The 57,671-nt window shown below is 29.9% G+C and carries 40 protein-coding genes (1 of these 40 running past the window's edge); 24 read left to right on the forward strand and 16 right to left on the reverse strand.

Annotated features, from left to right (window positions below):
- Positions 1 to 62: 62 nt before the first annotated feature.
- From CLOBL_RS00415 to CLOBL_RS00425, 3 genes are all read right to left on the reverse strand, one after another.
- The gene (locus tag CLOBL_RS00415; RefSeq protein ID WP_077857180.1) at positions 63 to 410 is read right to left on the reverse strand and encodes a DUF6483 family protein; all 348 of its coding nucleotides are present in this window, start codon (positions 408 to 410) and stop codon (positions 63 to 65) included.
- 84 nt (positions 411 to 494) lie between these two features.
- Entirely contained in the window at positions 495 to 950 is a 456-nt protein-coding gene (locus CLOBL_RS00420) for a DUF6773 family protein (protein ID WP_077857181.1), read from the reverse strand.
- Positions 943 to 1,149, reverse strand: a complete 207-nt coding sequence (locus tag CLOBL_RS00425) for a helix-turn-helix transcriptional regulator (RefSeq protein ID WP_077857182.1) — start codon at positions 1,147 to 1,149, stop codon at positions 943 to 945. The genes CLOBL_RS00420 and CLOBL_RS00425 overlap by 8 nt, the downstream gene beginning before the upstream one ends.
- Before the next feature lie 80 nt (positions 1,150 to 1,229).
- On the opposite strand from CLOBL_RS00425, the gene CLOBL_RS00430 reads away from it, so the two are divergent.
- Complete coding sequence (locus CLOBL_RS00430; protein ID WP_077857183.1) at positions 1,230 to 1,409, forward strand: hypothetical protein; 180 nt, start codon at positions 1,230 to 1,232, stop codon at positions 1,407 to 1,409.
- Positions 1,410 to 1,517: 108 nt separating this feature from the next.
- Here the strand turns inward: CLOBL_RS00430 and CLOBL_RS00435 are convergent, their stop codons facing one another.
- Positions 1,518 to 2,165, reverse strand: a complete 648-nt coding sequence (locus CLOBL_RS00435) for a flavodoxin family protein (RefSeq protein WP_077857184.1) — start codon at positions 2,163 to 2,165, stop codon at positions 1,518 to 1,520.
- A 132-nt stretch (positions 2,166 to 2,297) separates the two neighbouring features.
- On the opposite strand from CLOBL_RS00435, the gene CLOBL_RS00440 reads away from it, so the two are divergent.
- From CLOBL_RS00440 to CLOBL_RS00450, 3 genes are all read left to right on the forward strand, one after another.
- Positions 2,298 to 2,639, forward strand: a complete 342-nt coding sequence (locus tag CLOBL_RS00440; RefSeq protein WP_077857185.1) for a helix-turn-helix domain-containing protein — start codon at positions 2,298 to 2,300, stop codon at positions 2,637 to 2,639.
- 242 nt (positions 2,640 to 2,881) lie between these two features.
- On the forward strand, positions 2,882 to 3,865 hold the full coding sequence (locus CLOBL_RS00445; protein WP_077857186.1) for a Gfo/Idh/MocA family oxidoreductase: 984 nt from the start codon (positions 2,882 to 2,884) through the stop codon (positions 3,863 to 3,865).
- A 302-nt stretch (positions 3,866 to 4,167) separates the two neighbouring features.
- Complete coding sequence (locus CLOBL_RS00450; RefSeq protein ID WP_077857187.1) at positions 4,168 to 4,599, forward strand: hypothetical protein; 432 nt, start codon at positions 4,168 to 4,170, stop codon at positions 4,597 to 4,599.
- A gap of 223 nt (positions 4,600 to 4,822) precedes the next feature.
- Here CLOBL_RS00450 and CLOBL_RS00455 read toward each other — a convergent pair whose 3' ends face one another.
- On the reverse strand, positions 4,823 to 7,078 hold the full coding sequence (locus CLOBL_RS00455) for an SPFH domain-containing protein (protein ID WP_077857188.1): 2,256 nt from the start codon (positions 7,076 to 7,078) through the stop codon (positions 4,823 to 4,825).
- Between the two features lie 973 nt (positions 7,079 to 8,051).
- Here CLOBL_RS00455 and CLOBL_RS00460 point away from each other — a divergent pair.
- The 4 genes from CLOBL_RS00460 to trxB all read left to right on the forward strand — a co-directional run bounded on the left by CLOBL_RS00460 (position 8,052) and on the right by trxB (position 13,206).
- On the forward strand, positions 8,052 to 9,767 hold the full coding sequence (locus CLOBL_RS00460; protein ID WP_077857189.1) for a methyl-accepting chemotaxis protein: 1,716 nt from the start codon (positions 8,052 to 8,054) through the stop codon (positions 9,765 to 9,767).
- A gap of 218 nt (positions 9,768 to 9,985) precedes the next feature.
- Positions 9,986 to 10,747 (forward strand): AraC family transcriptional regulator, encoded by a 762-nt coding sequence (locus CLOBL_RS00465; protein ID WP_077857190.1) that lies wholly within the window; start codon positions 9,986 to 9,988, stop codon positions 10,745 to 10,747.
- A 515-nt stretch (positions 10,748 to 11,262) separates the two neighbouring features.
- Positions 11,263 to 12,048: a pseudouridine synthase gene (locus tag CLOBL_RS00470; protein ID WP_077857191.1), complete on the forward strand. Its 786-nt coding sequence runs from the start codon at positions 11,263 to 11,265 to the stop codon at positions 12,046 to 12,048.
- Between the two features lie 249 nt (positions 12,049 to 12,297).
- Entirely contained in the window at positions 12,298 to 13,206 is a 909-nt protein-coding gene (gene trxB, locus CLOBL_RS00475; RefSeq protein WP_077857192.1) for a thioredoxin-disulfide reductase, read from the forward strand.
- A 247-nt stretch (positions 13,207 to 13,453) separates the two neighbouring features.
- Here the strand turns inward: trxB and CLOBL_RS00480 are convergent, their stop codons facing one another.
- Positions 13,454 to 13,786, reverse strand: coding sequence for a YddF family protein (locus CLOBL_RS00480; RefSeq protein WP_242953760.1), 333 nt, complete (start codon positions 13,784 to 13,786; stop codon positions 13,454 to 13,456).
- A 263-nt stretch (positions 13,787 to 14,049) separates the two neighbouring features.
- Between CLOBL_RS00480 and CLOBL_RS00485 the strand changes: the two genes are divergently transcribed.
- From CLOBL_RS00485 to CLOBL_RS00500, 4 genes are all read left to right on the forward strand, one after another.
- Positions 14,050 to 14,475, forward strand: coding sequence for a GNAT family N-acetyltransferase (locus CLOBL_RS00485; protein WP_077857193.1), 426 nt, complete (start codon positions 14,050 to 14,052; stop codon positions 14,473 to 14,475).
- 686 nt (positions 14,476 to 15,161) lie between these two features.
- Positions 15,162 to 17,480, forward strand: coding sequence for a discoidin domain-containing protein (locus tag CLOBL_RS00490; RefSeq protein ID WP_077857194.1), 2,319 nt, complete (start codon positions 15,162 to 15,164; stop codon positions 17,478 to 17,480).
- A 347-nt stretch (positions 17,481 to 17,827) separates the two neighbouring features.
- The gene (locus tag CLOBL_RS00495; protein WP_077857195.1) at positions 17,828 to 18,961 is read left to right on the forward strand and encodes a deaminase domain-containing protein; all 1,134 of its coding nucleotides are present in this window, start codon (positions 17,828 to 17,830) and stop codon (positions 18,959 to 18,961) included.
- A gap of 724 nt (positions 18,962 to 19,685) precedes the next feature.
- Entirely contained in the window at positions 19,686 to 21,734 is a 2,049-nt protein-coding gene (locus CLOBL_RS00500) for a methyl-accepting chemotaxis protein (protein ID WP_077857196.1), read from the forward strand.
- A 220-nt stretch (positions 21,735 to 21,954) separates the two neighbouring features.
- Here the strand turns inward: CLOBL_RS00500 and CLOBL_RS27800 are convergent, their stop codons facing one another.
- Positions 21,955 to 22,119 (reverse strand): hypothetical protein, encoded by a 165-nt coding sequence (locus CLOBL_RS27800; RefSeq protein WP_009170944.1) that lies wholly within the window; start codon positions 22,117 to 22,119, stop codon positions 21,955 to 21,957.
- Between the two features lie 669 nt (positions 22,120 to 22,788).
- Here CLOBL_RS27800 and CLOBL_RS00505 point away from each other — a divergent pair.
- From CLOBL_RS00505 to CLOBL_RS00525, 5 genes are all read left to right on the forward strand, one after another.
- Complete coding sequence (locus CLOBL_RS00505) at positions 22,789 to 28,875, forward strand: non-ribosomal peptide synthetase (protein ID WP_077857197.1); 6,087 nt, start codon at positions 22,789 to 22,791, stop codon at positions 28,873 to 28,875.
- A gap of 17 nt (positions 28,876 to 28,892) precedes the next feature.
- Entirely contained in the window at positions 28,893 to 30,062 is a 1,170-nt protein-coding gene (locus CLOBL_RS00510; protein WP_077857198.1) for an MFS transporter, read from the forward strand.
- 29 nt (positions 30,063 to 30,091) lie between these two features.
- A complete protein-coding gene (locus CLOBL_RS00515; RefSeq protein WP_077857199.1) occupies positions 30,092 to 39,280 on the forward strand; it encodes a type I polyketide synthase in 9,189 nt (3,062 codons plus the stop codon).
- A gap of 296 nt (positions 39,281 to 39,576) precedes the next feature.
- Positions 39,577 to 39,981, forward strand: a complete 405-nt coding sequence (locus tag CLOBL_RS00520) for an FMN-binding protein (protein ID WP_077857200.1) — start codon at positions 39,577 to 39,579, stop codon at positions 39,979 to 39,981.
- A 40-nt stretch (positions 39,982 to 40,021) separates the two neighbouring features.
- Positions 40,022 to 41,176, forward strand: coding sequence for a transposase (locus CLOBL_RS00525; RefSeq protein WP_077857201.1), 1,155 nt, complete (start codon positions 40,022 to 40,024; stop codon positions 41,174 to 41,176).
- On the opposite strand, the gene CLOBL_RS00530 is transcribed toward CLOBL_RS00525, so the two are convergent.
- Positions 41,166 to 41,873, reverse strand: coding sequence for a thioesterase domain-containing protein (locus CLOBL_RS00530; protein ID WP_009170938.1), 708 nt, complete (start codon positions 41,871 to 41,873; stop codon positions 41,166 to 41,168). The genes CLOBL_RS00525 and CLOBL_RS00530 overlap by 11 nt on opposite strands.
- 27 nt (positions 41,874 to 41,900) lie before the next feature.
- Positions 41,901 to 42,581: a 4'-phosphopantetheinyl transferase superfamily protein gene (locus tag CLOBL_RS00535; protein ID WP_077857202.1), complete on the reverse strand. Its 681-nt coding sequence runs from the start codon at positions 42,579 to 42,581 to the stop codon at positions 41,901 to 41,903.
- A gap of 328 nt (positions 42,582 to 42,909) precedes the next feature.
- Here CLOBL_RS00535 and CLOBL_RS00540 point away from each other — a divergent pair, with 328 nt between their 5' ends.
- Positions 42,910 to 44,544, forward strand: a complete 1,635-nt coding sequence (locus CLOBL_RS00540; protein WP_077857203.1) for a hypothetical protein — start codon at positions 42,910 to 42,912, stop codon at positions 44,542 to 44,544.
- A gap of 175 nt (positions 44,545 to 44,719) precedes the next feature.
- On the opposite strand, the gene CLOBL_RS00545 is transcribed toward CLOBL_RS00540, so the two are convergent.
- Positions 44,720 to 45,379, reverse strand: coding sequence for a superoxide dismutase (locus tag CLOBL_RS00545; protein ID WP_077857204.1), 660 nt, complete (start codon positions 45,377 to 45,379; stop codon positions 44,720 to 44,722).
- Between the two features lie 189 nt (positions 45,380 to 45,568).
- On the opposite strand from CLOBL_RS00545, the gene larA reads away from it, so the two are divergent.
- On the forward strand, positions 45,569 to 46,858 hold the full coding sequence (larA, locus tag CLOBL_RS00550) for a nickel-dependent lactate racemase (protein WP_077857205.1): 1,290 nt from the start codon (positions 45,569 to 45,571) through the stop codon (positions 46,856 to 46,858).
- 82 nt (positions 46,859 to 46,940) lie between these two features.
- Positions 46,941 to 47,567, forward strand: coding sequence for a hypothetical protein (locus CLOBL_RS00555; protein ID WP_077857206.1), 627 nt, complete (start codon positions 46,941 to 46,943; stop codon positions 47,565 to 47,567).
- Positions 47,568 to 47,626: 59 nt separating this feature from the next.
- On the opposite strand, the gene CLOBL_RS00560 is transcribed toward CLOBL_RS00555, so the two are convergent.
- The 4 genes from CLOBL_RS00560 to CLOBL_RS00575 all read right to left on the reverse strand — a co-directional run bounded on the left by CLOBL_RS00560 (position 47,627) and on the right by CLOBL_RS00575 (position 52,006).
- A complete protein-coding gene (locus CLOBL_RS00560) occupies positions 47,627 to 48,109 on the reverse strand; it encodes a hypothetical protein (RefSeq protein WP_077857207.1) in 483 nt (160 codons plus the stop codon).
- Positions 48,110 to 48,316: 207 nt separating this feature from the next.
- The gene (locus CLOBL_RS00565) at positions 48,317 to 49,285 is read right to left on the reverse strand and encodes a glycosyltransferase family 2 protein (RefSeq protein ID WP_077857208.1); all 969 of its coding nucleotides are present in this window, start codon (positions 49,283 to 49,285) and stop codon (positions 48,317 to 48,319) included.
- Between the two features lie 71 nt (positions 49,286 to 49,356).
- The gene (locus CLOBL_RS00570) at positions 49,357 to 51,501 is read right to left on the reverse strand and encodes a glycosyltransferase family 39 protein (RefSeq protein ID WP_077857209.1); all 2,145 of its coding nucleotides are present in this window, start codon (positions 51,499 to 51,501) and stop codon (positions 49,357 to 49,359) included.
- A gap of 43 nt (positions 51,502 to 51,544) precedes the next feature.
- Entirely contained in the window at positions 51,545 to 52,006 is a 462-nt protein-coding gene (locus tag CLOBL_RS00575) for a GtrA family protein (protein ID WP_077857210.1), read from the reverse strand.
- A gap of 292 nt (positions 52,007 to 52,298) precedes the next feature.
- On the opposite strand from CLOBL_RS00575, the gene CLOBL_RS00580 reads away from it, so the two are divergent.
- A complete protein-coding gene (locus tag CLOBL_RS00580; RefSeq protein WP_077857211.1) occupies positions 52,299 to 53,060 on the forward strand; it encodes a DnaJ domain-containing protein in 762 nt (253 codons plus the stop codon).
- Positions 53,061 to 53,139: 79 nt separating this feature from the next.
- Here CLOBL_RS00580 and CLOBL_RS00585 read toward each other — a convergent pair whose 3' ends face one another.
- Complete coding sequence (locus tag CLOBL_RS00585; RefSeq protein ID WP_077857212.1) at positions 53,140 to 53,826, reverse strand: YjjG family noncanonical pyrimidine nucleotidase; 687 nt, start codon at positions 53,824 to 53,826, stop codon at positions 53,140 to 53,142.
- A 276-nt stretch (positions 53,827 to 54,102) separates the two neighbouring features.
- Here CLOBL_RS00585 and CLOBL_RS00590 point away from each other — a divergent pair, with 276 nt between their 5' ends.
- The gene (locus tag CLOBL_RS00590) at positions 54,103 to 54,792 is read left to right on the forward strand and encodes a helix-turn-helix domain-containing protein (RefSeq protein WP_077857213.1); all 690 of its coding nucleotides are present in this window, start codon (positions 54,103 to 54,105) and stop codon (positions 54,790 to 54,792) included.
- 230 nt (positions 54,793 to 55,022) lie between these two features.
- The gene (locus CLOBL_RS00595; protein WP_077857214.1) at positions 55,023 to 55,778 is read left to right on the forward strand and encodes a class I SAM-dependent methyltransferase; all 756 of its coding nucleotides are present in this window, start codon (positions 55,023 to 55,025) and stop codon (positions 55,776 to 55,778) included.
- Between the two features lie 80 nt (positions 55,779 to 55,858).
- Here CLOBL_RS00595 and CLOBL_RS00600 read toward each other — a convergent pair whose 3' ends face one another.
- Complete coding sequence (locus tag CLOBL_RS00600; RefSeq protein ID WP_077857215.1) at positions 55,859 to 57,091, reverse strand: MFS transporter; 1,233 nt, start codon at positions 57,089 to 57,091, stop codon at positions 55,859 to 55,861.
- 256 nt (positions 57,092 to 57,347) lie between these two features.
- Between CLOBL_RS00600 and CLOBL_RS00605 the strand changes: the two genes are divergently transcribed.
- Positions 57,348 to 57,671, forward strand: partial view of an LTA synthase family protein gene (locus CLOBL_RS00605; RefSeq protein ID WP_077857216.1) — the start only. The gene runs 1,500 nt beyond the window's last position; 324 of the gene's 1,824 nt are visible here — the first part of the coding sequence; its start codon is at positions 57,348 to 57,350; its stop codon lies off the right edge, out of view.

Here is a 57,671-nt window from a genome sequence, read left to right on the forward strand (position 1 = left end):
ATAAGTCCTGTGGAATAAAAATGTATGTGATTTCGGTAAGCTACCACATAAGTTTCTATATATCATAATTTATCTTTAAGTTTTTCAAGGTCTTTTAACCCTTGATAGATTTCCTCTCTTGAAAAGTTATTTTCCTTTAAGTGTTCATCACTTTTTTGTAGGAGTGAATTATAAAATTCAATTGCTATTTCATGAACTTCCAATGAATTATTTTTTTCTAGTTCATCAAAAATTAAATCCTCTGCTTTATTGTAATTTCTTTCATGAACAGTTTTAGTAAAGATTATTTTAAATAGATCTACTGAATCCATTTGATCCATATTAATTTTTATACTACTTTCTTCTTTTTTATTAGCGATAATCTTTCCAATAGATTTCCCTAATTCCTTAATAAGTTGTTCAATATCCATATACTTTAACCTCATTCTTTGATAAACATAAGAGCTTTAGATAATAATCTACTAAGATGATTTATTCAAAATTTACAGTATTACTTAAATATCTTTGTATTTATTTTCTCTTTTCTCTTTCATATTTTTTGATATTTGACCTAACAATGTTAAAATTATAAATACTAAAATAAAAATCCCTAGAAAAAATCCACCAATTTTAATAGGTGTTATTACTTTGCTCATTGCCCTAATGGAAAGTAAAATTGCAAATAATAATGTAGCTATTGATGAAGATGTAATACTATAAATTAAATTACTTTTTATAGAAGGTTCATTATTATTAAAACTCCATAATCCATTTTTTAAACAGCTCCAAATTGTAAAAAGGCCTCCACACGCAAGTATGATTGTTTCACCAGACACTTGCTTTAAAGTGGCTTTCATAAATACCAATTGTACTATAATTACTATTACTGATATACCAAACATAACTCTAAATCCTAGATGTTCGCATTTGTAAAATTCTTGTTCTTGACGCTCATCAATTTTTTTATTCATTATCATCATCCTCCCAAAAAATATCATTTAATGTTTTTCCAAGTGATTTACAAATAAGAATGCATAATTGCAATGAGGGATTAAATTTCCCGGCTTCTATCATGCCTATTGTTTGTCTTGTTACGCCTACTTTATCTGCTAATTGCTCTTGAGATAAATCCATAGAGGCTCTTGCAGATTTCATTTTAAGATTTTTCATTTACATTCCTCCTTGTATAATTTAGTTATACTATATATTGTACTTAATGTCAAATATATATTGCATTGTGAATGTTATATATGGCATTTGAATATAGTGATTTAGCAAGGGTAACAATTCAGGATAGTGTAGAAAGCATGGGGTATCAAGTATTTTATGGCAGCGATAATGCTGTGTTTTATGTTGAGAGTGAAAAAACAGAACAATATTTAATCAGCCGTGGTATATCTGCAAGTAAAATTATATTAAATACTAAGTAGGTAGTATTATAGCGCAGTGTAAAAGCTACTATATTTTTATAATTGGAATTAATGTAACGTATTTATAAAGTCATGACCACACGTTTTCACGGCAATCATGACTTTATATTAAGCATTTGTAATAAGAGTTACCCCCATATCAAAAGCTTTTTGACAATCAACAGGAAATTGTTCAGCTTTTTGTTTTGCTTTTTCTTTTTCAGAGAACATAGAAGACTCGTATTTTTCATAATCAGAAAATTGATAAGTATTATAGCTATATAATGATTCTAGTGGTTTTCCTGTAGTTCTTGCAATCATATTTTCACGCAAAGTTAAACTTTGCTTAAGTCCAAATTCATCAATTTGCTTTTCTGTTGCATTCATAGTATAAATAAATCCAACTGGTATTTTCTTAGGATAAACTGTTGGTATTTCTAGGCTATATATGCTATGAGAAAATAAGAAACGTTCTAAAAGTGAAATCATTCCAGCAGTAATATCCATATAATAAATAGGTGAACCTAAAATAATAGAATCTGCTGTTTCTAATTTTTCTAGAATAGGGGTTAAATCATCTTTAATTGCACATTTACCATGTTCACCATTTTTTCTTTTACATGCAAAACAGCTTATACATCCACGATATTTTAAATCATATAAATTTATGAGCTCAGTTTCTGCTCCCTTTGAAGTCGCTCCCTCAAGAGCCTTCTTTAATAAAGCCGCTGTATTCCTATTCTTACGCGGACTACCGTTAATAGCAATAATTTTCATAAAACTTCTTCTCCTTCGCAAGTAAATTAATATTCATTTTATGATATAATTATATTATTAAATCAAAAATATACTAGTACGCAATTTTTTTTGACTAGGTATATTAAAGTTTACTAAAGGAGATTATTTATTATGAACGACAGAAAAATTGATAACTCTATAAATACCCCTGTACAATATTTACTTAAGATACTTGGTGGCAAATGGAAACTGCCTATACTATGTATATTAATGAAAAAGGAAGTAGTACGTTTCAATGAGTTAAAAAGGGAACTTGATGGAATTACTAATATGTCACTAAGTAACTGCTTGCAAGATTTAGAACAGCATAAAATAATAAATCGTGTACAATACTTAGAAATGCCTCCTCGTGTGGAATATTCCTTAACCGAAAATGGCAAAAAGTTACTTCCTTCATTAAAGGGTATTAATGACTGGGTAAAGGAACAGTTAGAAATTAATGACGAAAACTAAATACTAAAATTAATATTTTAAATTTGAAAAATGTTTTTGAAAACTTAATATAATCATAATGATATAGATTAAAAGAAGTAAGCGGTAAAAAGGTTCGGAAAAAAAGAATTTACTTGTTTTAGTATCTGAAATAGCCAGAGACATACGAAACTTCTTGACTTAAAGTTAACTCTAAGATTTACAATGTAAATGAATACATTTGATTTTTTACAGTATAATATAAAATTTTAGGAGTTGATTTTATGAGTAAAGTAAAGATGGGAATTTTAGGTGCAGGTAGTATTGCAAGGTTAATGGCAGAAACAATAACCAAAATGGAGAATGTAGATGCATATGCAGTTGCAGCTAGAGATTTGGAAAGAGCAGAAAAGTTTGCAAATGAATATGGATTTGAAAAAGCATATGGTTCATATGAGGAAATGTTAAAAGATGAGAGCCTAGATTTAGTTTATATTGCAACACCACATTCTCACCATTATGAACATGCTGCAATGTGCTTAAATCATGGAAAACATGTACTTTGCGAAAAGGCTTTTACTGCTGACGCTAAACAGGCGGAGAAATTAATTAAATTAGCAGAAAGTAAAGGTCTGTTAATTACAGAAGCAATATGGACACGCTATATGCCAATGGCAAAAACTTTAAATGAAGTAATCGAAAGTGGTGTTATTGGAAAAGTTACTTCACTAAATGTGAATTTAGGTTATGCAATTACACATAAAGCGAGAATTATGGATCCAGAACTTGCAGGTGGAGCTTTATTAGATTTGGGAGTTTATACTATTAATTTTGCATCTATGGTTTTTGGTGATAAGATAAAGAGTATTTCATCAACTGCTATAAAAACAGAAAGTGGTGTTGATGCTCAAAATAGTATCACAATATGTTTTGAAGATGGGAAAATGGCAATATTAAATAGTTCTATATTTGCAATAACTGATCGCCAAGGTGTGATTAATGGCGATAATGGATATATTGTTGTTGAAAATATTAATAATTACGAAAAGATTAGAGCATTTTCATCAGATAGAGAGGAAATTGCAGTTTATGATGCACCAAAACAAATAACTGGTTATGAATATGAAGTTGAGGCAGCTATACAAGCAATTGAAAATAAAGAAATAGAATGTCCGCAAATGCCACATAAAGAGACTATTAGAATCATGAAAATTATGGATTCATTAAGACATGAATGGGGAGTTATATATCCATTTGAACAGATATAAAGCATTATAAAAAAATAATAAATGACATAAAATATTTTTTCTTAAGCTGAGATTTTCTTATATTTAGGGCATCTCAGCTTTTATCATTCTATATAAATTTATATTCACGTAAAAATAAAAAAACTAGAAAGAGTAATATTAAATGAAGTAAATAATAAATAGGGATTTATTTAAATTTGAATTAACTATCAAGGTTGGGGTTAATGAAAAGTATATGTTACAATTTACTTTGTCTTTATTAAATTTTTATTGACAAGTTGTACAATTTATATAAACTTATTAGTGGACAAGGAGGAAATTATATGAAAAAAATAATTATAAGATTAATGATTGTAATAATATTATTTTCGTTAATTGGATACAATGATATTCCAGGGAAGCTTAAGAAAGTATATAATGATAGAACAAAATATGCAGGAATAAATGTAAATGATATAAAAGAAGAAATTATTGATGCTAACGGCCCCGATATAGAAAGCAATAAGAGAGCGACAGTAACATATAATCCAGATAAAGTAACAGATGAATCTTTAAGTAATTTTTATAAAGATAAGATTGATGGAGATGGATATAGGTATTATACTTTAATAAATGAGAAAGATAAGACACAGGGAATAGTATCAATGGGATGTATAAATGTATTAGCTTATGCTGAAATAAATGATATGGGAGATATAGTAAGAGTACATAAAAATTTTGAAGTTAAAATGGATGATGACGAAACAATAGATTAAAAATTTATTTAATTAATTTATTTGTGTTCTTTAAAAGTTAGGATAATAATTTAATCTTTGTCATAAAATCAAACCCCACTATAAATTTAATATCTATAGCGAGGTTTGATTTTTTTCAATTATTGTGAAGTGTTTTTTGTTAATTTTTTATATATTACCTTAAGTTGACGACATTAGTTTAATTTTAAAGCTGAATATATATAAACTAAGCATACTAATTGATTTAAATTTCTGGTTTCTTAGCAGAAATACTATCTTCTTGTTTAGCTGTCCCTGACTCATTAGTTGAGATATTATTTGTTTCATTAGTTAGAGGAGAAGTGGCAGTTTTACTCATGTTTACTATTGATCCATTAGAACTTGCCATATTGGCTAAAATCATGCTCAAAATTCCTTCCATAGCATTAGGGGTTTTTCCATCAGCACCACCCATAAATACTGTTTGAGGTACAAGTGGAGATTTATTTATCTTTAGGGCCTCTGCAAAAGCAGTTAATACGCTTTGTTGAACTTGTAATTCTGGTCCGCCATAAGCTTCAACTAAAGCTTTGGCAGCAGTACCTTTTGCAAGACCAACTTTTGTTTCTTGCTCTGCAGTAGCTTCTGCAACAGCTTTAATATTTAAAGCTTGAGCTGCACCTACTTTTTCAAGCTTAAATGCCTCAGCGCTAGCTTGTAATTCTACTTGCTTTGCATTAGCAGCAGCATTAAGCTCAGTAGCTTTTGCATTGGCAGCAGCTTCAGCTTCTTTTGTATATTTTAAGGCATCAGCTTCTTGAGTTCTCTTATATTTATCAGCTTCAGCAAGCTTTTGAGTTTTTAATGCTAATTGTTCAGCAAGCTTTAATTCAGATTTACCTTTATTATCGGCAACTTCTATATCGATACTTGATTGAGTAAGAGCTGCCTGAGCTGCACTTTTAGCAATTGCTTCATTAAGTTCTCTTTGTTTTTCTGCTGATTTTTGTTTTGCTTCATTTGTTTTAATTTCTTCTAAGGCAACTTGTCTGTCTCTAAGCTGCGCAAGGATAAGATCAATTCTCTTATCTGTTGAAGAAGCAGCAGGTGTACCTATTAATACTTCTTGTAATTCTAAATCATATAGCTTAAATTTTTCTTTCATTTCTTGTGATGCTTGTTCTTGAATAGAACTTCTATCTTGTACTAATTCAATTAAAGTCTTGGTTTGTCCAATGTTTTTAAAATAACCAGCAACCATAGGATCAAGGGATTGCTCAATAAGTAATTTAATATCACCAAATCTTTGGATTACAGAAGAAGCTTTTCTATAATCAATATTAAATACTACAGTAAGTGGAAGATTAGGCTCAAAAGCATCTTTAGTAATTAAACTAATTTCTTTTAAGTTATCATCTAGTTTGTGATCTCCAACCTGACCACTAATCCATTTTAGTATAACATTAGTAGTAGGCACTGGAATGATTTTACCTGCATAAGTATTGAAGGGATACTTACCTGGCATCATGCATTCTTTCCAAATACCTTTTTTGCCTTGTTCAACAAGTTCTCCATGAGAATAGTCTGAGCCAGATACATCTTCACCTTTGTCACCAAAATAACTTACTACAACACCAACGTAGCCAATATTTATGATACTTTTTGGAACTATGTCCACATTTGCAAATAATCTATTAATAAAGTAAACACCATCAGTTAATACCTGCATCTGTTTACCTTTTCTACCACCAGCAGCTAAGAATTTTTCGGGTTCTTGAAAGTTGTTGTGGTAATATTCATTTGTAATGCCTTCGCCAACTAATGGAGCAATTATAGCTCCATTATCTGGAGTAGGCCCTTCATTAACAGTGACAATTCCAATTGTATCTTTAGTTTTAATAGTATTTCCGAATTCATCTTGCTCAAGATTTTTTGAACTTGATATAACTACAGGAAGAAAGCCGTTAACTCTTAGTAAATCACTTCTCATGGTTTCTATTTGTGCTGATTCATCCTTTGATGTAAATATTGAGTGAACTTTATCCTTTGTGATTATTATAAACTGAGCTAAATTAAAGGCATAAGTACCTTCACGAAGAACCTGCCTTTGTGGACCTTTTTGTCCACCATTATTTAAAAAGGCAACTACATCCTGAAAGGATTTGCACTCTCGGATAACTTTTCCTAAAGTTTGTCCATCTGAAAGGCTTTCACCAGATCTTGCAAACACATAACCTATTTGTCCTTGTGGGATAGTTACAAGTCTTACTTTTTTTACTTTATACTTAAATGGTGTTTTAAAATGAACACCAGCTCTAAGTACTTGTGGCTGATAACCAGCTTCACCTTTTAATGCAATTAAACCATCAGCTGGTACAGAGCCTTTTAAGCTCCACCACTTTTCTACTATGCCTACTTCATCTGTTCCGATACTTGTGAATCCTATGCCATAAAGTATTATAATTAGCCCTACGATTCCAATACCTGCAAAAATTAAAATTGATATTGTTTCTGAATTCATAAAATTTCCTCCTAAATTTTTTTGTATTTTTTAGAGATATCTCTGTTTAAATGGTATAGATAGTAATATATTCCTTTAGAAGACAATTGTAAATGTCCAAATAAGTCAAATTTATTCACTAGATTTATAACAGTTCTTAGCTATAATTAACTAATGCTTGTTATCTTTCACAATGTCACTCAATCACTCTAAAGCTACCTCTTTTATATTCATTTAATAATAATATTTTATTGATTATTGATTTAACACACTTTCTATAAATTAAATTCCAGGAAATTTTTCGAATTAATATTTTAAGAAGAAAAGAATTAATAATGGATAAAATAAGCTTCGAATTATGTTTGATAATGTAATAAATACAAATATAAAGGATTTTTAAGAAGAATATAGAAATATTTATATGGTAAGGAAGGAGGAAGAAGAATGAGAAAATTAAAGAATAGGAGTTACGTATTTGATAACAGTCCTAAGAAAAAATAAAATAAAGTTATATAGAGACAAAAATATCATCTAGACTGATTAAATATAATTTTTATTCTAGCCATTTGTTATTAGATATCCGTATATTTGATTCATAAAAGTACCATCTAATGCATTAAAATATATATTTTAAGCATAAAAAGAATTATTAATATAAAAATTCTCTGTAATAGCTTAGATATTTTGAGGTGTCCTTTTTGTGTAAAAAAATATACATTTAAAGCAGATAACATTGAATTTTGTAAAAAATATGATTAAATTTTGTAATATGCAAAGCTATAATGTTATTAATAATTTAGAAAATTGTTTAGTAACATTATTGAAAGAGCTTAGGAAACAGTGTAAAGTTATTATAATAGTGAAAAATGTCGATTTTGAGCAATTTGTATTTGAAAAATATAATTATCATTTAATTACAGCTATTAAATTGACCTATTTATACTAAAAATAATGAACAAAATATAAAATATATTATAAAAGGGGTAGAGTTAAAATGAAATTATTTATTGATTTAAGTGTTAAGAAAAAACTTGTAGCAGTATTTTTTGTAATTTGCATTTGTATAGTTGCAATAGGAACTGAAGGTATATTGAGTTCCGCTGAAATAAATAATAATGCAGATATCTTATATAGATGTAATTTACTATCTATTAGAGATTTAGGAGAAATTAAAGGGAATATAAATGATATGAGAGCTACATATAATAGGCTTGTTTTTGAAAAGGATAGTACAAAATTTAATGACTATTTAAAGGTTATTGATGATCTAGACAAAAAAAATGATCAAAGCATGAATGAATATGGAGGATTGATTACAGGTCAAGAAGAAAAACAAACTTATAATGATTTAAAAAGTGACTTGGCAAAATACATAGAAGTAAGAGATAAATCAATTGAATTTGCGAAGGCTGGTAACTATGATGAAGCGATTAAAATCGGCAATGGTGATTTAACAACAATTAAAAATTCTTTGCTTGATAACATACAAAAATGTATTGATGCAAATACAAAAGCTGCGGAGCAAGCTAATTTAAATAACAAAACTCAGTTTGCTAGTGTTAGATATACAATAATAATATTTACGGCTGTAGTATTTTTAATTATTCTTGCTATGGCATACATATTAAGTAAAAATATATTATATCCATTGAGAAAGATAAAAGAATTAGCGCAAAGATTATCAACATATGATTTTTCAATTGCAATTGAACTTACAAGAAAAGATGAGTTTGGACAAACAGGTGAAGCTTTAAATGCAGCACAAGAAAATGTAAAAAGCTTAGTAAAGGCTATTATGGAAAATTCACAAGATTTAAGTGCAGCATCAGAGGAACTTTCAGCAACTGTTGAAGAAATATCATCAAAAGCTGTTACAATAGATGAAGCAGTGGATACTATTGCCTCTTCTATGCAAGAGTCTAGTGCTGTTACGCAGGAAATAAATGCATCTATTGAAGAAGTGGATTCAAGTATTAATATACTTTCTTCTAAGGCAATGGAAGGAAGTAATAATGCAGGTCAGTCTAAGGAAAGATCTATAGAAGTTAAAAATAATAGCAAAAAGGCTATTGATCAAACTCGAGAAATATATCTTGAAAAGCAGGAAAAAATGCAGAAAGCTATTGAAGAAGGGAAAGTAGTAGATAGTATAAAGGTTATGGCAGAAACAATTGGAAGCATAGCAGAACAAACAAATTTACTTGCATTAAATGCTGCAATTGAAGCGGCAAGAGCAGGAGAGCAGGGAAAGGGCTTTGCAGTAGTAGCAGAAGAAGTTAGAACACTTGCAGAGCAATCATCTGATGCAGTAGTAAATATTCAAAGTACTATTGCTAAAGTTCAGCAGGCATTTAATAGCAGTATTAGCACAGGTAGTGATATGTTAGAGTTTTTAAGTAAAAATGTCCATGAACAATTTAATGATTATAGTGAGGTTGGAAATAAGTACTACAATGATTCGGATTTTGTAAGTAACATGTCTGAAGAAATTGCTGCCATGTCTGAAGAAATTACAGCTACAGTCGGACAAGTTAGTGAAGCTATTCAAAATATGGCTGTAACATCACAAAAATCAAGTGAAGAAGCTGAGATGATAAAAGATAGCATGAATGAAACTACAAAAGCTATAGAGCAAGTAGCATTAACTGCACAAAATCAGGCAGAGCTTGCTCAAAAACTTAATGAAATGGTACAGAAATTTAAGCTATGATTACTATGAAAAAAATTTAATCAACCAAGTAAATAAAATATACTAAATGTTAAAAACGTAAGTAAGGTTACATAAAGAAATCCCTATAAAGTGTACAGTACAAAATGTTCACATTATAGGGATTTTATTCTTTGTAACATATATATTAGCTATTTATTTTTATTGTATAATGTTATAAAATATTGCGTGTGATTATTTAATTCGGAGAGATGTAAAGCATGAAAAACAATATTAAATTTTATGAAAAGGGCTCAATTGAAATTCTGCATGGAGAAAGTAACCATTGCTTTCCACTTCATAGTCATGAAAGTTTTTGTGTAGGGGCAATTACTAATGGTAGCGCTTTAGTCACTATAAATAACGGAAAATGTTTGATGAAGGAATCTATGATTTTTATTGTACCATCAAATACTGGAATAGCAATAACAACTGAGTCTAAATATGAGTATATAACAATATGTTTTAAAAATGAATTAGGAAAGCAGGTTGAAAGCATTAGATTTAATAAATATTTTATTGAAATGAAAAAACCTAAAGATATGTGGAATTTATGTGAAGCCTTTAAAAGCAGCCATAATGAAAAGCAGTTTTTAGAGTCAATTCTTGATTTAATCAGCAGTGCTATAGAAACAGATTCTTCATATGTAAATGTTCCCAAGAATGAAACTATATTATTGATTGCTGAATACATAAAGAAAAATGCAGATAAAAGATTTGATTTAGATGAACTTGCAAGAAGGTTCCATTTATCAAAGTATCATTTAATTCGTCTCTTTAAAAAAGAAATGGGAGTAACGCCTAACCAATATCATATACAAGCAAAAATGAGAATTTTAAAAAACTATATACATGATTCTGAATCAAAGGTGAATTTAGCTCACAATCTAAGTTTAGTTGACCAAAGCCATTTATGTAAGCAGTTTAAAAAGCTAATGGGTGTATCTATTCAAAGTTATAAAAAAAATCTTACCAAAAAGTGAGCAATATTTTACAATCTTATTTCTTAGGAATATGCTATTATATAGCTGTAAGTAAGTTATATAATAAATAAATTATTTATGGTATATTTATTGGGAAAAGGGGTTTTTATTATATGAAATTCTTTGCTGTAATTATTTTTGTGATTTTTTAGGTGATCATGAATTTTATAGAATTGTTGTAAATCCCTATAGCGCAAACTTAATGCAGCAGCTGTAAAGAATTACTGTGAAATCCGGTTATTGCACAAAAAATAGTTAATTTAAGGGAAATACTATAGATATTTGTAACGGATTTGAAAATAAAGCTGTCTCAGAGTGATTTTTTAATCATTCTGTGGCAGCTTTGTTTTTTATATCATTAATATCGGATTTTATTTTTACACTATAGTTAAGAAATATATATAGATTAAAATATGTGGATTTTTTACGTACATTATTTTTATGTTATACTGATAAGTGGCGTGCCATAAAATGAAGATTTAAATATTTTACAAAGGAAAAGGTATAGGTTAGATATGAGATTGGATAAATTTATAGCGGCAGCAGCTGTTGGAAGCAGAAAAAAAGTTAGAATTTATATTAAAGAAGGTAGTGTAAAGGTAAATGGAGAGATTATTACTGAGCCTGCAATAGAAATTGATGAAAGTTATGATGTTATTGAATATCTTAATAAAACAGTTTTATATACTGGAAAGGTATATTATATGTTTCATAAACCTGCTGGCTGCATTACTGCAAAAACTGATGAAATTCATAAAACAGTATTTGATTTTTTTCATGAGGATAACATGAGTGGAGTATTTCATGTTGGGCGATTAGATAAGGATACAGAAGGATTATTATTGCTTACAAATGATGGCGAATTTGAACATAAAGTTATGTATCCAGAAAAGCATATTCAAAAAACTTATTTCTTTTGGGCGTTAGGTTCCTTAGATGAGGCGGATAGAAAAAAATTAGAACAGGGAATATACATTGGACAAGATGAAGAGATATTAACAAAACCTGCAAGAATAGAAATAGATAAATTTGGAACGTACAAAGACTTAAAGCATGAAATAGATATTAACAGTATGAAGAATGTAGTCTTCAATCATTATAATCAGCCAGTTGTTTCTGGTTATCTTACTATTTCAGAGGGCCGTAAGCACCAAGTGAAACGTATGTTAAAGGCAGTAGGTTGTTATGTAATATATTTAAAGAGAATTTCTATAGGAGGGTTAACCTTAGATGACTCTTTAAAGAAAGGTGAGTATAGAGTTTTAACGGAGGCAGAAATTCAAGAGGTGTTGGAGGCATAAGAATACTATTAAGTGTTGTTATGCTTATATTTTTAGAATAAGATCATTAAAACAATAAGGTTATTTATAAAAAAATAGTTGATTAATTTCATAGCTGAGAGTAATATAATATTATAAAATAAAAGATAGCAAAATATAATTGAGTAAAATTTATTTTAAAATAAATGAATTAAGAATTATTAATTGGAATATTATAACTTGTATATTATAAAAAAATATACAAATTGTTAATAGAAGAGGTGATGTAATATGAAAGATATTATTATTATTGGAGGAGGTCCGGCAGCACTTACAGCGGCATTGTATGCAGGAAGAGCAGGACTAGATGCATTAATGATTGAAAAACAATATGAAGGAGGACAGATAGTTAATACAAATGAAGTAGAAAACTATCCGGGATTTCCAGATATAACAGGTTCAGAGCTTGCTAATATCATGTATGAGCATGCAAAAAAATTCGGCGGAATCATGAAATATGATGAAGTAATTGACTTGAAAATAGATGGTGATATAAAAAAAGTTATAACTGGTTCTCAAACTTATGAAAGTAAGGCAGTAATTTTATCAATGGGTGCAAAGCCAAAGAAATTAAACATTGATAAAGAGGATGAATTTCTAGGGAGAGGAATATCTTACTGCGCTACTTGTGATGGCGGATTTTATAGAAAAAAAGTAGTTGCTGTTATAGGTGGAGGAGATACAGCAGTGGAAGATGCTCTTCATCTTTCAAGAATTGCTGAAAAGGTATATGTAATTGTTAGAAAAGATTTGTTAAGAGCTAATAAAGCATCTCAAAAAAAATTACTTGAAACAAATAATGTAGAAATAATTTGGAATAGCATAGTTACTAAGCTTAAAGGCGAAGAAAAGTTGAGTGGTTTAGAAATTAAAAACACTAAAGATGATGTCGTAAAGAATTTAGAAGTCAATGGTGTTTTTGTGGCAATAGGAAGTGAACCTCAAACTGAATTGGTTAAAGATTTAGTATCTTTAGATAAAAATGGTTATATTATTGCAGATGAAAGCTGCAGAACAGATATAGATGGAATTTTTGCAATAGGAGACATCCGAACAAAGGAAGTAAGGCAGGTGCTTACAGCAGCTGCTGATGGAGCGGTAAGTATATATGGAGCTGAGAAATATTTAATAAGCCACTAAAAATGATTATAGAATAGATTTTATATAAGTACATTCGGGAAGAATGTACTTATATAAGTCAAATTTCAGGGAAAGGGATCATATATGACATATCATATATCAATGATCATGTAAGTATCTCATTTAGTTAAAAATTCAAAACCTCACGATAGAGAATTTACAATTGGCAATAATTGTGGATTATGCGTTAAACTTTATCACGTTGGAAATATAGGAATCTAGAATGAAAAGCATTGTTAAAAACCTGCTATTCTAATCGTTCCATTAATTTAAATGAATAGCCAATAGTTTCTATCTCTTCTCTGCAGAGGATACTTCCTTCTGGCGGCCTTTCATTTAACTTAAAAACTACTGCTTTTTGTCCCACTTGCTGTTTAAAGTTTATTCGATTCATAGGTATAGTCATATTAAAGGCATCAGATATTGCTTCGGCAGTTGATTTATGTCCTATTGCAGATATAAATCCATATGTGCATATAAGAGCTTTTGCATCAGCTACACTTATATCACTTATTTTATAAATACCATTTGTTGTAGCAACTGTTCCGTTGAATATACCAACTTTCATGCATGTATTCATCACTTAGCCCTCCCATAAGGTATCTTATTAATTAGTATAATGGATATTTTATAATATGACAAGAAAGTCATTTATAAGGATTGTCTTAATGAAGACACAGATGATAATTGAAGAAATTATAGAGAATGGGTTAAGCAATAAGACAGAAGTTATGAAACTTCTCAATTGATTGAAAATATATATTAAATTATATATCTAATAAAATAATACAGTGTTAATATAAATATATAGACATAATAATTTAATTAGAGCAGGTGAAATGAATGAAAAATGCAATAGTAGTACAAGCTATGAGAGAGTTGGATATAGATCAAGTACTTAAATTATGGAATGAAATCTTTGGAGAATCGTTTCTTGAAAGTTCTGTTACAAAAGAGGAGTTAGAAATATACTTAAAAAAAAATCCAGATGCTAGTTCTGTAGCATGCACAGATGATGGAAAAATAATTGGAGCTTTATTATGTGGAAATGATGGTATAAGAGGATTTATATATCATATTGCTATATATGAGCAATATAGAGTTAATGAGATTAAAAAAAGATTGTTAGATCGTTCTTTATCAAAGCTTAAGGAAGTGGGCATCAAAACAGGTTTTATTTTTACGGAAAATAATAATCACGATATGGATGTAGCGTTTAATTCTATAGGCTGGGTTGTAATCCCTAATGAAATTAACTTAGGTAACTAATTGACCTTTTATCATGCTAAAAATTTTAAGAATAAAACCATGCATAGGAATTTGTATTCTAGTTTATGCATGGTTTTTAGTTTTGCTCAAGGCTTTTATAGAGCTTGAAAACTGCCTATTAAATCATGAATATTAAATTGTTGAATTTTAAGCTTAATTATGCATGTTTTAAGTAATAGATATGTACTTGAAATTTTTATTTTGTTATTATCAAATTATAAAAATGTGCAGTTAAGTTAACTTACCGTTGAATATTAAGAGCAAAAATTTATAATATAAAACTTATTATATGTTAAAGGAATAGTTAATAAAATTGAGTTTGCATTAAGGACAAGCTTTTTAAATATTAGGTATATTGCAAGCAAAAGCTATTTTGTAAACCTTTAAATTAAAAGATAAAGCATAGAAACTTATCATTATTATTAATTTGATGCCTCAGGTTTAGTACATGAAAATATGATATTGACCTTAATTAATGTAAATTACTAAAAGTTTTCGGTATTTGCGTTATCGAAGGATAATATAAAACTTAACTTTAAAATAGTTAAGTAAACCAATTTATTTGTTGCACAGAACATATAAAAATTTCTTGGAAAGGAGGTTTGGCTAAAATGTAGTCAGTCATCTTTAGGTTAAATATATTTTTAAGAGGGAACTTAAATTATATTTTAGGAGGTAGTTTAATAATGATTAGAAGAAACAAAAAAATTTTATCATTAACACTTTCTTTATCCCTATGTGCTACTATGCTTATGGTACCAACGTTTGTTACAAATGCTGAAACTGCTGGAAATTTAGGCTCAGACAGTAAGGTTGCATCAGATGTCTCTGCAGAAAATACTACAGGAGCAGCAGCCTCTGTGAAAAATATTACAGAAAATGCTGAAGTATCAACTAATATAGCATTGAATAAATCAGCAACATCATCATCGATTACAGGTGCAAATACTGCGTCTTTAGCTTTTGATGGAAATACAGGAACTAGGTGGGAATCTGCTCAAGGAAGTGATCCTCAGTGGATAGCTGTAGATTTAGGAGCAAACTATAGTATATCAGGAGTAAAATTAAATTGGGAAACTGCAGCTGCAAAAGATTATAAAATCCAAGTATCAACAGATAATACAAATTGGGTAGATGCATATACAAAAACAGGAGGAACAGGTGGAGTAGAAAATATAACTTTTAATTCTGCTGTAACAGGGAGATATGTAAGAATGTATGGAACATCAAGAACAACTATATATGGTTATTCCTTATGGGAATTTGAAGTATATGGGACACCGGATGCTTCCGGACCAGTAGATGGTAAGGTTGACTTAGGACCAAATGTTAAAATATTTGATCCATCCATGTCAAGTGCAAGTATACAAAATACTGTAGATAATGTATTTAACCAAATGGAAACTAATCAATTTGGTGATGAAAGATACGCACTTTTATTCAAACCAGGTTCATATAACGTTAATGTTAATGTAGGATTCTATACTTCAGTAATGGGCCTTGGAAAAACACCAGATGATGTTAACATTACTGGCGCAGTTCGTAGTGAAGCTGATTGGATGGGAGGTAATGCAACTTGTAATTTCTGGAGAACTGCTGAAAATTTTGCTGTCACTCCAACCTATTCATCAAACAATTTAGCACCAGCAGGAACTTTAACTTGGGCTGTATCACAAGCTGCACCAATGAGGCGTGTTCATGTTAAGGGTAGTATGTCATTATGGGATCCATTAGGAACTAATTATGATTATGCTTGGTCTAGCGGAGGATTCATAGCCGATTCAAAAATTGATGGCTCAATTACTTCTGGATCACAACAACAATTCTTTACTAGAAACAGTCAAATGGGATCTTGGAATGGTGCCAACTGGAATATGGTTTTCGTAGGTAATAATGGTGCACCTACAAATGACAATGCTTACCCATCAACACCAAATACAGTTGTTAATAAAGCACCTGCTATTAGAGAAAAGCCATTCCTTTATATTGATGATAGCGGAAACTATCAAGTTTTTGTACCAGAGCTTAGAAAGAATGCTCAAGGAATAACTTGGTCAAATGGAATAGGGCAAGGTACATCTTTACCTATTGATCAATTCTATATAGCAAAACCAGATACTGCTACAGCTCAAAGTATAAATCAAGCGCTTAGCCAAGGAAAGAACATTATTTTTACTCCTGGAATATATCATCTAAGTCAGGCAATTAATGTAACAAGAGCTAATACAGTTATCTTAGGCCTTGGACTTGCAACTTTGATCCCAGACAATGGTACTGCAGCAATGAATATTGCAGATGTTGATGGCGTAAAAGTTTCTGGACTTCTTTTCGATGCTGGAGCAAAAGATTCACCAGTATTATTACAAGTTGGACAAGATGACAGCTCAGTTGATCATTCAGCTAACCCTACAAGCCTTAGTGATTTATTCTTTAGAATTGGAGGAGCAGGAGTAGGAAATGCTGATACAAGCTTAAAGATAAATAGTAATAATGTTATTGGTGATGATTTCTGGGTATGGCGTGCAGACCATGGTGATGGTGTTGGATGGACAGTTAATAATGCAAAAAATGGTGTCATTGTAAATGGTAATAATGTAACAATGTATGGATTGTTCGTTGAACACTTTGAAGAGTACCAAACTTTATGGAATGGTAATGGCGGAAAAGTATACTTCTATCAAAGTGAATTGCCATATGATGTTCCAAATCAAGCTGCTTGGATGAGTAACAATGGTACTCAAAATGGTTATGCTTCATATAAGGTAGCTGATTCAGTTACTTCTCATGAGCTTTATGGATCAGGTATTTACTCTTACTTTAGAGATGCTGTTGTGGCTGAGAATAACGGAATAGAAGTTCCAAATGCTTCTGGAGTAAAAGTACACCATGCATGCTCTGTATTCTTAAATGGTAATGGTGAAATAACACATGTAATAGATAATACAGGTGGTACTGTAAAATCAGGTACTATGAAACAATCTATCAATGATTATCCTACAAATTAAAAATGGCTCAATATAAAATTAGAGATATGTTAAGATATATTAGTTAAATATAGTATGAGATTATATTATAAATATAGTTGAGTCTCGTAAAAAAACAAGGTCTCATAACATGTAATATTTTTATTATAATGCTATGAGGCTTTTTACTTAAATAAGAAAATGGTATGTAATTTTATAGATAGTGCTCTAGTACACTTAAGTTTCATCATAAGATTTATGATAGAGTGCAATAGAGTGTTTACTTATATAAAAATATTTAATTAATTTGAGTTGTCAGATATAATAGGAGGGGAGTAAAAATAGATTGTAGAGAAAACGGTGATATATTCCAAAGATAAGAGGTAAATATGACACAGAAAAACATAACTGTAAAGAATCGAAAAAAAGAAAGATTAAAGATTAATAATCTAAATGAGCTTAAATGTGCATTAAAAAGAGAAGGGTATAACATAAATGAATTTGCGGAAGAAAAATTTAAAGAAAAAATTACACAAACTTTTAAAATAGATAGTAGTGTTGCGGAGAGATTACATACGTGCATTAAAGATGCTGATGTTATATATAGAGCAAATAATATTAGAGATTTTATTGATTATATAGAAAAAATGATATTATTTGAAAATGAACATAACAAGTTATGTAAAAAAATAAGTGAAGTAAAAAAACTACATATAGATAGAATTGAATATGAAAGAGAGCCGAGATATCAGGAGAATGTTGAACAGATCATAAAGGACATAGAAGAGATAAGACGCTCTACATTGGGAATAATAACAGAAAAAGAAAAATCAAAATTGGAAAGTTTAGAGAAAGAAATAGGGAAGGAATATATTTATGCAAAGGATATTGAATTGTTAAAAAAAATGATTTCTAGTAAAAAAGAAAACGTAAAAGAGGAATATGATGATAAAACCAAAATTAAAAGAATATCAATAGAAATACCTAAGCAGATTAATTATCATTATATTATACCTAAGAAGGGTACAGTAGAGTATCATGAGCATTTAACCAATAATATACCAAGAATGCAGCGTTTAACAAAGAATATAGCTAAATATATGAAGGCCTATGAAAGAGAAAAAACAACGTTTAAAATAGATCAAAGTAAAACATTGCAGGATTCTATAAATATAGCATTAGCAGTATTTGATAATAAGGAATTTAAAGCTATAAGCGGCAGTAATGATATAACAAATTATTGCATCGCACCACCACAAAGTGCAGCAACTTTTAGAAGTAGTAAGGTTAATAAATTAGGTAAATTAGGGATAGGATATGATAGAGTTAACGATAGTGAAAAAAAGATACTTGAGGAAATACATAAACAAATAGAAGCAAAAGTATTGAAAAATGAAGGAAAACTTATTTTATATAGTAAATGGGAGCCGTGTCCAAGTTGCTATTTTGTAATTAGTCAGTTTTGTAAAAAGCATCCAAATATAAAAGTACAAGTGAAATATAGTAGAAGATATGGTGAATAACGGAGTCATAATTGAAGGCTTGTGAAAAGTAAAGAATCGTAAAGATAGCACTTCACCTTACCATAAAATTCACAACAAAAGTTGTGGATTTTTACATGTGAGAAAAATATATGAATTGAGAAATTAAGAAGAAATTAATTGATATTTAATAGGAATGTTACATGTAAAGCTTTTAAAATATATTATATATAAAAATTGTGTATATTTTATGCATAATATTAAAAAACACTGTATAAAAATGGTATAAAAGTCAAGTGCAACTGGAGATATTAAGCATAAAATGTTAAAATATATATATTGATGCATAAAATTATGTTTGGAAAATACATAAAAAAAGTTAGTATATGGAATGTAATTACAGTGAAATAAGGTAGAAGTAATGATAAGAATTTATCCTATGAAGCTTAGAGAAAGAAGGGATCTTATAAGAGTAGACTAGCAGAGTAATAGCTAAAATTAAAATTACAACATATACTTAAAAATTCTAATAATTTAAATTACATTAAAAAATAGTATAGGTAATAATTGTACATAAATTGCAAAATAAAAGTATCATCACGTAATACGTCCATAGAAACCAAGCCACATGAGTAGAAGGACAAGAAAAGGCTTTACAATAGAAGCAAATTTTGATTGTAAACTAATTTACTTGTTAGCTGCTTTTAAGGTTTAAGAAATATGCATCTATACTGCTACAATTGTAGTATTTTGGAGGGGCAAATAAATGAAATTTAAATCTATAAAGAAAAGACTTATTGTGACATTTTTATTAATAATCTTAGTGCCTATGTGTACAGCAGGTATCATTTCAAATATAATACTTTATAATAATCTTAAAGCTTCTTATGTTAGTTCAATAGATAAGTCCATAGAAGGGGTAAACAATGTTATAGATCAAACTTATAATAGTTATGAAGCAGAGTTATCTCAGATAACTGAGAATTCAATAGCGAAGGCGGCACTTGCAAATCCCAATGGCGATGTGGTGAAAAAAGAACTTAAGGGAATCATTAAAAGCAATCCGCAAATATTAAATGTTTATATTGCAACAAATAATAAAAACATGTATATATATCCTGAAACAACTCTTCCAGAAGGCTATGATCCAACAGGAAAGTCGTGGTATAAAGACTCGATTTCGAGTAGTAAAGTGCTTTGGCAAGATGCTTATAAAGATTTAGCAACTGGTAAGACTGTAGTAACAGCTACGAAGCAGATATTAGATGATGCAGGAAATCCAATAGGGGTTGCTGGAATAGATATTGATATAGAAAATATAGCTCAGCTGTTTAATAACACTAAAATTGAAAACACTGGTGAAATATTACTAATGGATAAAACAGGAATAGTGTTAGCCACAAAAAATCAAGAGCTGTCAGGAAAAAATTTAAATCCTGATAGAGTGAATACTAATGTTGATACTCAAGACCAAAAGGTAGAAAATGCTTTTAATGATAAATCTGAAGTATCATGGGTGAAATCAATATTAGAAAATAAATCAAATTTTATGCAGGATAAATTTAATGGGAAAAATAAACTTATTTACTCATTAAATAATGAGAAATCTGGTTGGAAATTAATTGGAATGATTGATACCAGTGAGGTATATTCTAAAATTATTTCTAATGCTGTAATACTTATTGGATTCTCCCTTTTATTTATTATAGCTGCCTTAGGAGTTGGGATATCTATTTCTAAAAACCTAACAAATCATATTAATCATTTAAAAGAAGCTATGAAAAAAGGTGAAGCTGGTGATTTGAGAGTAGTCACAAATATAAATAGTTCTGATGAGCTTGGAGAGCTGGGAAAAAGATTCTCAAATATGATTGATAGTGTTAAAAGTTTGGTTATATCAGTTAAGGATTCTGCGGATCATGTATTAGATTTCTCTAAAGATCTCACTAAACAGGCAGAAGAAGTTACTACCTCTTCAGAAGAAATATCAAGAGTAATTGATGAGATATCAAAGGGAGTTCAAGAACAAGCTTCTGAAATAGACAGGGCTTCTGATATTGCAACTGAATTTAATAATAACTTATCAAAAATTAAGGAATATAATAGCAAAATCACTACTGAAAGCCATGAGATGGAAGTCAGCAGTGAAAGGACAATGGATGCATTTAAAGAACTTAAGACAAAAAATGAAAGTACTATAAATGGAGTTTCACAAATTTCTGAGAGTATTGGAGTTTTGGTTAAAGAAACTGAAGACATTGGACAAATATTAAGTACAATATCAAATATTTCCTCTCAGACTAATTTATTAGCCTTAAACGCTGCTATAGAAGCAGCAAGAGCAGGAGAGTCTGGAAAGGGATTTGCTGTAGTTGCAGAAGAGGTTAGAGTACTAGCTGAACAATCTGGTTCATCTGCTGAACATATTAGAAATATAATTAATAAAGTTATAGAAACGACAAAAACTGCAGCCGTGAATATGGACAATATAAGGTCTGATGTAGAAAATCAAAATTCAGCGGTTTCTATTACAGAACAAAGCTTTGAAAAATTAAATAAGTCTATTGCAAGTATAATAGAGAAAATTTCTTCAATGAATGAAAATATTGAATCAATGTTAGTTAATAGTAATCTGCTTACTTCGAATATACAGAATATTTCATGTGTATCTGAGCAGTCAGCAGCTTCAACAGAAGAAGTAAATGCTAGTGTAGCTAATCAATTAAATGATATACAAAATGTTAAAACTCAAGCAGATGAGCTTCATAATTTAGCTCAGAAATTGGAGGCTCTTATAGAAAAATTTGAGGTTTAATATATACTATGTTATTTTACTAATTCAATAATGAATCTGAGAGAAATTTATACGAGGAGTTAGTAGAATTTTTATAATTCAATAATTAAGGATATAACCAAGTGGATTTTCACTTAGTTATATCCTTAATTAATTAATGCACAATCAAAAAATAAGAAAATAGCAGCCTAGTATATACTCTTATTTAATATTTTAGGGCTACTATTTTATTTCATATGTTTTAATTACCAAATCTGTTGAAATGGTCACTTGAAACTCCTTGATCCTCTACGGATTTATGTTTCCTATTAGGATTATGATTATGACCTTCCTCAGTTATTGGAGTTTGATAATTGCATTTCTCCATTCTTGCCTTTTTATTATCTGGTTGACTATCCTTTGTCATTAAAACACCTCCTTAGTATGTCATAGTTTACTGAGTTAGTTTATACTGTATAGTACAAGTTTATCCATTTATCTTTATTTTTTTCAAAAGTATATTTACATTATCTTCAATATAATATAAAATGTGTATAAAATAAAGGCAATTAAGAACAAATTTCACAAATATATATTTTTATAATATATTTTAATTTTAAAATTTTCTATAAATTTCAAATAATGAAGCATAATGAGTTCGTCATAAATAATCATATCATAAGAAAACTTTCATTTTTTTATTTATCATAAGAGAAATCAATAAAATAACTCCAATTATAAAAAGAATATATAAATATTAGAATAAGTCTGTTTTAAGCAAAGCTCCAATTTTAATAATAATAATTTAAAAATGAATATTTTGATAAGTAATGAGAAATAAAGAATGTATTCTACCAATATTGAATTGTAATGCATATATTTAACATAATTTTAAGATAAATCTAAAAATGTTTTGATATAGTATGAAAATAAACAAGAAAAATTTTTATTGAAGGGAAAGAGTTATGTATTTTGATTATAAGCTCGTTATTTAACAAGATTTCCAATGGTTAAACTAATGAGTGAAATACATAAGAAAATTAAATGGGTAGGTGTAAAAACACATATAACTTGAGAATGAAAGGGGAAAAGAAAAATGTATGGTAATCAAACAAATCTAACAGATATTAAAGAATTAATATTTGAAAATGTATCAAATGTAACAGGTCACAAAGTAGTAGATCTTGACTTAGAAATGTTTCTTGAAAGTGATTTGGGTATTGATTCAATAAAAATGGTCACACTTATGAATCAACTAATGAAACTTGTGCCAGCTGAGGATTTAGAGAATTTCACTTTTAAGTATCCAATAACATATTTAATGTCTCTGCAGACGATAGGAGAAATTGTTCTTATGTTTGATGAATTTTATAATGTAGAAGCATTAAATGAAAAAGTTTATGAGGAAGAAGTATCAAATAAGAAGGTTGAAAAAATAAATAAAATTGATATTAAAACAATGGTATATGAGCTTATATCAAATGTGACAGGACACAAAGTAGCAGATCTTGATTTAGAGATGTTTCTTGAAAGTGATTTAGGTATTGATTCAATTAAAATGGTGACGCTTATGACTGAGCTAATGAAGCTTATACCCAAAGAAGAACAAGACAATTTCAATAATAAATATCCAATAACTTACTTAATGTCGATGCAGACAATAGGCGAAATTGTCTTTATGTTTCAAGAATTTTATAATACAAAAACTTTAACTAAAGATGGAGCAGAAGAAAAAAATGAAGCAGAAGAATTAGTGATTTTAAATGCTCAATATCCATTCTTAATATCTTATTGGTCAGTAGGAACCTTAACTATCTGTTCAGGAGTAAAGATTGAAGGAAAGTTAAATTTAGAATTGCTCAAGGAAAGCTGGCTTGAATTAATAAAAAGGAATCCAAGCTTAGCTTCAGAATTTGAGAGCAGAGAAGGTTCAAAGAGTTTTAAAGATTATAAGCTTAAAATTCATAATAGACTGTTATTACCTGAAATTAATGTTCAGGATATAAGAAACCTGCCTGAAGAAGCTAAAAATCAAACTATAAAACAAATAGTTGAAGATATAATTAATACACCATTTGACATCTTTAAATTTCCACTTCATAAGTTTATGGTTATTCAAACAAGTTACATGCAATATGAATTAATATTTGCGAATAATCATTTAGTCTCTGATGGCCTTTCTAATCAACAAATTCTTAGAGAAATCCTTGAGATATATTCAGGAAAGATGCAGGGAGTAAATATTAATCTTCCAAAAAAATTATCAAGAGATGAATATAACAATGCCGTTTTAGAAATAAACAATTGGAATAGTCCAGAAGAAAATAAAAATTTAGAAAAGTATGTACAAGCAAATGGTAAAGCAAAACATAAATTTAATCCTTTTAACAATAACAAGGCAAATAACGATTTTGCATTAGTTAAAGCACAAAAATATTGGTTAAATGAAACTTTAACTAAACTACTTTTAGAAAAGTCAAGAATTTGGAGAGTATCTTTATTTACTCTTATAGTTTCTGCATATTTAAAAACTATAAGAGAATTGGATAAAGAAAATGATGAGATAATTATAAATTTACCAACGGGTGGAAAAGTATATCCAAACATTGATGCAACAGGAATCGTAGGATGCTTTGCTCAGAATATGGCATTAAATTTTAAACCAAAAGCTTCTGATGAAGATTTAATAGATTTTGTAACAGAAGTAGATAAAGAAATAAAAGAAAATATATCTGGAGGAATAGATAGAGCACAAATTTACAGAGCTGCTAAAATGGCAAAAGAACAAGAAATGCTTGAAGATGGAAAGATGCCAAAGACAACAGCTTCAATTGTACGTTCTAGTTTAAAATCAAATCTATATCTATCTTTTGTTGGCGATACTAAGCTTAAAGAAACTTACGGAGATTTAAAGGTAATTGATTATGAAGCATATACCTCAACAAATGCAGGTGCTATAGATAATCTGGTTGAGCTTTTCCATAATAAAATTACTATCACATCTAATTATGACAGCTTACATTTTAACGAAGATAATATAAAAACACTTATTGAGGCGTTTATTAGTAATCTTGAATTATTTGCAAGTTATCAAATAGAGATAAAAGATGATGAAATTAAGTCAAAAACTATAGAAGATAATAGGTTAATTGAGGAGCTTACAAAAATAGCTGAAGAAGTTTGTGTAACTGCTATTAACAAAGATGATATTAATAAAGATTTAGTAACAGCCTTTGGAGTTGATTCCCTTCAACTTATACGTATAATAACAAGACTAGCTAAGCTTCATAAAGGAATTGATAAAAATTCTTTATTTAAATGTAGAACTTTAAGTGAAATGGCTTTAGTAATAGAGAATAATAACAGCAAACATGAAAATAAATCAATTATGGAAGTAAATTCACAATATGCAGATGAAATACCTTATATGCAAATTGTTAAGCAATGCAGGGAAACACCTGATTTAACAGCAATATTGTATAAAGATGAAAACATAACTTATAGAGAGTTAGATAGAATGTCAAACAAAATTGCTAATTACCTTAGAAGTCAAGGAATTAAAAGAGACTCTCTTGTTGGAATAATGGTGTATCCAGGGCCTATAATGCTTATTGGTATGCTTGGTATCATGAAAGCAGGTGCAGCTTATGTGCCAGTAGATCCTGTTTATCCAGCTGATCGTATTCAATATATAATGAAGAGCGCTGGTATAGAGATTTTACTTACTGAGCATAGTCTAAAGGAGTTTTTAAGCAGATTAATAGAAAAAGATTCAAATGTACAAACTCTTATGTATTTAGACCACGGAACTCCTATGAATTTTGCAGATGATTATAATCAGGTGCTAAAAGAACATTGGATGGAAGTTTCAGATGCTGCTCTTGAATATATAAATTCACCAGATGATTTGATGACAGTATTATATACTTCTGGCTCAACAGGCAATCCTAAGGGAGTTATGCTTGGGCATAGGGGATATATGAATCGCTTGAAATGGCAGCAGGATACCTTAAAATTAAAATTAGGTGAACGTGTTGCTCAAAAGACATCTTGTTGCTTTGACATTTCAGTTTGGGAGCTTTTCTGGCCTTTAATGTATGGTGGAACAGTGTGTCCTGCAAGAAATGATATTGTTAAAAATCCATGGGCATTAGCTGAATGGCTAATAGATACAAAGATAAACGTAATGCACTTCGTACCATCCTTATTTGGTGAATTTGTAAATTCTTTAGAGGATGATGATTATAGCTTTAAGGATTTAAGATGGTTGATTTTCAGTGGTGAAGCACTGCCAATGCCAATAATTCAAAAATGGATAGATAAGTATGGATTAGACGTAGGTCTTGCAAATATGTATGGACCTACAGAAGCATCAATTGATGTTACTTATCAAAAAATTGATAAAAGACCTGGGGCAGACGGAGAAAATACAATTCCAATAGGAAAACCTATTACTAATGTTTTCATAAAAAATTTAGATGAAAATATGAAAGAACTTCCTGAAGGGGAAATAGGAGAACTCTGGATTGGTGGTATTCAACTTGCTAAAGGTTATAAAAATAATAAAGAAAAGACTGAGGAAGCTTTTAAACCAAATCCATTTAAAGAAATTCCAGGAGACTATTTATATAAAACTGGTGATTTAACTACGAAAAGACCAGATGGAAGCTATGAATATCTTGGAAGAATAGATAATCAAGTAAAAATAAGAGGTTTTAGAGTTGAACTTGGAGAGATTGAAGCAGTACTTGGAGCGCATCCAAATGTAAATGAAGTTGCTGTAATTGCAATTGATTATATTGAAGGTCAAAAGCAATTAATTGCATGGATGGCAGGGAGTAGAACTGATGATAGTGAGTTAAAAGAATTTATATTAAAAAAATTACCTTATTATATGGTTCCACATCATTTTGAATGGACAGCTGCTTTGCCAAAAACACCTAATGGCAAGCTTGATAGAAAGGATTTAAAGGAAAAATCTAAAATGAGTCTAAGTGGAGAAAAAGTTGAAGCCTTTGATACAAACAAGCTTAATGTGAAAGATTCAATTGTAGAAGAGATTCCATTAGCACCTGCACAGAAATTTTTAATGAGTTATTTTGATTATCCATATCAATGGACAGGATATACAAGATTTTTATATAAGCAGCCTTTAGATTGCGATATGTTTAATAAAGCTTTAACTATAGTAGCTAATAATAATGATGCGCTAAGAAGTATATTAGTTAATAAAGACGGAAAATGGATGCAGAAATTTGTATCAGATGATCAAATAGTAGAAGCAGATTATTATGATGGTTCTCATCTTAGTGAAGAAGAGAGAAATGAAGAAATAAAAAATTTAATTAATGAAGTTATCAAGAATTTAGAGGTAGATAAATGGCCGCTTTGGAAGGTGGTTGTTATAAGGGTAAATGATTCTGCCTATGATATTTCGGTAGTCGGGCATCATTTAATTTCTGACCTTATAGCAAATCAATTATTGTTTAAAGAAATATGGAGAATTTATAAGCAGCTTATTTCTGATAATGGTGATATTAAGATAGAAGAAACAAAATCATATAGGGATTTTGTCCTTGAAGTTAATAAAGAGAAAAATAAAAGAGCTGCAGAATTTATAGAATATTATAAGAAGCAATTTCCTTCGGAGTCATATTCTTTTAGGATTAGAGAGGAATTGAATTTAGGAAATAATAATGAAGGATCAGCTGAATTACTAACTTTTGCTTTAGATAAGGCTGAAACTTTAAAATTGCAGACTACAGGGAAAAAGCATTTTGGAACAAGTTTTTATTCAATTATTCTTGCTCCTCTTTACAAGATGCTTCAAAAGAAATACGGAAAGCAATGGGTGGTTGTCAGTCATAGAATGAATGGAAGAATATTTGATAACAGTACATTTTTTGATACTGTAGGAAACTTTGCAATTAACTATCCTTTAGGAATCTCTATTGATAGTAACGAGAATTGGGGAGAAATAGTTAATAAGATTACAGATGGAATTAATAAGGTGCCTCTAAATGGTATAAGTTATGATTTGATTTCAGAGGAATTGCCTTCATACATGTATCCAGATTTAAAATTGACCTCTATAAGAGCAAATTACTTAGGAAACAGAAATAATAATGAGTATGATGTATTTGAATTTTCAAAGGATGAAATGGATAGGAGATACTCGCATCCTGAACAAAAGAGGATTTCTTCAATTGAATTTTTCTTTTCAATAGTAGATGGGATGCTAATTTTAGAAATAGAGTATTCTAAAAATAAATATGAAGAAGCTACCATAAGAACTTTAGGAAATGAGTATATTAAATCAGCTGCTGAAATGCTTTCTTATATAAATAATAAGGAAAATTTAGTAGTAAGCAGTGGTTTAAAACCTCTTACACCAGTAAAAGAAAATAAAAGGCAAGGTGTTTTAACAGATAAAGTCGTAATTGTAACTGGTGGAGGCAGAGGAATAGGAAAAACAATGGCTATTGAAGCAGCAAGGGAAGCTGCTAAAGTTGCAATTATTTCTAGAACAGAATTGGAGCTTAAAGAAACTGAACAAGAGATTAAAAAAATAGGAGGCAGAGTTATTTCTATAGTAGCAGATATAAGCAATTATAGTGAAGTTTCTGAAGCAGTAAATAAAATTATCTCTACCTATGGGAAAATAGACGTATTAATAAATAATGCAGGTATAACAAAATTAGAAGCATTTAGTGATATAGATGCTGATGAGTGGAAGAATATTGTAGAGGTAAATTTGTTCGGTACTTATAATATGTGTAAAGCCGTTACACCGCATCTAGTTAGTCAAAGATCAGGAAAGATTATTAATATGGGATCAGATTCGTCCTTTATTGGATACCCTCTAATGAGTGCTTATGCCGCTTCAAAACACGCAGTAATAGGATTTACAAAATCTCTGTCAGAAGAATTAAAATTAAGCAATATTCAAGTAAATGCAATTTGTCCAGCTTTTGTTGATACAAATATGACACCAGAAGCTCTAAGAAAAAAAGCTATACCTACTGAAAAAGTTGCTGATTTAGCTGTATTCCTAGCTTCGGATAAATCGGATTATATAACAGGAGAAGCTATTAAGATATTTGGAAATCAAGATATGTATTGGTTTGGAGCACATCAGATTCCAATTATTAAGGCTGCAATTAAGGCACAATCAAACAAATAGAGGAGGAATTTGGATTTATGCCTTTAAAAGAAAAGATGCATTCACTATTTTCTAATAATAAATGGATTCTTTTTGTAATAGGTTTACTTATTGGTGTTGCAATGGGGATTATAAATCCCCTCTCATCAACACATTTAAAGTCCAATAATGTAAATAGCTTATGGATTGGAATCATATCCTCGTCGTTTTTCTTATTTATGTCAATTGGATCTATTTTAGTTGATAGAAAAATGAGAAATAAAGATATTAAGGGAACTATATTAATAGGCGCGGTAATTTCAGCAACGGCTTGTGGAATTTTCCCATTTTCATCTAATTTGGTTGTTTCACTCTTTTTAATGATATTTATGGGTATTGGTCTAAGCTTTAATTTGGTTGGAGTTCAAACCATGCTTCAAAATTTAACAGAAGAAAGTTCAAGAAGTGTAATTAGTGGTTTGTATTCACTATGCTTTGCAGTAGGTTTTGTATTATCTTCTGTCCTTGGACCTGCATTTTATGAATGGAACAATTGGGTGCCATTTATATTTCCAATATGTGCACTTCTAATTTGTCAAATAGTTATACATGCAACTTTTAAAGAAAAATTATTATTTTCCCCAAAACCAAAGATAAATACACTTAAGAAAATATCTATAGGACTTCAAGGTGGATTTTTATATGGTTTTACTGAAACAACTTTAACAACCTTGTACCCAGTTTTTTTAATACATGAACAGTATGACTTAAGAATTGCTGGATATGCTTTGGGTATATTTGTACTTGGAAGTATTATAGGGACTATGCCTATAACGTATCTATCAGATAAGCTCGGGCGTGAGAAAGTCTTATTAATGAGTATTATCATTTCTGTATTCACAATCGCTGGAATAATGATTTTTGACAATTTTGTCTTAAGATTGATCTTTTCTTTCTTATCAGGATTTATTATTGGGCCTATATATCCATTGGCTATGGCAGTATCAGTTCAAAATTTGAGTAAAGAAGAGATACCTTCAGGGACTTCATTATTTACTTCTTTTTATGGTGGAGGTTCAACTATTGGCCCACTTCTCTCATCGGCGGTTATGAGCATGTTTGGAGATAATTATATTTTTAGTGTATGTTTACTGTTATTTATTACATTTCCTGTTGTAATGTATGTTAAAAAAGTCAGATATGAATCAGAATCAGGATTTGATCTATAAGTATTAGAATTTTGTTAGGAGATGAAACTATGAAGGATAATAATATAAAAATGTCAATTTCTTGTGGAAAACCTATAACAAATAAATATTGTAATAAGATGAATATAGGTAACTTATTAATAGAAGCTGCAGAAAATAAAAAAGATAAAGGAATATTATTAGTGCAGGGGAATGACTCAGATATCTTTTTGAGCTATGAAGAAATACTTGAAAAGGCAATGATTTGTTTAGGAGCTCTCCAAGAAAAAGGTATAAAGCAGGATGATTTTGCGATTATTTCCTTTCAAAATAATATTGATTTCATTATTTGTTTCTGGGCTTGTGTACTTGGAGGAATTGTAGTTGTTCCAATTTCTACACCTTCAGCATTTAAAGGAAAAAATGCTTCTTTAGAAAAACTTATAAATGTTTGGAATACTTTAGAGAAGCCTGTAATAATAAGTGATGAGAGTATCATTAAGGGCATGAAGAACAATGAGTTATATTCTGAATGTCAAGAGATGAATATGCTTGATATATCAATTTTAAGAGAAAATACAATAAAGGGTAAAATGAATTTATCGGAAATTGAGAAAACTGCTTTTGTACAATTTAGTTCTGGAAGTACAAATACTCCAAAGGGAGTTATATTAACTCACAAAAACTTATTGACTAACATAGAAGGAATAATTGAGAGTGGAGGTCTGACTTCAGAGGATAGAGTGCTTTCTTGGATGCCATATTATCATGACATGGGGCTTATTGGTTTTCATATTTCCTTAATTGCATTAGGAATGTTCCAAATAAATATGAATCCTATGAAATTTGTAAAGAGGCCTACTCTTTGGTTTGATTTAATTTCGAAGCATAAGATAACAATGACCTCTAGTCCGAATTTTGGATATAGGTTACTTCTTAGAAAAGTTAAAGATAATCATCTTAAGGAGTGGGATTTAAGCAGCTTAAGATTAATTTTTAATGGTGCAGAGCCTATTTCAATGCCTTTGGTTAATGAGTTTATGGAAAAATTATCTGAATGTAATTTATCTGAGACAAGTATGTTTATGGTTTATGGAATGGCAGAAGCCTGCTTAGCTGTTTCATTTCCTCCAGTAAATTCAAAGCCTCTAAGTCATTTTATCAGTAGAAATAGCCTTGTAAATAAATCAGAAGTTGAAGAGGTGGATGAAGGTGCTAAAGATGCACTTCAAGTAGCAGATGAAGGCTATCCAGTTGCAGGTATGCAGGTACGTGTTGTAAATGATGATGGAGAAATAGTTCCAGAGAATGTACTTGGTGAAATACAAATTAAAGGTGACAATGTTACAAAAGGCTACATAAATAATCCAGAGGCTACAGCGAAGTCTTTCCAAGATGACTGGCTTAAAACAGGAGATACTGGCTTTATAATTGATGGAAGATTATGTGTAACAGGTCGTATTAAGGATATAATCTTTGTCAATGGACAAAATTTCTTTGCCCATGACATAGAGTTTAAATTAGAGGAAATAGAAGGTGTAGAAACAGGAAAAGTTGTAGTAGGCGGATGGCATGATGAGAAAGAAGGAAGAGAAAAGATTGCAATCTTCTCATCACTGCGTGTAAAGGAAGATGAGCTAAAGAGTTTTTATGGAAATATGCTTAGTAAAATAAGTGAAACCTTCGGAATCTATATTGATTTCGTAGTTTTAGTAAAAGCCATTCCAAAAACCACTAGTGGCAAAGTAAGACGTTTTATGTTAGTACAATCCTTCTTAGATAATGAATTTGCAGATAGTACACTAACTTCTTCAGAATTATTACTTAATATAGAAGAAAAAGCTGAGGAGGCAGATGAAGGCAAATCTTTAGATTTAAATATAAGTAGAGATAAGATAAAAGAAATTTGGGCAGATGTATTAGACAGACCAGCACAAAGTATAGGCTATAATCAATCCTTCTTTTCTTTAGGTGGAACTTCAATAAAGGCAGTCCAAGTTTTAGGGATGCTTGAAGATGAATTAGATATAACCTTAGGTCATGATATTCTAATTAATTGTAGAACAATAAATGAGATGGAGGAATATCTTAAAAATTTCTCTGAAAGTAATAACGTATTAACTAATATTGATGAAAAAATGTCTGGTAAAGTAGACGAAGACGACGAAATAGCTGTAATAGAAATGTCTTGTCGTTTCCCAGAAGCTTCATCTCCAGAGGAGTTTTGGGATAATATCGTAAGTGGTAAATGCAGTATTAGTGAAGTGCCAGAAGAAAGATGGGATGTAAATCAATATTATAGTACAAGTGGAGATCCTACAAAAACTTATTGTAAAACAGGTGCATTTATAGATAAACCATTTGATTTTGATGCCAAATTCTTTAATATATCTGATGAAGAAGCAGCAGTCATGGATCCACAGCAAAGAATTATATTAGAATTAGTATTTGAAATACTTGAAAGAGCAGGATACTCTAAGAAAAAAGTTAGTGGAGAAAGTATATCCCTGTATATTGGTGCTGGTACAAATACATATCAGGAATATCACTTTAACACATTAAATATGTCAAGTCTTAAGAATTTTGACAGCTTTAACTCATTATCAAAAGAAGTTCAAGAATCTATATTAGAAGAATGGAAGAATAAGCTTGGTGTAACTGAATTCCACACAAACTTGCTTGTTGATAATATTCTTAACATGATCGCAGCAAGAACTTCTCAAGAATTTAATTTTAAAGGACCAAGCATGGTGGTTGATACTGCTTGCTCATCTTCTTTAGTGACAATTCATTTAGCTTGTGAAGCTTTAAAAAAAGGTGAGTGCGAATTAGCTATAGCAGGAGGAATTAATCTCCTATTAACACCAACTCCATACATTTATTTAAGTAATGCAGGTGCACTATCAACAAGTGGTATATCAAGGGTTTTTGATGCTAAAGCTGATGGATTAGTACCAGGAGAAGGTGCAGGTTTAGTTTTATTAAAACCTCTTAAGAAAGCTTTAAAGGATAAAGATAAGGTTCTTGCGGTTATTAAGGCAAGTGCTATAAATAATGATGGGCATTCTATAGGCGTTATGGCACCTAATCCAGATGGTCAACGTGAAGTAATTGAATCTTTGTATGTTAAAAGTGGAATAAATCCAAGAGATATACAATATATAGAAGCTCATGGTACTGGAACAAAAATTGGGGATCCAAGTGAAGTAAGAGCTTTAAGTAATGCCTTTAAGAGATGGAATCCAGAAAGTAATTCTATGGCAATAGGATCAGTTAAAGCAAATATTGGGCATTTGCTTAATGGTGCAGGTATAGCGAGTTTTATAAAAGTAATTTTAGCAATAAATAATAAAACTATGCCTCCAAACGTAAACTTAGATGAACTTAATCTATCAATTAAATTTGATAAAACACCTTTTTATACAATGCTAGAAGCAAGAAAATGGGAAGCTCAAGAAGGGAAAATGAGAAAAGCAGCAGTTAATTCCTTTGGTTTTGGAGGAACAAACTGTCACATGGTATTAGAAGAAGCACCTAGTGAAATTATACCCGCAGTTGAAATTCAAGATTATTCAAGAAGCAAACATGCTTTAAATCTTTCAGCAAATAGTAAAAAATCCTTGCAGTTAAAGATTAATAATTTAGTTAAGTATCTCAAAACGAGCAAGGAAAATAACTTGGGAGATATATGTTATACAGAAAATGTCTTAAGAACTTCTTTTAATAAATACCGTTATAGCGTTGTTTCAGAATCAATAGAAGATTTAATAAATGAACTTCAAAATATAAAAGTAGAAGAACTTAATGGTGACGCACAACATAAAGTAGCATTAATGTTCACTGGGCAAGGCTCTCAATATGTTGGAATGGGAAGAGAGTTATATAATAAACTTCCTATTTTTAAAGGATATGTAGATGAGTGCAGTGAAGTCTTTTACCCATATCTAAATGAAAAAATAACTGATTTGATTTATAGCGATAAAGCTGATGAAAGCATTTTAGCTCAAACTAATATTACACAGCCTGTAGTATTTACTATGGATTATGCTTTTGGAAGACTTCTTATAGATTTAGGAATTAAACCAGCTTATATGTTAGGACATAGCGTTGGAGAATGGGCAGCAGCTTGTCTTGCAGATGTAATAACTTTAAAAGATGCAGCTAAAATAGTTTCTGCTAGAGGAAAACTTATGGGCAGCATAAAATCCTCTGGCTGTATGTGTGCAGTATTTACTTCAAGCGAAAAACTTGAAATTTTATTTAAAGAATTTGAAGGAGCTGTCTGGATTGCTGCTTACAATGGAACGCATCAGGTCATCTCGGGAGATGAGGCAGATGTAGAAAAGTTCTGTAATAATTTACTTAAAGAAGGTATAGGCTTTAAGAAATTAAAGGTATCTCAGGCTTTCCATACACCGCTTATGGAACCAATATTAGATGCATTTAGAGAAGTGCTTAAAGAAGTAAAATTTAATTCTCCTAAAATACCTGTAATTTCAAATGTTACAGGAAAAATAATGGATGAAGCTTTTGATATAGAATATTGGATAAATCATATTCTTTCTTCTGTAAAATTTGAACAGAGCATAAAGCATTTGTCTGATAAAGCTGTAGATATACTTATTGAATGTGGACCTGACAGAGTATTATCAAGAATGGCAAGTGGAGTACAAGCTCAAAGTGCTAGAATAATTCTATCTTTGTCAGATCGTAAAATGGAGTCTTTTGATGTATGCTTAGCAGCACTTTCTTCATTATTTACATTAGGGTTTAACGTAGATTTTGAGAAGTTTGAAAGCGAAATTTACTATAATAAACTTCAATTGCCATCATATCCTTTTGAAAGGAAAACCTATAAGCCTGATTTTGGAGACGAGAGTATTAGGGTTCCTGACGAATGGTTCTATAACTGGAATTGGAAACCTGAACCCCACAAAGATATTAACTTAGAAATCAAAGGAAATATCGTAGTATTCAGTGATGACAGTGGTATTAAAGATGAGATTGAGGAGATATTTAAGCTAAATAAAATTTACGTTGTTAAAGCAGGCACAGAATATAGCTTTGATGATTATAGTAAATTTACAATTAATCCAATAGTAGAAGAGGATTATGTTAAAGTCTTTAATACTATTCAAGGACCCATAGGTGCAGTAATACACCTTTGGAACTTAAATAATAAAAGCTTGAAATTAGAATTTGCATTTGATGATAAGGTAATGCATGAGGATATTTATAGTGTATTGTATGTAGGAAAAGCTTTATCAAAACTAAATATAGAAAAAACAAAATTACTTTTAGTGACTGATAATGGTGTTTCTGTAAATGAAGAGAATAAGATTTCAAGTCCACATCAGGCTACTGCTATAACTTTTGCGCAAGCTTTGGATCAGGAAAATGCTTTTATAGATTCATATTGTATTGATATAGATAAAAAAGAGTATGAATCTAATAGAGAAATTGCTCAAATTTTATCTGATGAAATAAAGCATGATTTAAGCAAGGAAGGAATAGTTGCTATTAGAGGTGGAGTAAGATTTATAAGAGAATTATCAAATAGCATTGAATTGAATCAAACTTCTAAGATTAAATTTAATGATGGTGAAACTTATTTAATTACTGGAGGCGCAAGTGCTGTAGGCTCTGAAATAGCTAAGGTTATTGCAAAAAAAGCTAAAATAAATCTTATTTTAACAGGTAGAGAAGAATTGCCATTAGTAGAAAAGTGGGAGGAGGAGCTAGCTAATAATACTAGGCATGCTAAAAAGATAAGCATAATAATGGAATTAAAAGAACTTGGAGCAAATGTAATTTATGAAGCTGTAGATGTAACAAAAATAGGTGATATGAAAACTCTAGTGGAGAGAATAGCCGATGAATATGGAGCTATCTATGGAGTTATTCATGCAGCAGGAACCTTTGATTCCAAAACTTTCAAACTCTTGGATAAGGATATTAAAACCATAAATAAGATTATAGAGCCAAAACTAAAGGGTGGTATAATAACTGATTTAGTTACAAGAAAAGAACCATTAAAGTTTTTTGTTATGCTATCTTCAGTATCTTGTTCAGAAAAGCTTTGGTCAGCAGGTGTTGGTGATTATGCAGCTGCGAATGCCTTTTTATCAGCATATAGCTATTATAGAGCAGCTGATAATGCACCAGGAAAAACTATTGCTTTAAATTATTCTCTATGGGCAGGAACTGGAATGGGATCTGATTTTGGAAACGGTGCTTTACTAGCCTTAAAAGCTCAAGGGTTAAATCCTCTTCCTGCTAAAAAAGCGGCAGAAGCCTTTATAAGAGCTTTATCAGTTGAAAGTCAAAATGTTATTCATATAATAGATAAAATTGAGATTTCAGATGTTGAGAAACCTTCAACTATTAAAATGTCTCCAGTAAACTCAAGAAAATTAAAAAATATAAAAGAAATTGTTTATAAGGTTATAGCAAAACAGTTAAAGGTTGAAGAAGATAATTTTGATGTTGGAAAGAATTTTCTTGAATTAGGTTTGGATTCACTTGGGGCAGTAAAGGTTATGGAAATGCTTGGAACAAGTATTGGCATGGAGCTCTATCCTACTTTAATATTTGAATACCAAACTCCACAAGCTTTAGCGGAATATATAGAAAAGACTTATTTAGAAGGATTTGAAGAAGCTGCTGTTAGTAAAATTGATGATTTGGATATAGAGGTTATTAAAAATGAAAAGTCCAAAGATATTGCAATAATCAGTGCTAGCCTTAGAATACCAGGTGCAAATAATTTGAATGAATACTGGAGAATTCTAGAGAATGGAGAATGCGTAATAAGAGAAATACCAGAAGATAGATGGCCTGCAAATGATCACTATAGTGCAGATATGAATTCTGCCTACACATCATATTCTAAATGTGGCGGATTTATAGATAATCCATATGAATTTGATCCTTTGTTCTTTGGTATGTCTCCAAGTGAGGCAACTGTTACAGATCCACAGCAGAGAATTTTCTTAGAGATAGCATGGGAGGTTATGCAGCAGGCAGGTTATGGCGGAAGATATTCCACAAATAATATTGGAGTTTTTGTGGGAAGTGAGCAAAATGGATATTCAGAGCATTTTAATAACTATAGAATTTACATGGAATTAAAAGATAAACTGTTAAAGAATCAAACCTTCAATAATATGGAGTCTAATGAAAAAAATGAAATTATGTCTAATATATTAAATGTACTTAAGCCGGCAAAGATGGTGCCTGATGCAGTAGCTGGAAATAGCCTAAATGAGGTGGCAGCTAGAGTAAGCCATTGTTTAAATCTTAGTGGACCAAGTTTAACAGTTAATTCAGCTTGTTCATCTTCGCTTTCAGCATTGCATCTAGCTTGCGAAAGTATTAGAACTGGGCAATGTAAGATGGCCATAGTTGGAGGCGTGAACTTAAATACTAGTCCTACTCCATTTATTGGATTAAGTAGAGTTCAAGCTTTATCAAAAACAGGTGCGTGTTATCCATTTGATGACAGAGCGGATGGAATGGTACTCTCAGAAGGAGCAAGTGCAATCCTATTAAAACCATTGGAGGATGCAATTGCAGATAACGATAATATAATGGCTGTAATTAAAGGTTCAGCTATGAATAATGATGGACATTCTCAAGGTATAACAGCACCAAGACCACAAGGACAAGCTGATGCAGTAATAAAGGCATATTTAGATGCAAAAATTAATCCAGAAACAGTATCCTATGTAGAAACTCACGGCACTGGTACACCTTTAGGAGATCCAATTGAAATCGAAGGTATGACTAAAGCCTTTCGTGCCTTTACTTCAGAAAAAGGATTCTGTGCTATAGGATCAGTTAAATCATCAATAGGACATATGTTATCAGCATCTGGAATAACTAGTTTAATCAAAGTTGTTCTTGCTCTGGAAAATAAGAAGATACCACATACAATAAACTATAACAAGACAACAACTAATAGAAATATAGATTTTGCAAATTCACCATTTTTTGTAGCAGCTGAAAAAACGATGGAATGGGAAAGGAGTGGTGTAACTCCGTTAAGAGCAGGGGTAAATGGTTTTGGCTTTGGAGGGACAAATGTTCATGTAATTTTAGAAGAAGCTCCAGAAAAGAAGCATATTGAAAAGGGAGAGGAAGATTTTCCTTATTTATTACAGTTAACTGGCAGAAATCAAAGTGTTATAAAAAATATAGCATTGAATCTAAAAGAATATGTTAAGGGGCATGAAGGCTTAAATACTGCTTCAATTTGCTTTACTATAAATAGTAATCAAAAGGAATTAAGTACTAAAAATTCAGCTGTAGTAGAGTCAAAGGAGCACTTATTAGAAATACTTACTCACTTAATAAATAACGAGGATAGTGAATGTATTTATAAAGGACGATCTAACCCAAATAGGCAAACAGAAGCTTATTTAATTTTAGATGGTAATATGAAAAAAGTTGAAAAATGTAAAGAAGACTTAAGTTCACGATTTGATGCTTTCAACATTGCATATAAAGAGTGTTTGAAGGTCGTAGAGAAAAACATTTCTAATGAAAAAATATTAGATTTTGAGAGTTTTGCAGTTCAATATGCCTTCGGAGTTTTACTAAGTAATTTTGAAATGAAGCTTTATGGGATAATTGCAGAAGGAACAGGAATTTTAGCAGCATCTGTTTTGACTGGGAAAATGAGTTTAAAGCAAGCATTAGAAGAAATAGTAGGCACTATTAGAGCTGAAAAGGATGATGTTTTAGAAGGAGATAAAAATGCAGTATATTTAAATTGTTCTATATTAACATCAACAGGAGTTTTAGAAGATGTATTTAATATTTCTCAAAATGATGATAAAAATATTAGAAGTTTAAATGGATTCGTTAATAAAAATCAAGTAATTATCTATCCGGGCAACCTCAATGAAATTAAGAACAAAGAGTTTTATGATGATAAAAACTTCAACTGGATAGATATGGATATAAGTAGAGATTCAGTAAAATCTATTATGTCAGTCCTTGCTAAAATTTATACTCTTGGAGTTAGATTTAATCCAAGTAAATTATTCAATGATAATATAAAAAAAGTAATGCTTCCAACTTATCCATTTGAAAATGAAACTTATAAAGTATCTTTTGAGGAAGAATTAACTTATAAGGAAGCGGACTATATTTCGATGCAAAGAAGTGGATTAAGAAAGATGGAAATGAAGCACGCACTTTCTAATAGTGAAAAAAGATCGATTTCTAATCAACTGGCTATAGACATAGAAAAGTAAACTATCTAGAAAGGCAGCGAAATAGGTAAGAATTATTAACCTTATTTAATGCAAAGAGTTGTGTAGAAAAATAACAAATTAAAGATTTTGTATCATGCACAGATTCAAATTTACCTAATAGACTCACTATGATGGAAATTTGTCTACTTGACTGATGAAGAACATCCATACTTTGGACTTGTTATTTATTTTCATGTTCCTAAAGAATATGTAGAACATGCAGAAAGGTATGATACAAAATGCTTTCTCATTTAAAATAAACTCAATTTATATGAAAGATAAAGAGGAGTATTAATATGATAAATGTAAAAAAGATAGTGATAATTGCAATATGTATTGCAGCTTTATCTGGAGGGATTTTTGGAATTAACTATCTAATCTCTCTATATAATTATAAGAAAATAGTTAGTGAAATAAATATTAAATCTGTTGATTTATCAAATGTTCATGATGGAACATATACAGGTTCCTACGATGCTATTTTTGTAGGTGCAGAGGTTGAAGTTACAGTTAAAGATAAGAAGATTACAGATATCAAGCTGCTTAATCATAAAACTGAAAAAGGGAAGCCTGCAGAAGTTATCGTAGATGATGTAAAGAAGAAGCAAAGTTTGCAGGTAGATGCTATTTCAGGAGCTACAAATAGCAGTAAGGTAATTTTAAAGGCTATTGAAAATGCTCTTGAGTCTGGTGAATCTTAAAAATATTAAAGTAAGTTGAGAAAGCATATGGTGTAATAAGATGACTTTGAAAGTTTCAATATTTGCATCAAATAATTTTATAAGGGATGATAAAATGGATTTTAGAGAGATGGGAAAATCATTAAAAAGTGAATTTAATAGTTTTTTTGAGAAAATTATAAATGGAGATAATCATATTTCAAAAGAAACATTTTTAGAAGCTAGAAATAAAATTAATCCTAAGGCTCTTATTGAACTAAACAATGCCATAAATGAAGTTATTTACGAAGAATCAAATCATAAAAATCTTTGGAAGAAGTATAGAGTATTAGCTATTGATGAAAATCTTATAGAAATTCCAAATATTGAGTCTTTAAGAGATGAATATGGACAAGATAAAAGTCAAAATGCTACATCTGTAGTGGTAAAAGTCTGTTGTATTTTTAATGTCGTAAATAATATAATTTTAAGCAGTAAAATAGATAAAAGTGAAGTCTCAAAAGAGCACATGACTATAGATATTCTTTCGGGAATTCTAGAAAAGAGCTATAAGAATGACTTGATATTAATTGAAAGAAAACATTATTCTAAAGAAATATTTTCTTTCTTAATAGAAAATAATATTAATTTTCTTATGAGAATATCAAAAACGGATTTAAATAAAGTAACTATAGAAAATAAAAAATATCCAATATTTAAGATTGAACATAACAAAAAGATTTATAAAGTAAGAGTAATACGTTTTATTTCTTCAGTATCAGAGGAAGAGTTTTTAATAACAAACTTGTTAGACAAGAATTTAGGGGCTCAAGATTTTATAGAACTATTTCTTATGAGATGGGGAGAAGACGCTGTGTATAATGATTTGAAAGATAAAATTCAAGTAGAAAATTTTACTGGTACAACGAAGAAAACCATTGAGCAAGACTTTTACGCAATGATTTATTTGTTTAATATGATTGAAATGAGTGGACGACAATATAACCAGATTAAAGATAAATTAAATATTAATCATAAGAAAAAAAGTAATTTAAAGCTGCCGATTGGAATTCTAAAAGAAAAGTTATTAACGATTCTTTTAGAAAATAGTGAAACAAAGAGGAGAATTATGTTTAGAGATATGATGCTGCAAATAAAAAGGGAAGTGCATCTTGCACAAGAGATAAATAATGCCTTTATTGAAGAGGAATTCAACTCATATAAAGTTAAAGTTTAGAAATAAGAGTCTTATTAATTGTATGTACAATTTCAGCAGTATGTTCAGCTATGAAAAAGTGTCCTCCAGTAAAATTTAAGAAAGTGCACTTATTTTTTGTATGTCTTTGCCATTCATAGATATTATCATTTATTAAATAGTCATCGTCCCCATACAAAATTGTGAATTCACAATCAAGGATATCATCTTTTTTAGAATAATTATATGACTCAACAGCTTTAAAATCAGATCGTAATATTGGAAGAAAAATGCTCATCCACTCTTTGTTTTCTAATGCTTCTAAAGGTGTTCCACCTAACTTTAAAAGTTCTTCTTTAAATTCTATATCATTTAAAACATGAAGAGTTTTATAGGGATTTATCGCATGAGGTGCGAGCCTGCCTGAAAAAAATATATGCCTAGGAGCAGGATAATCTAATTGCTTTAATTTATGGCTGAGTTCGTATGCTACAATGGTTCCCATACTATGTCCAAAAAATGAAAAGCTTGTTCCATCTAAATGAGTCTTAATACTTTGAAAGGCATCTTCAACTATTTCATTTATATTATCGTATATAGGAGAGGTAAATCTTCTTCCTCTTCCAGAATATTCTATAGGTATTAATTCAATTGAAGGGGATAGTAGTTTTCTCCATTTTTCATATATTATAGAGGAGCCTCCTGCATAAGAAAAGCAAAAGAGTTTAAATTTTTTCATAAGTATCATCTCCTAATTTTAAAAATATTAATATATAAGTAAGTCATCTAAGGTCTTAAAAATAATTTCGTTAGGGAAAACATCATGAGAAGTGCATACAGATAATTTATAATTTTTATCTATATCATATTGCTTAAAGAAATACTTCTCACAGTCATTTGGAGCTTCAAATATAATATTATTATCATTATTCATACTAATAGAAAAAGAACGTAAATCTAAACTTAAACCTCTGCCACGGGCTTTAATATAGCTTTCCTTTAGTGTCCATAATACATAAAAATACTCCTTCTTTTCTGAATCATCCTTTTCCATAAGATCAGAATATTCTTTTCTGGCAAAGAAAGATTTTGCAATATCTAAATCAATTTCATCAATTTTTTCTACATCAATACCTACTTCATGCTCACTAATGGCACATACTACCCAGTTTCCGGAATGGGAAAGGTTAAAGTAAATAGGAGGAGTATGCGCAAAATAGGGTTTTCCATATGTATTATAGTCAAATGATATATCCTCATTTTTTATTTTCATATTTTCGATTAAAGCATGTCTAACTAAGATCTCTGCAGCTAGAGATCTATCAGCATCTTCTTTTCTCATAAATTTGTTTGTTTTTTCACGTCTTTCTATTGATACAAAAGATATAAATTTATTAAATAGCAAAGGTGAAATATTTTTACTAATATTTAATGCATATATTTTCATTATTATTTTAAGATCCTTCCAAATTTACTAAGCATATAACTTATTCTACCATAAAATAAGAAACTAGTTCAGGGAAATATGTTAAATTCATGAATTATAATGTTAAATTACCAATTTATGATTAGTCTTATCAGTAGAAGAAAGTACAATGTAAAGAAATTAACTAGTGATTGTTGAAAAATAGCACAGATTAGGGTAAAATCATTACAAAAACTAAAAAAGCTCTTGAATAAGTGGCACTAACAGCCACAGAAGCTGCAAAAGGCTTAATGAAATGGTACAGAAATTCATAATATAGTTATTATTTATACTTTAGGAGGAAATTATTTTGGTAGAAAAAAATAAGAAATATAACATCACAAGGCTTGATAATTTAAAAGATAAGGAGAAGCCGGGAGTTATAGTTGAGTCAGAAATGCCATTATCTAAGTCAATGCTATGGAAATTGCAGTCGGATTTTTTTGAGAATCAAGGTCCAGAGGCATGGATTAAAGGAATAGTACCTCAATACATAACAACAAACCCCTATATTGCAAATCAATATGCCAAAACTGTTTTTGGATATTTGAGAGATTATGCGTCAAGAGAAGATATAAATAAAGATAGTGTAATATACATAATGGAGCTTGCAGCAGGAGTTGGAAGGTTTACGTATACTTTTTTAAAAAGATTTTTACACATGATTGAAAATTCTTCATTAAGAGGTATAAAGTTTAAATATATTGTAACTGATTTTGCAGAGAGGAATATTGAATATTGGCAAAGTCACAGCTTTTTAAAGCCTTATTTTGAATCGGGAGTACTTGACTGTGCAACTTTTGACATAGCTAAAGATGATGAGGTTAAGCTTAGATATAGTGGGGAAACCTTATCAAGTGGAAAAATGAAAAATCCTTTGATTTTATTTGCAAATTATACCTTTGATAGTCTTCCTCAAGATACTTTTTATGTGAACTCTGGAGAACTTTTTGAAGGATTAATTACAGTAACCTCGCCACAGGAAAAGGATGATCCTGAAGATAAATCAATTCTTTCAGGTTTGGATTATTATTATTCAGATAAGAAAATTGAAGGAAATGATTATTATGAAGATGAAAATTTTAATAATGTGCTTTTATATTATAAAAATTCTTTAGAAGATACAGCATTTTATATGCCTATAATTGGCTTAAGGTGTATTTCAAGATTAAGAAAGTTATTTAATGATGACATAATTCTAATATCTGCTGACAAAGGTTATAAAAATGAAGAGGCTATGTATAAAAATTATCATCCATTTTTATCAAAGCATGGATGTATTTCTATGACAGTTAATTTCCATGCTATAGAGTTATATTTTAAAGGTCTAGGTGGAAAAGTAATACATAGTTTATATGAACATGAAAATATAAATGTATCACTGTTTTTATTTAGCGAGAGTAAGCATGAGTTTATAGAGACTTTAATGGCTTATAACGAGGTTATTGAAACTATAGGGCCAGATGATTTCTATAAAATGAAAAAAGCAGTTATGCCTTTAAGCAAGTCTTTAACTACAAGAGAACTTTTAACATTCCTTAGGTTTACAGTATGGGATGCAAGAACCTTACTTGAATTATATAATATATTGCTTGAAAGAATAGAGGTTGAAGAAAACTTCCCCAAGGCTGAACTAATTGATGCTATCAATAAGGTTTTCGAATATTATTTTCCTATTGGGGAAGAGGGAGATTTAGGATATTACTTTGGATCTATATTAGGTTATTTAGGTCACGATGAGGATGCTTTAAAATTTTTTGAAGCTTCATTAGAATTTTATGGAGAGTGCCCGGAAACTAATTATGAAATTGCACTTTGTTATTATAACTTACAAGAAATTGATAGAGCCCTTGAATATACACAAAAATCTTTGAGTTTAGATTCAGATTTTGAAGAAGGTAAAAATTTAAAAAGCATGATTGAGAACATATTAAGTGAAAAGTAGATGAGTGTGTTTGTCTAAAGTAGATATGTATTTTATACGTTTAAAACTTTATTTGATAAATACTATAAAGATTTAGAGAAATGAAAATATAAAGTAAGATTAAAGAAGAAGTTATTACCTGGACACATAAAGTCATGCAATGTTGAACTTTGTGTGTCCAATATAGTTACATAAGTTAAATAAATGATAAATTGCAAAATTCAAAAGGATAGTAGTTAATTCTTTGGGGAGTCATAGTTTGTGTTAAAGATCCATGTATTCTTAATCTATCATTTAAAACGTTCCAGTTTATGTTCCTAATAAATGTTGATATATACTTTCCTTTATCAGTACCAAAATCCATAAAATATGCATGTTCATAAAGATCCATAACTAATATTGGGCAAGAAAGCCATACAGCGCCAACATCATGCGCATCACTTCCTATTATATGAAGACTATTATCTATAGAATCAACAGAAAGTACGGCCCAGCCTCTCATAGATAAGCCCACATCTGTAAGATAAGATATAAAATTATCATAAGAAGAAAACTGTTTTAGTATAGAATTAAGTATAGGACCACTAGGAGTATTATTACCTCCAATCATGTTTTCAAAATAAAGCTGATGAAGTTTTACGCCATCTAGTGCATATGTTTCTCCAAGTTTTAAACAGCGCATTTTTGAATATGTTGTGTTACTGCCAGTGTAATCATCAGGTGTATAGGGAGTATTCCAAATTTCATTTAATTTATTTATATAACCTGTATATAGCTTGTAATGTTCATTAAGTTGTTTCATGGATATTCCTTGAACTGATCTAAAATCATATGGTTGAGCTTGTATATTATACATAAAATCACTCCTGCAAAATATATCATTATATACTATGTAATAAAGGTTTAATTGTGAATGCAGATATAAATAGATGCATTTATTGACTATGGCTATATATTGTATTATATTAAAAATAAGCAAAAAAACTTATAAAATTATCAATATATATTTAAAAAAAGTGATAATTTGATTATTGGAGGGCTATGAATGAAAGAAATTAATATGAAATATGGACAAGGGTATATGAAAGCTTTTATTGAGGAAAAAAATATTCTTGAAGTAATTGAAAGCAATGCATTTAAAAAAGATAAGACAGAGGATGAGATTATTTCAGAAGCGCTATACAATCCTATTGACAGCAATAGACTTAAAGATATAGTGCATGAAGGGGAGACTGTTTGTATAATAATTTCAGATATTACAAGAAGCTGGCAAAAGCCGCATAAATTTTTATATAAAATTGTAGAGGAATTAAATGCAGGCGGAGTTAAGGATGAAGATATTGTATTTCTATGTGCTCAGGGCACACATAGAAAACAAACAAGGGAAGAACATAAAATACTTCTTGGGGAAAAGCTTTCAAAAAGGTTTGAAGTCTATGATCATGATTGTTTTGATGAAGAGAATATGGTATATCTAGGGGATACAACCTATGGAACACCTGTTATAGTAAATAAAAAAGCTGTTAACTGTGATCATATAGTTATTACAGGAGCGATTGTTTATCATTTCCTTGTAGGTTGGTCAGGAGGGAAAAAGTCAATACTTCCTGGGATTTCGTCATTTAAGACAATATCCATGAATCATTCACTTTCTTTAAATGAAGGACTTGGAAGTGGAACAAGAGAAAAGGTATGTTCAGGTAATATTATAGAAAATCCTATACATGATGATATGATGCAGGCAGCTGCTATGGTGAAACCATCTTTTATGTTTAATGTAATAATGGGACCAGATGGTAATATAGCTGGCGCAGTTTCAGGAAATTATATAACGGCTCATGAAGCGGGAAGAAAATTAGTAGACAGTATTGATGGTGTTAATATAAAGAAGAAATCTGATATAGTCATTGCAAGTGCAGGAGGGGCGCCAAAGGATATAAATCTTTATCAATCTATAAAAACTTTAATAAATGCAAAAGAGGCAGTAGTTGATGGAGGTACTATTATAATACTAGCTCAGTGTAGTGAAGGAATAGGAGAAATTAAAGATATTAAGGATATGATACTTAATTTTGATAATATGCTTGATAGAGAAAAGGATCTTAGAGAACATTATACTATTTCTAAATTTGTTGGATACTTCTTCTGTGAGACTGGTGAAAAGTATAAATTAATTTTAGTTTCAGAAATTGATCCGGTTTTACTTAAGAATACAAAAATTATTTTGACTAAAACCTTGGAAGATGCACTTAAAATTTCTTATGAAGGCGAAAATAAAAATCTTAAAGTAAACCTTATGCCTCATGGAGCAACTACTCTTCCTAAGCTAGTTTGATTAATCCTTTAGTTTGGTACAGGTCTCCTTATCAATGAATATCATGTACAGTAAGAAATTCATAATGAGGAGATAAATTATCATGGAGGAGCAAGAAAAAAATAAGGAAGATAAAACTGAGGAGTTAGAACAGCTTCAAGTAGGAGCGGCGAGTTCCAATAGTGTATTTAAGAAGAGCGATTATGGAAAGGAAATAGGTGTTTTATATAAGGAAGGTGGAGATGTAAAAATCCACAATGGTAAAATAGTAGGTAATGATGGTCCAGGATATATAGTAAATCATTGTATTGATGCAAATGGTACACCTTTCAAATTTGATACCTATTATTTTTATAATGTAAGTTATTTTTATCACAATAAATTTAAAACCAAGTATCATCATCGTCCAATTATAAACGCTAAAATAATCGATAGTAAAAATGTATTTTGCTATTATGGAATAAAAAAGGGAAGCAAAAATTATGATACTCATAATGGCTCATTTGTTTCTTTCACTTATAAGGATAAGAACGGGAATCCTGTGACAAGTAATAAATATAGTGAGTTTTTAAGCTATAAATACAGTCCTAGTAAAGTAATAGAAATAGTGTATGGTCATTTTGTAATGCAAATTAACCCAAAAACTCATAAGCTCAGTTTGCAGCCAGAAATAGCTACTGCAACACATGTTCAACATTTTACTGAAATATTATATAAATTATATAACTAAAAAATACTCATATACTTTATCAATGCATTAATTGAAGGAAAAAGTATATGAGTATAATTTTATTGAGCAATAAGGCTGAGAGTACTTGATTGAATTTGAGCTGCTTCAACGCTTATATAGTTAAGCTCAACCTTAACTACATATCTATATTTTTTAGGCACTGCATTGCTATCAAAATAGCTAAAAGTAATAAAATCATTTTTTTCTAAAGATATATTTACCAAAGTTCCGTCTTCAGGAACTTCTTCACCTAAAATTATCTTATAAGGAACTGAGGTTAATAGTTCAAAATTTTCCTCATTCTTATATCGATATAATGAAAGAACAAATTCAATCCAGTCGTTTGCTGCAAGATTAACATATAGATTGCAAATGAAATCTAACTTAACATTTGATAAGTTTCTGTTATTAAAATCAACGTCTAAGGCTACAACAATGTTCTGGTAATTTATATTTTCAAGATCGATGAAGCCTCCGTTACTACTCTTTATAATTAGAGAATTAGGCGCTTTAGGATACATGGTATTAATGCTATTCCCCATGGTATAGCACCTCCTTTTTTAATCTTTGGTATAATTTTAATTTTCTAAAAGGAAAATTTTAAAAGGGTATTTAAACTATTATATTCGGAACTATTATAAAAAGTTCAGCAGGGAACAAAATGGACATGAACCCTATATAATTTAAAGCTCATGCCTATAGTTTTTTTATTATATTATTTACAAGTATATTAGCTTATTGGTAGCAGCCTATAGTATATTTGTTTGATCCTTAGTAATTAACTTGTCGGAAATGATATATCTTGGCCTTTGCTTAGTCTCATTATATATTTTACCAATATATTCGCCTATAACTCCAAGGGATAAAAGCTGAATACCGCCAAGAAGCCAAATAGAAAGAGCTAGGGAAGTCCAGCCAGGCACAGTTTCACCGAAAAATTTAACTATAAAAGTATAACTCAAAGCTATAAAGCTAAATAAGACTATGAAAAATCCAAGAAGAGTAATTAGTCTTATAGGCTTTATGCTTAAAGAGGTAATTCCATCTAAAGCAAAAGCGAGCATTTTCTTTAATGGATATTTAGATTCTCCTGCAAATCTTTCATGGCGTTCATATTCTACTATAGAAGACTTGTATCCAATTAAAGGGACTATACCTCTGAGAAATAAATTTACTTCTTTAAACTGACTTAAACCGTCTAAAGCACGTCTACTCATAAGACGATAGTCAGCATGATTATAAACAGAATCAACGCCAAGTTTATTCATTAATTTATAAAAAGTTAAGGCTGTTGTTCTTTTAAAAAATGTATCTGTTTCTCTTGAGGACCTTACGCCATAAACAATATCGCTTCCGTCATAGTATTGTTCCACAAATTTATCTATAACATCCACATCGTCTTGAAGATCTGCATCTAGTGATATGGTCATATCTGCAAATTCTTTAGCGGTCATAAGTCCAGCAAGTAATGCATTTTGATGTCCTCTATTTCTAGAAAGATTAACACCAGAAAATATATTATTTTGATTATGGAGCTCTTCTATTATATTCCAAGTTTTATCTTTTGAACCATCATTAACGAAAAGGATTTTACTATCTTTAGAGATAACTTCATTCTTCATCAAAGTAGTAACTTTTTTTATTAATCTTTTAGCTGTTTCATGTAAAACCTCTTCTTCGTTATAACAGGGAATTACTAGGTATAATGTATCGTTCATAAAATTGCCTCCAATTGAAAATACAATATTTTCGTGTTTTTTGTGTATTTAAATGTTTCTATTAAATTAAGTTAATTGATAGATGAAGTTTCAAATTGTCCGCTTAAATCATATAGTTTAGTTGATCCAGCTTCACCGCCAAAACCTCCGAATTTTTGATTATTGTTTTGTATATCTGAAGTAGTTGAATCTTTCCACTCACTATCTGGAACAAGCTTTCCATTTTCAGCAATCCAGTTTGTAATTTGGCTATTTGAATTAGAACCTCCAAAGCCCCCTCCCATACGATTTCCATCATTAATTAGTGCATATCTTATAGAACCGTCAGCAACTAATTGCCTAAATTCTTCTAGGGAGATTATTTGATCTGATCCGCTAAATCCACCAATAGTCATAACAGGTTCACCGGTCTTAAGTATTAAATCAGAAGCATAAGTCATTGCAGAAGGGACTGCAACAAGGTATTTTTCATTTTGTTTGTTGTTTTCTAAAAATTGTATTAGCTTTGTATTGCTGCTGTTACCGAAATTCCTATTTTGGTGCCCTGATGCAAGTTCCAAGCCCGCAGCAGGACTACTTCCATTCATTGGATAAAATAGAGTAGTAGAAGACCAAACAAAAGGTGCAGTTAAGATGCCGATAAAAGCAATACTAGTCAGTACTATATTTAATTTTTTTCCAAATGTTTTTTCAGGCTGAATAGAAATTTTTCTTCTTATGATAGCATTTATAATCAATGCTATAGATGCCCCTATGCATAAAATTCCTGTTGTTATAAGTGTAATTTTATAGCCATTTGAAGTTTTATAATTAGGAGATAGAATAAGTATTTCTATAAGCCCATTTACAACAAATACTGCTGGTAAAATCAATTTTTTTAAGCCTGCTTCATTATAAAGTTTCCACATGGCTGAAAGTCCAATTCCGGTTAAAGCTGCAATGGATGGAGCCATTGTTGTTAAGTAATACGTATGAGTTACATTTTTTGAAAAACTGAAGTATATAAATTCAGGCAATAACCATGTAAACCATAATAGTAATGATAGCTTTCTTTTATTATCAAAGCGGAATAATCTAACCTTTTCTTCTAGTGCTACAATTATGGCCCCGATTATGGCAAATGGTAAAAGCCAAGATATTTGATCTGATAAATTGTTATAAGTAAATAACCTTGTAATACCAGTTTTTGAATTGTTTCCCATACCGCCTCTACCTGCTGGCATTTGATCGGGCGATGTACCAGAATAATCTTGTGATGAACCATCATGACTTTGTGGTGCACGATTTTGATTTAGTGATCCATAATCTTGATTTTGTAATGCTAGCTCCTTATTACCTGAAGCATGGTCTTGATCTTGTTTGGTATTGTCCTGATTTTTTGATTTTTGTGATTGATCATCAGTACCTTTATGAGCATTTCTTCCACCTAGACCTATTCTTTCTAAACCGTTATGACCTATAATTAGCTCCATAACAGAATTGTCGGTGCTACTGCCAATAAAAGGTCTATCACTTGCTGGTACTAAATCTACAATTAAAGCCCATGAAAGAGATACTACAAGAAGAATTATTCCACCAGCAAAAAGATGTTTAATTTTAGTTTTATAAGGTATTGTGGTTGAAAGAAAATATGTTATAAAGATTGCGGGAGCCAACATATAAGCCTCAACCATTTTTATATTAAAGCCAATACCTACTAGTACCAAGCTTAATATAAGATATTTAAATTTACCTTCTTCAGCGCCTCGAGAAATAGCGACGCATGCAAGTAATAGACATAAAACAAGTAGATTATCAATTGTATTATTTCTACCTGCTGCTACAAAAATAGGAGTAGTTGCAAGGCACAATGCTGCAACTAATGCAGCTAAAGTTCCAAAAGATCTCTTTACAAGATAATAAATTATCCATACAGAAATTACTCCAGCAAGTGCTTGTGGAAGGATAACGCTCCATCCGCTAAAGCCAAATATTTTTGCAGATATAGTCTGAAGCCAAAAACCTACTGGTGGTTTATCGATAGTTACAAAACCAGAAGGGTCAGAAGATACAAAAAAGAAATTTTTAAGGCTCATCATCATACTCTTTACACCTGCAGAGTAATAAGTATTAGCATTTCCTTCTATACCTAAATTTGCAAAGTTTAATATTATAGATAACAATAAAATTATTCCTATCCCAAAGTTTTCCGTTTTATGTTTCAATTTTTCTGTCACAATAATTTCCTCCTAAATTAAAGATATACAGTTTTTATAATGATCAGGTTAAATTGTTAGTACAGGCTTTTAAATTTTTAGATTTCCCAAAGACCCAAAATCTATAACCTAAAAAATTAACTACTTGAGCTAGTATCATTGCAGCAATTTTTGATATAAAAGGATTTATAGAATTATCTTTCATTAATATACTTAAGCCAACTAAACTTACACCTAGTGAAGCTGAATTAACAACAATAAACTGAATAATTTCCTTTGTCGTCTTCTTATTTGTTTTTGCATCATTGAATGTCCAAAACTTGTTACAGAGATAACTGTTTAAGGTACCACTGGAATAAGAGACTACCTGACTTATAACATAGTTAATACCAAAAAAACTATTTAGCAAGGAAAATACTCCAAAGTCAAACATAGTGTTTAAGCATCCAACACAACAAAACCGTATAAAATTTTTATAGTTTGTATTATGAATAAAGGTGTTGTAAATGTTTTTTACAATAGTCATGTGATTCGCTCCTTAACTTGACGTACTTTATTATCAATTTTAAGAATATTGTATTTATGTACTTATAATAAGTTTTAATTTTGTCAGCCAAGTGACGAAAATGTTACAGTTTAGTTACAAAATTTAAATATAACGGTTACATTGTTTTATTCCTTGTAAAAGTAAATTTGTAATAGTATAATTTGAAAGCAATACTGTAAATTAATTTTATTTTCGGTATAATATTTTAATAAGTAAAATGGTAACAATTAAGATAAGACTATTACTTAATTTAATTAGATGGAGTGAAGACATGACAGATTATTATGAATTATTAGGTGTAGATAAAAATGCATCAAAAGAAGAAATAAAAGAAGCTTATGAAAAACAGGTAAAGAACATAAAAGAAGAAGTAGTCAATGAAAAACGGCTTAAGCAATTTTTAAAGACATTTGATGAGGCATATGAAGCTTTAAATAGCATGGAAAAAAATATATTAAAGGATGAAAATGCAACATTAATTATAAATCCACAGGAAGTGCAAAAAGAATTAGAGGATAATAATAAAAGTCCCAATTATTTAAATGTAAATGATTATAAGAGGAAAGATAGAAGAGCTGGTGGAAGAAATGAGACTTTTACCAAAGATGGGGTTTTAAAAAAAGAAGATAAGAAAAATAAATTAAATGGTGAGAAAGAAAAAAAGGGCAGAAGTCAAAAAATAGCTGAAAAAAAATCTAAAAATAATAATAAATCAGTATTAAATTTGCTTATGCTGCCCTTTAAAATACTAGCTTTACCAGTAATAGCAGTATTATCAGTAATAATATTATTACTCCAGATTATAAATATAATTTCATGGATAGCAACTAAAATATTAATCGTTGGGTCTATATCTGCAGGAGCAATACACTTATATCAGGTTAAGCTAGGACAACCTATAAATTATAATATATTGATTTTAGCTGGTTTAGTGTTACTTACATCATTCTTTTTACCATATATCTTAAAATTTGTATTGAAAATTTTACAAAAAATAAATGATACATTAAAAGGTTTTGTTCGTGGAAAGTAGGTCTGAAGCTGGAAAATAAGAATCAAAAGCGACGTATTAACATAAATTAAAAAAATACTATAGTTAATGCCATATAAATTTAATTAAGTATATTTTTAAGATCCAGCAGATTAAATATTTCATAGGTTGGTATGAAGTTAGTTTTATTTACAAGTTTTTTTTGATTATACCAACATGTATCAATATTAAAATTAATTCCGCCTTGTATATCAGAAGTTAAGCTGTCTCCAATCATAAGGAGTTTACTTTTATCTGTGTAATTTATACCTTTTACTGCTAGTTCAAATATTTTGGGGTCGGGTTTTGATACACCTACCTCTTCAGAGATGATTATATTTTTAAAAAACTTTGCTATGGAAGATTTACCTATTCGATTGTCTTGTACATATTTAAGACCATTAGTAACCATGATTAACTTGTAATCTTTGCTGAGACTTTCTACTAAGGATATACTGTCTTCATATAGAAATGACGCTTTAGCTAAATGCTCTCCATAGAATTTTGAAAATAGAACCTCATCAAATTTTATATTTAATTTGTCAGAAAATCTTTTAAATCTTTCAATTTTTAATTTCTCTTGGGTAATAAGACCTTCTTCAAGTTCTTTCCATATAGCTGTGTTTACTTCATTATAAATTTTCAGATGATAATTTTCATCATAATCTATATTAAAGTCAAGAATTGCATTCTTTAGAGCTTGTCTTTCAGATTTCTTAAAATCAAATAATGTTTCATCTGCATCAAATAGTATAATTTCGTATTTCATAAACGGCCTCCTAAGTTTTAGGCACAATCAAAAAAATAACAAGCCCATCTGCCAGACTATTTTCCATAATCCTTCGTCGGCAAAATTCCATGATAGGCCTGCTATGAAGGGATTTCGCCTCCTTGCCTAATGAAAAATATTCATGTCAGCTTTGGACCTGTTATTTATTTTCATGTGCCTTAGTTAATGTATAATCTGCTTTACTTTGCTTAATATATAAGTTACCATAGTTATGCAAGTTTATATAGGACAAATGTCGTATTTTAAGGAGGATTTATGAAAAAAATATTAGATAAAGATCTCTTATATAAATATTATATTAAGTATGAAATAGAAAGAATTTTTGATAAAAATATAGTTAATTATGTACAGCTTAATTTTTATGAAAAGGGAGAGCTTATATTAGAAGCAGAAACAGAACTGAAATATTATTATATGCTTGTAGATGGAAAAGTGAAAATATCATACCTTTTTGAAAACGGAAAATCAATGTTTTTAAAGTTTTATAAAGATTTCGTTGATATAGGAGATTTAGAATTTTTAAAAAATAAGCCTATAAAATGCAATGTTGAGGCTATAGAAAATACATATTTAATTGCAATACCAACAGCTATTCTTAGAAAACATTATATGAATAACACTAATTTTCTCCATCATTTAGTAGATTCCTTAAGTGAAAAGCTTGAAGGGACAATAAATAACAGTTCCTATAATTATGTATATCCTCTTATTAATAGATTGGCTAGCTATTTACTTGAGCACATAACAAATAAAAATTGTATAATTTTAGATTCATCCTATAAAGAAATTTCTCAATTTCTAGGTACAACTTATAGACATTTAAGCAGAACCTTTAAAGAATTAGAGGCAGCAGCAATAATAAAATGTGAAAATAGGAAGATATACATATTAAAGAGAGAAGAACTTAAGGATTTATCAAAAAATTCTTACATAAAATCTCTATAGTATATAATAAAATTTAGCTTTTTTTATTTATAAGAGCTATGATTAAATTTTATAGATAAGAAGCTTAATATAACTTCAGATTATATAAAGCATAAATAATATGTATTTTAATTAAAACAAGTATTTTGTTATATTGTTTTTAAAGCTTAGGCATGCAAAAATAAAATGGTTAATTGACTAATGGTTGTTTTTTTAAATGCTTTAATATGCTTTCAAATGGAGGAATGTTTATGAATATTAAATGGAATGCTCATGGTTATACAAAAGATTTTCAATTTGTACACCAATATGGAGAAGATGTACTCAATTTACTTGAGATTAAGAGTGGTATGAATATACTTGATCTCGGGTGCGGTAATGGTGCATTAACAAAAAAAATAGCTGATATGGGGGCTAATGTGATAGGTATCGATGCATCAGGAGAGATGTTAAAAGTAGCTAAAAGCAATTATCCTAATTTAACTTTTATACAAGATGATGCTGTGAAGTTTAGTTTAAAAGAACCAATGGATGCTATATTCTCTAATGCGGTTTTTCATTGGATTGATAATCAGGAGGATTTACTCCAAAATATTTCAAATGCATTAAAAATTAATGGATATTTAGTATGCGAATTCGGTGGAGCTGGTTGCACGGAAACAATTCATGGGGCTATTCAAAAAGCCTTTGAAAAGAGAGGATTAAATTATAAACGTACTTTCTATTTTCCAACAATTGGTCAATATGCACCTATTGTTGAAAGACATGGATTAAAAGTATTGTATGCAGTTTTATTTGATCGAAAGACAAGATTAAATGGTGAAGATGGGATGAAAGAATGGATAAAAATGTTTGCTAAATTGCCTTTTGAAGGTTTAGATGAAGCGCTGGTAGATGAAATTATTGATGAAGTAATACAAAAACTAAAGCCAATTCTGTATGAAGATGGAGTCTGGTATGCAGACTATGTACGCATCAGATTAAAAGCCCAAAAGGTAGATAAATAAACCATAAAGAAAAAGTTGTTGTCTTATGTAAAATGAATATATGTTTCGGAGAAGAAATTTAAAAGGATTAGAATTTGAAGCTAGCTTTTGCTAGCTTCAAATTTATCTACATGTAAAATTGAAGGGAATAATTTCATCCAAAGTAATACAACTACTATGGTTCCTATTCCACCAACAAGTGCGGCAGGCACAGTTCCAAGTAAAGATGCAGTAGTACCTGATTCAAATTCTCCAAGTTGATTTGAAGTACCTATAAATATCATATTTACAGAGCTGACTCTTCCTCTCATGTAATCAGGAGTTTCAAGCTGCACAAGAGTTGAACGAATAACTACACTTACAACGTCAGAAGCACCTAGCACAAAAAGTGCAAAGAAAGATAGAATAACAGATTTTGATACTGCAAAAACAATAGTGGATAAACCGAAAAAGATTACTGCTGTAAACATAGTTCTTCCAACCTTATGTTTTAATGGATTTCTTGCAAGGTAAGCAGACATTAATAATGCCCCAATGGCAGGTGCTGACCTTAATATTCCAAGACCAAAGGAACCTATCATTAAAATACTGCTGGCGTAAATTGGAAGCAGCGCTGTAGCTCCTCCGAATAATACAGCAAACAAATCTAAGGAAATAGCCCCAAGTATAATTGGTTTACTTTTAATAAAAGTTATTCCAGCAAAAAGTGATTTTATGTTTGCTACCTCATGCTTTGATTCTTCCATTCTCATTGAGATTTGAGATACAAGTATGCTGGATATAAGGTATAAAGCAGCAGCAAGGCCATAGACTAAAGTTGCTCCAAAAGAATAAAGTATACCTCCAAAAGCAGGACCAACTATAACTGCAAACTCTGAAACAGAGGACATTAAAGCAGAAGCTCTTGGGAAGATATCCTTCGTAACAATATTAGGGAGTAAAGCCTGCATTGGAGGGCCTTCGAAAGAATGGGCAACGGCAATAAAGAATATGATTATAAGAAATCTTTCCTTAGTAATCCATCCACTGAAGTTTCCTAGCGCTAAAATTAATATAAAAGCACTTTGAGCCATCTGACTAAAAGAGATTATTTTTCTACGATCATATTTATCAGATATGTGCCCAACAAAAAGTGATAAAAAGAGCATTGGCAAAAATTGAACTAGTCCTACAAGACCTAGATAAAAAGCAGATTGTGTTAGAGAATACATGTGCCATCCTATGGCAACTGTTAACATCTGATATGAAAAGTTAGTAGATACACGTGCTAACATAAGTCTTCGAAGTGAGCTATTCTTTAGTAAATTAGAGTTGTTGTCTTTAGCTGAAACCATTAAATTGACCATCCTTTAAATTAAATTCATTATCTTAATAGTATATACCCGTATAATATGTGATATCAAGGACAAAAATTCAATTATTATCTGTATATAAAAATGTTGGAAGAATTAATAATATGATTTTACGAGAAAACTTAGGAATTATGGCTAATTATTGTAATAAAAAATTAATAAAAATACTATTGGTAAAAAAATGAGATTGGGTTACAATAATATAAGTAAAAAATAGAGAATTAATGGAGAAAAAGAAATGAAAGAAAAACTAAAACAATTAATACATATTAACTGGTTATTTGCATTCATGGTAGTTGTAATTCAACTTAAATCTATGATACTTTTATCAATGCTTAGAACACCAGATTCATCAAGTATTGATATAGGAGGAATTTATTTTGGACCTCCTGTACTATGGGCACATATAGCTATTATAACATTAATTTGCAGTCCAATACTTTTCTTTAAAGAAAAAGGCAGACTAAGAGCTGCGCTTGTAATCGATGCTATAGTTACAATTATTTTTATTGCAGATATATGGTACTATCGTGCTAATGGTACCTTTTTGTCTATCAGACAT

Source organism: Clostridium sp. BL-8 (assembly GCF_002006495.1).
Classification (GTDB): domain Bacteria; phylum Bacillota; class Clostridia; order Clostridiales; family Clostridiaceae; genus Clostridium.

Coding starts and splice junctions, on each gene's coding strand:
- CLOBL_RS00495 (WP_077857195.1), top strand. CDS start 17,828: ATGACACAGAAAAACATAACTGTAAAGAATCGAAAAAAAGAAAGATTA.
- CLOBL_RS00415 (WP_077857180.1), bottom strand. CDS start 410: ATGGATATTGAACAACTTATTAAGGAATTAGGGAAATCTATTGGAAAG.
- CLOBL_RS00500 (WP_077857196.1), top strand. CDS start 19,686: ATGAAATTTAAATCTATAAAGAAAAGACTTATTGTGACATTTTTATTA.
- CLOBL_RS00440 (WP_077857185.1), top strand. CDS start 2,298: ATGAACGACAGAAAAATTGATAACTCTATAAATACCCCTGTACAATAT.
- CLOBL_RS27800 (WP_009170944.1), bottom strand. CDS start 22,119: ATGACAAAGGATAGTCAACCAGATAATAAAAAGGCAAGAATGGAGAAA.
- larA (WP_077857205.1), top strand. CDS start 45,569: ATGAAAGAAATTAATATGAAATATGGACAAGGGTATATGAAAGCTTTT.
- CLOBL_RS00580 (WP_077857211.1), top strand. CDS start 52,299: ATGACAGATTATTATGAATTATTAGGTGTAGATAAAAATGCATCAAAA.
- CLOBL_RS00545 (WP_077857204.1), bottom strand. CDS start 45,379: ATGTATAATATACAAGCTCAACCATATGATTTTAGATCAGTTCAAGGA.
- CLOBL_RS00465 (WP_077857190.1), top strand. CDS start 9,986: ATGAAAAACAATATTAAATTTTATGAAAAGGGCTCAATTGAAATTCTG.
- CLOBL_RS00480 (WP_242953760.1), bottom strand. CDS start 13,786: ATGAATACATGCATGAAAGTTGGTATATTCAACGGAACAGTTGCTACA.
- CLOBL_RS00420 (WP_077857181.1), bottom strand. CDS start 950: ATGAATAAAAAAATTGATGAGCGTCAAGAACAAGAATTTTACAAATGC.
- CLOBL_RS00460 (WP_077857189.1), top strand. CDS start 8,052: ATGAAATTATTTATTGATTTAAGTGTTAAGAAAAAACTTGTAGCAGTA.
- CLOBL_RS00575 (WP_077857210.1), bottom strand. CDS start 52,006: ATGACTATTGTAAAAAACATTTACAACACCTTTATTCATAATACAAAC.
- CLOBL_RS00490 (WP_077857194.1), top strand. CDS start 15,162: ATGATTAGAAGAAACAAAAAAATTTTATCATTAACACTTTCTTTATCC.
- CLOBL_RS00425 (WP_077857182.1), bottom strand. CDS start 1,149: ATGAAAAATCTTAAAATGAAATCTGCAAGAGCCTCTATGGATTTATCT.
- CLOBL_RS00445 (WP_077857186.1), top strand. CDS start 2,882: ATGAGTAAAGTAAAGATGGGAATTTTAGGTGCAGGTAGTATTGCAAGG.
- CLOBL_RS00515 (WP_077857199.1), top strand. CDS start 30,092: ATGAAGGATAATAATATAAAAATGTCAATTTCTTGTGGAAAACCTATA.
- CLOBL_RS00510 (WP_077857198.1), top strand. CDS start 28,893: ATGCCTTTAAAAGAAAAGATGCATTCACTATTTTCTAATAATAAATGG.
- CLOBL_RS00565 (WP_077857208.1), bottom strand. CDS start 49,285: ATGAACGATACATTATACCTAGTAATTCCCTGTTATAACGAAGAAGAG.
- CLOBL_RS00595 (WP_077857214.1), top strand. CDS start 55,023: ATGAATATTAAATGGAATGCTCATGGTTATACAAAAGATTTTCAATTT.
- CLOBL_RS00585 (WP_077857212.1), bottom strand. CDS start 53,826: ATGAAATACGAAATTATACTATTTGATGCAGATGAAACATTATTTGAT.
- trxB (WP_077857192.1), top strand. CDS start 12,298: ATGAAAGATATTATTATTATTGGAGGAGGTCCGGCAGCACTTACAGCG.
- CLOBL_RS00485 (WP_077857193.1), top strand. CDS start 14,050: ATGAAAAATGCAATAGTAGTACAAGCTATGAGAGAGTTGGATATAGAT.
- CLOBL_RS00530 (WP_009170938.1), bottom strand. CDS start 41,873: ATGAAAAAATTTAAACTCTTTTGCTTTTCTTATGCAGGAGGCTCCTCT.
- CLOBL_RS00455 (WP_077857188.1), bottom strand. CDS start 7,078: ATGAATTCAGAAACAATATCAATTTTAATTTTTGCAGGTATTGGAATC.
- CLOBL_RS00535 (WP_077857202.1), bottom strand. CDS start 42,581: ATGAAAATATATGCATTAAATATTAGTAAAAATATTTCACCTTTGCTA.
- CLOBL_RS00560 (WP_077857207.1), bottom strand. CDS start 48,109: ATGGGGAATAGCATTAATACCATGTATCCTAAAGCGCCTAATTCTCTA.
- CLOBL_RS00520 (WP_077857200.1), top strand. CDS start 39,577: ATGATAAATGTAAAAAAGATAGTGATAATTGCAATATGTATTGCAGCT.
- CLOBL_RS00505 (WP_077857197.1), top strand. CDS start 22,789: ATGTATGGTAATCAAACAAATCTAACAGATATTAAAGAATTAATATTT.
- CLOBL_RS00525 (WP_077857201.1), top strand. CDS start 40,022: ATGACTTTGAAAGTTTCAATATTTGCATCAAATAATTTTATAAGGGAT.
- CLOBL_RS00450 (WP_077857187.1), top strand. CDS start 4,168: ATGAAAAAAATAATTATAAGATTAATGATTGTAATAATATTATTTTCG.
- CLOBL_RS00470 (WP_077857191.1), top strand. CDS start 11,263: ATGAGATTGGATAAATTTATAGCGGCAGCAGCTGTTGGAAGCAGAAAA.
- CLOBL_RS00600 (WP_077857215.1), bottom strand. CDS start 57,091: ATGGTTTCAGCTAAAGACAACAACTCTAATTTACTAAAGAATAGCTCA.
- CLOBL_RS00435 (WP_077857184.1), bottom strand. CDS start 2,165: ATGAAAATTATTGCTATTAACGGTAGTCCGCGTAAGAATAGGAATACA.
- CLOBL_RS00555 (WP_077857206.1), top strand. CDS start 46,941: ATGGAGGAGCAAGAAAAAAATAAGGAAGATAAAACTGAGGAGTTAGAA.
- CLOBL_RS00590 (WP_077857213.1), top strand. CDS start 54,103: ATGAAAAAAATATTAGATAAAGATCTCTTATATAAATATTATATTAAG.
- CLOBL_RS00430 (WP_077857183.1), top strand. CDS start 1,230: ATGGCATTTGAATATAGTGATTTAGCAAGGGTAACAATTCAGGATAGT.